The 57510-nt window shown below is 65.2% G+C and carries 51 protein-coding genes (2 of these 51 cut by a window edge); 28 read left to right on the forward strand and 23 right to left on the reverse strand.

Annotation, left to right across the window (positions count from 1 at the left end; all coding sequences use genetic code 11):
- The 8 genes from moaA to ACKI1H_RS29665 form a co-directional block, all read right to left on the reverse strand.
- On the reverse strand, positions 1 to 694 hold the 5' portion of the coding sequence (gene moaA, locus ACKI1H_RS29630) for a GTP 3',8-cyclase MoaA (protein ID WP_440467185.1). Its footprint begins 293 nt before the window's first position; 694 of the gene's 987 nt are visible here — the first part of the coding sequence; its start codon is at positions 692 to 694; its stop codon lies off the left edge, out of view.
- A 115-nt stretch (positions 695 to 809) separates the two neighbouring features.
- The gene (locus ACKI1H_RS29635) at positions 810 to 1628 is read right to left on the reverse strand and encodes a peptidylprolyl isomerase (RefSeq protein WP_138526695.1); all 819 of its coding nucleotides are present in this window, start codon (positions 1626 to 1628) and stop codon (positions 810 to 812) included.
- Positions 1629 to 1730: 102 nt separating this feature from the next.
- Positions 1731 to 2417, reverse strand: a complete 687-nt coding sequence (gene narI, locus ACKI1H_RS29640; RefSeq protein WP_138526694.1) for a respiratory nitrate reductase subunit gamma — start codon at positions 2415 to 2417, stop codon at positions 1731 to 1733.
- A 2-nt stretch (positions 2418 to 2419) separates the two neighbouring features.
- The gene (gene narJ / locus ACKI1H_RS29645) at positions 2420 to 3172 is read right to left on the reverse strand and encodes a nitrate reductase molybdenum cofactor assembly chaperone (protein WP_138526693.1); all 753 of its coding nucleotides are present in this window, start codon (positions 3170 to 3172) and stop codon (positions 2420 to 2422) included.
- Between the two features lie 5 nt (positions 3173 to 3177).
- Positions 3178 to 4713 (reverse strand): nitrate reductase subunit beta, encoded by a 1536-nt coding sequence (gene narH / locus ACKI1H_RS29650; protein WP_138526692.1) that lies wholly within the window; start codon positions 4711 to 4713, stop codon positions 3178 to 3180.
- Positions 4714 to 4724: 11 nt separating this feature from the next.
- A complete protein-coding gene (locus ACKI1H_RS29655; protein WP_440467186.1) occupies positions 4725 to 8504 on the reverse strand; it encodes a nitrate reductase subunit alpha in 3780 nt (1259 codons plus the stop codon).
- A gap of 99 nt (positions 8505 to 8603) precedes the next feature.
- Positions 8604 to 10010: a NarK family nitrate/nitrite MFS transporter gene (locus ACKI1H_RS29660; RefSeq protein WP_138526690.1), complete on the reverse strand. Its 1407-nt coding sequence runs from the start codon at positions 10008 to 10010 to the stop codon at positions 8604 to 8606.
- Between the two features lie 12 nt (positions 10011 to 10022).
- On the reverse strand, positions 10023 to 11324 hold the full coding sequence (locus tag ACKI1H_RS29665; protein ID WP_138526689.1) for a nitrate/nitrite transporter: 1302 nt from the start codon (positions 11322 to 11324) through the stop codon (positions 10023 to 10025).
- A 173-nt stretch (positions 11325 to 11497) separates the two neighbouring features.
- On the opposite strand from ACKI1H_RS29665, the gene ACKI1H_RS29670 reads away from it, so the two are divergent.
- From ACKI1H_RS29670 to ACKI1H_RS29680, 3 genes are all read left to right on the forward strand, one after another.
- Positions 11498 to 13360, forward strand: coding sequence for a histidine kinase (locus tag ACKI1H_RS29670; RefSeq protein WP_440467187.1), 1863 nt, complete (start codon positions 11498 to 11500; stop codon positions 13358 to 13360).
- Positions 13357 to 14010, forward strand: coding sequence for a two-component system response regulator NarL (gene narL / locus ACKI1H_RS29675; RefSeq protein WP_138526687.1), 654 nt, complete (start codon positions 13357 to 13359; stop codon positions 14008 to 14010). The genes ACKI1H_RS29670 and narL overlap by 4 nt, the downstream gene beginning before the upstream one ends.
- Positions 14011 to 14203: 193 nt before the next feature.
- The gene (locus tag ACKI1H_RS29680; protein WP_138526686.1) at positions 14204 to 14572 is read left to right on the forward strand and encodes a putative zinc-binding protein; all 369 of its coding nucleotides are present in this window, start codon (positions 14204 to 14206) and stop codon (positions 14570 to 14572) included.
- A 125-nt stretch (positions 14573 to 14697) separates the two neighbouring features.
- Here ACKI1H_RS29680 and ubiT read toward each other — a convergent pair whose 3' ends face one another.
- From ubiT to ACKI1H_RS29725, 9 genes are all read right to left on the reverse strand, one after another.
- Positions 14698 to 15171, reverse strand: a complete 474-nt coding sequence (gene ubiT, locus ACKI1H_RS29685; protein WP_138526685.1) for a ubiquinone anaerobic biosynthesis accessory factor UbiT — start codon at positions 15169 to 15171, stop codon at positions 14698 to 14700.
- Positions 15165 to 16055 (reverse strand): U32 family peptidase, encoded by an 891-nt coding sequence (locus tag ACKI1H_RS29690; protein WP_440467188.1) that lies wholly within the window; start codon positions 16053 to 16055, stop codon positions 15165 to 15167. Before ACKI1H_RS29690 ends, ubiT begins: the two co-directional genes overlap by 7 nt.
- Positions 16056 to 16065: 10 nt before the next feature.
- Entirely contained in the window at positions 16066 to 17061 is a 996-nt protein-coding gene (gene ubiU, locus ACKI1H_RS29695) for a ubiquinone anaerobic biosynthesis protein UbiU (RefSeq protein ID WP_440467189.1), read from the reverse strand.
- Between the two features lie 55 nt (positions 17062 to 17116).
- Positions 17117 to 18352, reverse strand: a complete 1236-nt coding sequence (locus ACKI1H_RS29700; RefSeq protein WP_440467190.1) for a molybdopterin molybdotransferase MoeA — start codon at positions 18350 to 18352, stop codon at positions 17117 to 17119.
- A complete protein-coding gene (gene moaB, locus ACKI1H_RS29705; protein WP_440467191.1) occupies positions 18349 to 18903 on the reverse strand; it encodes a molybdenum cofactor biosynthesis protein B in 555 nt (184 codons plus the stop codon). Before moaB ends, ACKI1H_RS29700 begins: the two co-directional genes overlap by 4 nt.
- Before the next feature lie 310 nt (positions 18904 to 19213).
- A complete protein-coding gene (moaE, locus tag ACKI1H_RS29710; protein ID WP_138526680.1) occupies positions 19214 to 19666 on the reverse strand; it encodes a molybdopterin synthase catalytic subunit MoaE in 453 nt (150 codons plus the stop codon).
- Positions 19667 to 19670: 4 nt separating this feature from the next.
- A complete protein-coding gene (locus ACKI1H_RS29715; RefSeq protein WP_138526679.1) occupies positions 19671 to 19919 on the reverse strand; it encodes a MoaD/ThiS family protein in 249 nt (82 codons plus the stop codon).
- A complete protein-coding gene (gene moaC / locus ACKI1H_RS29720; RefSeq protein ID WP_138526678.1) occupies positions 19916 to 20407 on the reverse strand; it encodes a cyclic pyranopterin monophosphate synthase MoaC in 492 nt (163 codons plus the stop codon). The genes ACKI1H_RS29715 and moaC overlap by 4 nt, the downstream gene beginning before the upstream one ends.
- Positions 20408 to 20723: 316 nt before the next feature.
- Positions 20724 to 22115, reverse strand: coding sequence for a PhoH family protein (locus ACKI1H_RS29725; protein ID WP_138526677.1), 1392 nt, complete (start codon positions 22113 to 22115; stop codon positions 20724 to 20726).
- A gap of 501 nt (positions 22116 to 22616) precedes the next feature.
- Here ACKI1H_RS29725 and yaaA point away from each other — a divergent pair.
- From yaaA to ACKI1H_RS29835, 22 genes are all read left to right on the forward strand, one after another.
- Positions 22617 to 23396: a peroxide stress protein YaaA gene (yaaA, locus tag ACKI1H_RS29730; RefSeq protein ID WP_138526676.1), complete on the forward strand. Its 780-nt coding sequence runs from the start codon at positions 22617 to 22619 to the stop codon at positions 23394 to 23396.
- A gap of 551 nt (positions 23397 to 23947) precedes the next feature.
- Positions 23948 to 24214: a hypothetical protein gene (locus ACKI1H_RS29735; RefSeq protein WP_280055642.1), complete on the forward strand. Its 267-nt coding sequence runs from the start codon at positions 23948 to 23950 to the stop codon at positions 24212 to 24214.
- 279 nt (positions 24215 to 24493) lie between these two features.
- On the forward strand, positions 24494 to 25804 hold the full coding sequence (gene algD / locus ACKI1H_RS29740; RefSeq protein WP_138521976.1) for a GDP-mannose 6-dehydrogenase: 1311 nt from the start codon (positions 24494 to 24496) through the stop codon (positions 25802 to 25804).
- Positions 25805 to 25951: 147 nt separating this feature from the next.
- Positions 25952 to 27436 carry a mannuronan synthase gene (alg8, locus tag ACKI1H_RS29745; RefSeq protein WP_138521978.1) on the forward strand — a complete coding sequence of 495 codons (1485 nt, stop codon included), beginning with the start codon at positions 25952 to 25954 and terminating at the stop codon, positions 27434 to 27436.
- Between the two features lie 49 nt (positions 27437 to 27485).
- On the forward strand, positions 27486 to 28655 hold the full coding sequence (locus ACKI1H_RS29750; RefSeq protein WP_138521980.1) for an alginate biosynthesis protein Alg44: 1170 nt from the start codon (positions 27486 to 27488) through the stop codon (positions 28653 to 28655).
- 13 nt (positions 28656 to 28668) lie between these two features.
- Complete coding sequence (gene algK / locus ACKI1H_RS29755; protein ID WP_440467192.1) at positions 28669 to 30066, forward strand: alginate biosynthesis TPR repeat lipoprotein AlgK; 1398 nt, start codon at positions 28669 to 28671, stop codon at positions 30064 to 30066.
- A 101-nt stretch (positions 30067 to 30167) separates the two neighbouring features.
- Positions 30168 to 31601, forward strand: a complete 1434-nt coding sequence (locus tag ACKI1H_RS29760; protein WP_440468927.1) for an alginate export family protein — start codon at positions 30168 to 30170, stop codon at positions 31599 to 31601.
- A gap of 104 nt (positions 31602 to 31705) precedes the next feature.
- Complete coding sequence (gene algG, locus ACKI1H_RS29765; RefSeq protein ID WP_440467193.1) at positions 31706 to 33346, forward strand: mannuronan 5-epimerase AlgG; 1641 nt, start codon at positions 31706 to 31708, stop codon at positions 33344 to 33346.
- Between the two features lie 13 nt (positions 33347 to 33359).
- Positions 33360 to 34772, forward strand: a complete 1413-nt coding sequence (locus tag ACKI1H_RS29770) for an alginate O-acetyltransferase (protein ID WP_440467194.1) — start codon at positions 33360 to 33362, stop codon at positions 34770 to 34772.
- 35 nt (positions 34773 to 34807) lie between these two features.
- Entirely contained in the window at positions 34808 to 35920 is a 1113-nt protein-coding gene (locus tag ACKI1H_RS29775) for a mannuronate-specific alginate lyase (RefSeq protein WP_138522378.1), read from the forward strand.
- Between the two features lie 379 nt (positions 35921 to 36299).
- The gene (locus ACKI1H_RS29780) at positions 36300 to 37862 is read left to right on the forward strand and encodes an MBOAT family O-acyltransferase (protein ID WP_440467195.1); all 1563 of its coding nucleotides are present in this window, start codon (positions 36300 to 36302) and stop codon (positions 37860 to 37862) included.
- Between the two features lie 11 nt (positions 37863 to 37873).
- Positions 37874 to 39064: an alginate O-acetyltransferase gene (locus ACKI1H_RS29785; protein ID WP_138521990.1), complete on the forward strand. Its 1191-nt coding sequence runs from the start codon at positions 37874 to 37876 to the stop codon at positions 39062 to 39064.
- Positions 39065 to 39144: 80 nt separating this feature from the next.
- Positions 39145 to 39807, forward strand: coding sequence for an alginate O-acetyltransferase AlgF (gene algF, locus ACKI1H_RS29790; protein ID WP_440467196.1), 663 nt, complete (start codon positions 39145 to 39147; stop codon positions 39805 to 39807).
- Between the two features lie 337 nt (positions 39808 to 40144).
- A complete protein-coding gene (locus ACKI1H_RS29795; protein ID WP_440467197.1) occupies positions 40145 to 41587 on the forward strand; it encodes a mannose-1-phosphate guanylyltransferase/mannose-6-phosphate isomerase in 1443 nt (480 codons plus the stop codon).
- Between the two features lie 438 nt (positions 41588 to 42025).
- On the forward strand, positions 42026 to 42490 hold the full coding sequence (locus ACKI1H_RS29800) for a multidrug transporter (protein WP_440467198.1): 465 nt from the start codon (positions 42026 to 42028) through the stop codon (positions 42488 to 42490).
- A gap of 61 nt (positions 42491 to 42551) precedes the next feature.
- Positions 42552 to 43382, forward strand: coding sequence for an SDR family oxidoreductase (locus tag ACKI1H_RS29805; protein ID WP_138521998.1), 831 nt, complete (start codon positions 42552 to 42554; stop codon positions 43380 to 43382).
- Positions 43379 to 43732: a hypothetical protein gene (locus ACKI1H_RS29810; RefSeq protein WP_440467199.1), complete on the forward strand. Its 354-nt coding sequence runs from the start codon at positions 43379 to 43381 to the stop codon at positions 43730 to 43732. Before ACKI1H_RS29805 ends, ACKI1H_RS29810 begins: the two co-directional genes overlap by 4 nt.
- A complete protein-coding gene (locus tag ACKI1H_RS29815) occupies positions 43732 to 44118 on the forward strand; it encodes a hypothetical protein (RefSeq protein WP_440467200.1) in 387 nt (128 codons plus the stop codon). The genes ACKI1H_RS29810 and ACKI1H_RS29815 overlap by 1 nt, the downstream gene beginning before the upstream one ends.
- Positions 44119 to 44203: 85 nt before the next feature.
- Positions 44204 to 44875, forward strand: a complete 672-nt coding sequence (locus tag ACKI1H_RS29820; RefSeq protein WP_440467201.1) for a tyrosine-protein phosphatase — start codon at positions 44204 to 44206, stop codon at positions 44873 to 44875.
- A 74-nt stretch (positions 44876 to 44949) separates the two neighbouring features.
- Positions 44950 to 45837 carry a TIGR01459 family HAD-type hydrolase gene (locus ACKI1H_RS29825; RefSeq protein ID WP_440467202.1) on the forward strand — a complete coding sequence of 296 codons (888 nt, stop codon included), beginning with the start codon at positions 44950 to 44952 and terminating at the stop codon, positions 45835 to 45837.
- Between the two features lie 30 nt (positions 45838 to 45867).
- Entirely contained in the window at positions 45868 to 46113 is a 246-nt protein-coding gene (locus ACKI1H_RS29830) for a hypothetical protein (RefSeq protein WP_138522008.1), read from the forward strand.
- A gap of 132 nt (positions 46114 to 46245) precedes the next feature.
- Positions 46246 to 47907: a SulP family inorganic anion transporter gene (locus ACKI1H_RS29835; protein WP_440467203.1), complete on the forward strand. Its 1662-nt coding sequence runs from the start codon at positions 46246 to 46248 to the stop codon at positions 47905 to 47907.
- A 54-nt stretch (positions 47908 to 47961) separates the two neighbouring features.
- On the opposite strand, the gene ACKI1H_RS29840 is transcribed toward ACKI1H_RS29835, so the two are convergent.
- From ACKI1H_RS29840 to ACKI1H_RS29855, 4 genes are read right to left on the reverse strand one after another with little or no spacing between them, the layout of a single operon-like run.
- The gene (locus ACKI1H_RS29840) at positions 47962 to 48867 is read right to left on the reverse strand and encodes an efflux RND transporter periplasmic adaptor subunit (RefSeq protein WP_138522012.1); all 906 of its coding nucleotides are present in this window, start codon (positions 48865 to 48867) and stop codon (positions 47962 to 47964) included.
- A gap of 13 nt (positions 48868 to 48880) precedes the next feature.
- Positions 48881 to 49081, reverse strand: a complete 201-nt coding sequence (locus tag ACKI1H_RS29845) for a DUF1656 domain-containing protein (RefSeq protein WP_138522380.1) — start codon at positions 49079 to 49081, stop codon at positions 48881 to 48883.
- Between the two features lies 1 nt (position 49082).
- A complete protein-coding gene (locus ACKI1H_RS29850; protein ID WP_440467204.1) occupies positions 49083 to 51269 on the reverse strand; it encodes an FUSC family protein in 2187 nt (728 codons plus the stop codon).
- Position 51270: 1 nt separating this feature from the next.
- Positions 51271 to 52785 carry an efflux transporter outer membrane subunit gene (locus ACKI1H_RS29855; RefSeq protein ID WP_440467205.1) on the reverse strand — a complete coding sequence of 505 codons (1515 nt, stop codon included), beginning with the start codon at positions 52783 to 52785 and terminating at the stop codon, positions 51271 to 51273.
- Between the two features lie 294 nt (positions 52786 to 53079).
- Here ACKI1H_RS29855 and ACKI1H_RS29860 point away from each other — a divergent pair, with 294 nt between their 5' ends.
- Positions 53080 to 54015, forward strand: coding sequence for a LysR family transcriptional regulator (locus tag ACKI1H_RS29860; RefSeq protein WP_017519048.1), 936 nt, complete (start codon positions 53080 to 53082; stop codon positions 54013 to 54015).
- A gap of 206 nt (positions 54016 to 54221) precedes the next feature.
- Positions 54222 to 55196 carry a 2-hydroxyacid dehydrogenase gene (locus tag ACKI1H_RS29865; RefSeq protein ID WP_440467206.1) on the forward strand — a complete coding sequence of 325 codons (975 nt, stop codon included), beginning with the start codon at positions 54222 to 54224 and terminating at the stop codon, positions 55194 to 55196.
- A gap of 95 nt (positions 55197 to 55291) precedes the next feature.
- Here ACKI1H_RS29865 and ACKI1H_RS29870 read toward each other — a convergent pair whose 3' ends face one another.
- The gene (locus ACKI1H_RS29870) at positions 55292 to 56185 is read right to left on the reverse strand and encodes a DMT family transporter (RefSeq protein ID WP_440467207.1); all 894 of its coding nucleotides are present in this window, start codon (positions 56183 to 56185) and stop codon (positions 55292 to 55294) included.
- A 136-nt stretch (positions 56186 to 56321) separates the two neighbouring features.
- Here ACKI1H_RS29870 and ACKI1H_RS29875 point away from each other — a divergent pair, with 136 nt between their 5' ends.
- Positions 56322 to 57197, forward strand: a complete 876-nt coding sequence (locus tag ACKI1H_RS29875) for an AraC family transcriptional regulator (protein ID WP_138522022.1) — start codon at positions 56322 to 56324, stop codon at positions 57195 to 57197.
- 126 nt (positions 57198 to 57323) lie between these two features.
- On the opposite strand, the gene ACKI1H_RS29880 is transcribed toward ACKI1H_RS29875, so the two are convergent.
- A protein-coding gene (locus tag ACKI1H_RS29880; RefSeq protein WP_440467208.1) for a DUF3325 domain-containing protein crosses the window boundary here: on the reverse strand, positions 57324 to 57510 show its 3' portion. The gene runs 137 nt beyond the window's last position; only the last 187 of its 324 coding nucleotides appear in the window; the start codon falls outside the window, past its right edge; the stop codon is at positions 57324 to 57326.

Below are 57510 nucleotides of genomic sequence, written 5' to 3' on the forward strand. Positions count from 1 at the left end.
GCGCCGGACCGCCGCTGTGTTCGGCGCTGTCCAGCAACTCGTGGCGCTCGGCGATCAGCGCGCGGACTTCGTCGCTGGAACAGAAGCTCTCCTCACGCTCGCGACCGACCTGGCCCAGGGGCATTTCCTCGATGAAGCTGATATCCAGCCCGTGGGCGATGGCGTAATCCACCAGCGCCGGTACTTCGTCGGCGTTGCGACCCTTCATCACCACGCAATTCAACTTGATGTGCTCGAAACCGGCTTGCTGGGCGGCGTCGATACCCCGCAGCACCTGCTCCAGGCGCCCGGTGCGGGTGATGGCGGCGAAGCGTTGGGCATCGAGGGTGTCGAGGCTGATGTTGAGGCGGGAAAGGCCAGCCGCCTTCAGATCGCCAGCCAATCGGAAGAGCTGCGAGCCGTTGCTGGTCATGCACAGTTCGCGCAGGCCAGGCAGCGCCGCGAGGCGTTCGCAGAGGTGAACGATACCGGGCCGCACCAGCGGTTCGCCGCCGGTGAGGCGCAGCTTCTTCACGCCGCGTTCGACGAAGAGGCGTGCTACCCGCTCGATCTCTTCCAGGGTGAGCACCTGCTGTCGCGGCAGGAAGCGCATGTTTTCCGACATGCAGTAGACGCAACGGAAGTCGCAGCGGTCGGTAACGGACAGGCGCAGGTAGTCGATCTTGCGGCCTTGGCCGTCGATCCATTCGGACATGGTGTTCACTCCGGCCGACCCTCGCCATCCGCGGCGAAGGCCGATATTCATGGCCGTTTCCGAAGCCCCTCCCTGCCTTGGGGGAGGAATAGGGAGAGAGGGGTCCGGAACCGGTTCACTGCACCAGCGGCGACTCCGCAGCGTCGAAGACGAAGCCATCGATCTGTGCTTCACCGGCCAGCACGCTGATGTACTGGCTGACGGCACGCTGCAGTACCTGGGCGCGCAGGTAGCCAGCGATGCGTGGACGCGCTTGTGCAAAGTCCAGCGGCTCGCCGCCATCACGCTCGATCAGCTCGACCACGTGCAGGCCGTAGCGACTTTCCAGCGGATGGCCGAGCAGGCCGGGTTGCTGTTGCAGCAGGCGTTTCTCGAACTCGGGGACGGTCTGCCCCGGTTCGATCCAGCCCAGGTCACCGCCGTCGTCTTTCGACGGGCAGTCGGAGAAGCGCATGGCCTTCTCGGCGAAACGCTCGGGATGTCCACGCAGTTCGGCCAGCAGTTCCTCGGCCTGTTCGCGGGCCTTGGCGCGGCCTTCCAGGTCGTCCGGCGCGCAACCCAGCAGCACGTGGCGCAGACGCATGCGCCACGGCGAAGTCAGGCGGGTGGGGTTGGCTTCGTACCATTGGCGGCAGCTGGCCTCGTCGGCCTCGGGCACGCCGACTTCACGGTCGATCAGGGCGCGAATGCGCGCTTCTTCCGGGGCCTCGCCCTCTTCCGCGTCGGCCGCGAGGCCCAGCGCGTCGGCGCGCTGCACCAGCAACTGGCGCACGACCAGCGCGCGGCAGGCGGAGTACAGCGCCTCGGCATGGCTGGCGGCAGGGTGGTACTGCAGCTCGCGAGCCAGCTCGTCCTCGGCGATGGCAACGCCATTGACGGAGATGGCAGGCAGGTCGACGTGTTCGACCTTGGCTTCGTAGTGGGAGCAACTCATTTCGATTACCTCCGGATGGCGGATAACGCCGGTCGCGTTATCCGCCCTACGGTTCGAGGTTCGGGTAGGGCGAATAACGCGCCAGCGTTACCCGCCGCTTCATCACACCGCGCGACGCTTGGTGCGGACCACCTGGTAGCGGCGGCCGAAGTACCACACCGGGGCGCTGACGATGTGCACCAGGCGAGTGAAGGGGAACAGCACGAACAGGGTCAGGCCCAGGGTCACGTGCAGCTTGTAGACCAGCGAGACCGGAGCGATCGCTTCGGCGGCGGCCAACGGCTGGAAGGTGACGATGGACTGCGCCCAGTTGGCGAGCATGACCATCACCGAACCATCCAGGTGATGGGTGGAGGCGACGATGGTGGACAGGCCGAGGATCAGCTGGACGTAGAGCACCAGCAGGATCATCAGGTCCGAGGCGTTGCCGGTGGCGCGGACGCGCTCATTGGTCAGGCGGCGCAGGATCAGGCCGGTCAGGCCGATGAAGCAGAGGATGCCGAAGAAGCCGCCGGAAACCATCGCCAGCAGCTGCTTCTGCTCGGTGCTGATCAGGTGCTCGTAGACCGAGTGCGGGGTGAGCAGACCGACGAAGTGGCCGGCGAGGATGAACAGCACACCGACGTGGAACAGGTTGCTGTAGACCCGCATGCCCTTCTTGCTCAGCATCTGGCTGGAGCCGGCTTTCCAGGTGTATTGCGAGAGGTCGAAGCGCGCCCAGCTACCGATCAGGCAGATGGCGAGCGCAACGTAGGGATAGACCCCGAAGGCTAGAAGATCGAGGGACATGTTCAGACTCCTTCTCTGGCCGCCCGGTACTGCATCTGCGGCACCGGCTGGGCGACCCACTGCATGGGTTGTTCGGCGGCGGAGGAAATCCGCCGGGCGCTGGTGGACGGGCAACCGGCGGCGGGCTCGGTAAAGCTCACCGGGGTTTCCTCCCAGGCCTTGTCGATGGCTTCCAGGCTGTCGTCGCGCACTTCCTGCTCGCGGTCGCGCTTGAGCGCACCGAGGTCCGGCTGCTCGCCGGACAGCTCCAGCAGGCTGTGGAAGACCGCCGCGTAGCTGCTGCCGCGTTCCTCCAGGCGCAGGGCGATCAGCGCAAGGATGTGTGCGACTTCGGCCAGACCGACACGCGCTGACTCGGCGTCCTGCAGAGCGAGGAACTCCAGGTACAGCGGCAGGTAGTCCGGCAGCTCGTTGACGTCGATGACCAGGCCCGCCTGGGTGTAGCGGTCCATCAGGTCGACCATCGCCTGGCCACGGTCACGGCTTTCGCCGTGCACGTGTTCGAAGAGCAGCAGGGAGACCGAGCGGCCGCGCTCGAACAGGCCGTCGTAACGGGCCTGCACGTCGAGGATGTCGCCCTTGCACAGCTCGTTGAGCAGCGCGGCGAGGCCGTCGCGCTGCTTTTCCGGCAGGTCGCAGGTGCGGATCAGGGCATGCAGCGCCAGGCTTTCCTCGCGCAGTTCGATGCGAGGGTAATCGAGCATCAGCGCGCTGAGCTTCAGTAACTGGCTATGGCTCTCAAGGGAAATTCCCATGGCTGTCACTCCTGTATCTGCACGGTCTGGATGACGTTGCGCTTGTCCACGGCCTTGCCGCCGAACAGGTTCACGCCCGAGTTGCCGGAGCAACCGTTGCCAAAGCTGAAGCCGCAACCCGAACGCTCGGCGAACGCATCCGACAGCGCCTCTTCGCGGTGCGCAGTGGGGATGACGAAGCGGTCTTCGTAGTTGGCGATCGCCAGGTAGCGGTACATCTCTTCCACCTGGTTCACGGTCAGGCCGACCTTCTTCAGCACGTCCAGGTCCTGCTTGCCTTCCACGTGTTCGGCACGCTTGTAGGCGCGCATGGCCAGCAGGCGTTTGAGGGCCAGCAGCACCGGAGCGGTGTCACCAGCGGTCAGCAGGTTGGCCAGGTACTGCACGGGGATGCGCAGGGACTCGACATCCGGGATCACCCCGTCGCTGCCGATGTGGCCTTCGGAGGCGGCGTTCTGGATCGGCGACAGCGGCGGCACGTACCAGACCATCGGCAGCGTGCGGTATTCCGGGTGCAGCGGCAGGGCCAGCTTCCAGTCCATGGCCAGCTTGTACACCGGCGACTTCTGTGCGGACTCGATGACGCTGTCCGGTACGCCATCCTTGCGCGCCTGCTCGATCACTTTCGGATCGAACGGATCGAGGAAGATTTCCAGCTGTTTCTGGTAGAGCTCACGCTCGTTCTCGCAGGTGGCCACTTCGTGGATACGGTCGGCGTCATACAGCAGCACACCGAGGTAGCGGATGCGGCCCACGCAGGTTTCCGAGCAGACGGTCGGCTGGCCGGCCTCGATGCGCGGATAGCAGAAGATGCACTTCTCGGATTTGCCGCTCTTCCAGTTGAAGTAGATCTTCTTGTACGGGCAGCCGCTGATGCACATGCGCCAGCCGCGGCACTTGTCCTGGTCGATCAGGACGATGCCGTCCTCCTCGCGCTTGTAGATCGCGCCGCTCGGGCACGACGCCACGCACGCCGGGTTCAGGCAGTGCTCGCACAGGCGCGGCAGGTACATCATGAAGGTGTTTTCGTACTCACCGTAGATGTCCGCCTGGACCTGGTCGAAGTTCTTGTCCTTGCGACGCTTGGCGAATTCGGTACCGAGGATTTCCTCCCAGTTGGGGCCCCACTCGATCTTCTGCATGCGCTGGCCGGAGACCAGCGAGCGCGGGCGGGCGACCGGCTGGTGCTGGGCCTTGGGTGCGGTGTGCAGGTGCTGGTAGTCGAAGTCGAAAGGCTCGTAGTAGTCATCGATTTCCGGCAGGTCCGGGTTGGCGAAGATGTTTGCCAACACGCGGAACTTGCCGCCGATGCGCGGGACGATGGAGCCGTCGGCGTTACGCTTCCAGCCGCCCTTCCACTTCTCCTGGTTCTCCCACTCTTTCGGGTAGCCGATGCCGGGCTTGGTTTCGACGTTGTTGAACCAGGCGTACTCGACGCCTTCGCGGCTGGTCCAGACGTTCTTGCAGGTGATGGAGCAGGTGTGGCAACCGATGCATTTGTCGAGGTTCAGCACCATGCCGACTTGCGAACGAATTTTCATGGCAGTAATCCTCAAATGTCCTGGGGCAGCGGTTGCGGCAGGGCGTCACCGCCCAGTCCGCCCTGCTCCGGCTCGTCGAGCCAGTCGACCTTGTTCATCTTGCGCACCACGACGAACTCATCGCGGTTGCAGCCGACGGTGCCGTAGTAGTTGAAGCCCCACGCCTGCTGGGCGTAGCCGCCGATCATGTGGGTGGGCTTGAGGACCACGCGGGTCACCGAGTTGTGGTGGCCGCCACGGGTGCCGGTGGTCTCGCTGCCCGGCAGGTTCACGATGCGTTCCTGGGCGTGGTACATCATCACCATGCCATCCTTCACGCGCTGGCTGACCACCGCGCGGCAGGTCGCGGCGCCGTTGGCGTTGAAGACTTCGACCCAGTCGTTGTCCTCGATGCCGGCGCGTTTCGCGTCGTTCTCGCTCATCCAGATGATCGGGCCACCGCGCGACAGGGTGAGCATCAGCAGGTTGTCGCTGTAGGTGGAGTGGATGCCCCACTTCTGGTGTGGGGTGATCCAGTTCAGGGTGATCTCGGTGTGACTGTTAGGCTTCTTGTTGAACAGCTTGTCGGTGCTGCGGGTGTTGACCGGCGGCCGATAGCTGACGAAGCCTTCGCCGAAGGCCTGCATCCAGGGGTGATCCTGGTAGAACTGCTGGCGACCGGTGATGGTGCGCCACGGGATCATCTCGTGGACGTTGGTGTAGCCGGCGTTGTAGCTCACGTGCTCATCTTCCAGGCCCGACCAGGTGGGGCTGGAGATGATCTTGCGCGGCTGCGCCTGGACGTCGCGGAAGCGGATCTTCTCTTCTTCCTTGGGCAGCGCCAGGTGGGTATGGTCACGGCCGGTGAACTTCGACAGCGCCTCCCAGGCCTTCACGGCGACCTGGCCATTGGTTTCCGGCGCCAGGGCGAGGATCACCTCGGCGGCGTCGATGGCGCTCTCGATGCGCGGACGGCCTTCGCTGATACCGGTCTCGGTGACCTTGTGGTTCAGCTCGCCGAGCAGCTTGATTTCCTTGTCGGTGTTCCAGCCGATGCCCTTGCCGCCGTTGCCGAGCTTGTCCAGCAGCGGGCCGAGGGAGGTGAACTTCTTGTAGGTGTTGGGGTAGTCACGCTCGACCACATGCAGGGTCGGCATGGTCCGGCCGGGAACCGGTTCGCACTCGCCCTTCTTCCAGTCGCTGCCGCCGAACGGCTGCGCGAGTTCGTTGGCGGTGTCGTGCAGCAGCGGCACGGTGACCAGGTCCTTCTCCACACCCAGGTGGCCGACGGAAACCTCGGAGAACTTCTTGGCGATCGCCTTGTAGATCTCCCAGTCGCTCTTGGCTTCCCACGCCGGATCGGTCGCGGCGGACAGCGGGTGGATGAAGGGGTGCATGTCGGAGGTGTTGAGGTCGTCCTTCTCGTACCAGGTGGCGGTCGGCAGGACGATGTCCGAATACATGCAGGTGGAGGACATGCGGAAGTCGAGGGTAGTGACCAGGTCCAGCTTGCCTTCGGCGCCTTCATCGACCCAGTCGACTTCGCTCGGGCACGGGCCGCCGGCCTTGCCGAGGTCGTCGTTCATCACGCCGTTCTTCGCACCCAGCAGGTACTTGAGCATGTACTCGTGGCCCTTGCCAGAGGAGCCGAGCAGGTTGGAGCGCCAGATGAACATGTTGCGCGGGAAGTTCTGCGGATCGTCCGGTTGCTCGCTGGCCACGCGCAGGTTGCCGGCCTTGAGTTCACGGACCACGTAGTCCTGCACCGGAATGCCGGCGCGCTCGGCGTCAGCGGCGATGTGCAGCGGGTTGCGGTTGAGCTGCGGGGCGGACGGCAGCCAGCCCATGCGCTCGGCGCGGATGTTGTAGTCCAGCGCGTGTTCGGGGAATTGCCTGGTGTCGGCCAGCGGCGAGAGGACTTCGTGCATCGAGATCTTCTCGTGGCGCCACTGCGAGCTGTGCAGGTAGAAGAAGCTGGTGCCGTTCATCTGACGCGGCGGACGGCTCCAGTCGGTGCCGAACGCCAGCGGGACCCAGCCGGTCTGCGGGCGGAGTTTTTCCTGGCCGACGTAGTGCGCCCAACCGCCACCGCTCTGGCCGATGCAGCCGCACATCATCAGCATGTTGATGACCGCGCGGTAGTTCATGTCCATGTGGTACCAGTGGTTCATCGCCGCGCCGATGATGACCATGGCCTTGCCGTGGGTCTTGTCGGCGCTATCGGCAAATTCGCGGGCCACCTGGATGGCACGGGCTGCCGGTACGCCGGTGATGCGGGCCTGCCAGGCCGGGGTGTAGGGCACGTCGGCGTCGGTGTAGGAAGCCGCAACGTTGCGGCCACCCAGACCACGGTCGACGCTGTAGTTGGCCATCTGCAGGTCATACACGGTGGCGACGCGCAGGGTCTTGCCGTCGGCGCCGATGACCTCGCGGAAGGGCACGCGGCGCACCAGCACCTCGTCGTTGTCCACACCCTTGAAGTGCGGATGTTCCTGGCCGGCGAAGTAAGGGAAGCCGACGTCGCAGGCGTTTTCCGGGCCGTCGATCAGGGTCAGGGCCAGGCGGGTTTCACGCTTCTCGCCGCCCTCGGTTTCCTCGATGTTCCACTTGCCCGACTCGCCCCAGCGGTAGCCGATGGCGCCGGTGGGCGAGACCAGCTCGCCGGAGATTTCGTCCAGGCCGATGGTCTTCCACTCGGGGTTGTTGTCCTGGCCGAGGTTGTTCGCCAGGTCTGCCGCGCGCAGGTAGCGGGTCGGCTTGAGTACGCCCTCGGTGTGCGGCTCGAGCAGCACCAGCATCGGCATGTCGGTGTACTGGCGGCAGTAGTCGACGAAGTAGGCGCTGGGCTTCTCGAGGTGGAACTCCTTGAGGATGACGTGACCGAAGGCCATGCCCAGCGCGGCGTCGGTGCCCTGCTTGGGGTTGAGCCAGAGGTCGGTGAGCTTGGCCACTTCGGAGTAGTCCGGGGTGACGGCCACGGTCTTGGTGCCCTTGTAGCGGACTTCGGTGAAGAAGTGTGCGTCGGGGGTACGGGTCTGCGGGACGTTGGAACCCCAGGCGATGATGTAGCTGGAGTTGTACCAGTCGGCGGACTCCGGCACGTCGGTCTGCTCACCCCAGATTTGCGGGCTGGCCGGCGGCAGGTCGCAGTACCAGTCGTAGAAGCTCAGGCACACGCCGCCGATCAGCGACAGGTAACGGGCGCCGGCAGCGTAGCTGACCATCGACATGGCCGGGATCGGCGAGAAGCCGATGACGCGGTCCGGGCCGTAGGTCTTGGCGGTATAGACGTTGGCGGCGGCGATGATCTCGGTGACTTCGCTCCAGCTGGAGCGGATGAAACCGCCCAGGCCGCGCTCGCTCTTGTAGCTTTTTGCCTTGGCGGAGTCTTCGACGATGCTGGCCCAGGCGTCCACCGGGTCGTTGTGGGTGGCGCGGGCTTCACGCCAGAGCTTGAGCAGCGGCTTGCGCACCTTGGGGTATTTCAGGCGGTTGGCGCTGTACATGTACCAGGAGTAGCTGGCGCCACGGGGGCAGCCGCGCGGCTCGTGGTTGGGCAGGTCCGGGCGGGTGCGCGGGTAGTCGGTCTGCTGGGTTTCCCAGGTGATCAGGCCGTTCTTCACATAGATCTTCCAGGAGCACGAGCCGGTGCAGTTCACCCCGTGGGTAGAGCGAACGATCTTGTCGTGCTGCCAGCGCTGCCGGTAACTGTTTTCCCAGGCGCGGCTTTCGTTGGTGACCTCGCCATGACCATCGGCGAATTCACCCTGCTTCTTCTTGAAGAACTGCAGGCGGTCGAGTAGGTAACTCATCTGTATCTCCTCACCCGGTCTGTGCCGGGCGTTCAAGCTCAAATCAGGACTCGCGAATCACGTATGGCGAATAACGCGCGGCGTTATCTGCCGAAGAGGTCAACAAGGGCTTTCCGCGCCCTTGCGGGCGTACCACCACCAGGTGGCAACGATGCAGCTCACGTAGTACGCGACGAAGACGTAGAGGGCGCCCTCGGCGCTGCCGGTCATGGCCAGGGAGGTACCGAAAGCCTTGGGAATGAAGAAGCCGCCGTAGGCACCGATGGCCGCCGAGAAACCGATCACTGCCGCGGACTCCATGCTGGCGCGCTTGGCCGCATGGGCTTCGGTGACGTGGCCTTGCTTCAGGCGGGCCGCCCATTCGTTGCGGAAGATCACCGGGATCATGCGGAAGGTGCTGCCATTGCCGATGCCGGCGAAGAAGAACAGCGCGATGAAGGAACCGAGGAAGCCGAAGAAGCTGCCAGTGCCATTGGCACCCGGCAGGAAGCTGATCACCGCGAACACACCGGCGATCATCGCCGCGTAGTTCCACAGGGTGATGCGCGCACCGCCGAACTTGTCGGCCAGCCAGCCGCCCAGCGGCCGACTCAGGGCGCCCACCAGCGGGCCGAGGAAGGCGTACTGCAGCGGGTTGATGTCCGGGAACTGGGTCTTGCTGAGCATGGCGAAGCCAGCGGAGAAGCCGATGAACGAGCCGAAGGTGGCCACGTACAGCCAGCACATCAGCCAGTTGTGCTTGCGTTTGAAGATTACCGACTGCTCAAGGAAGGAGGCCTTGGCATCGGCGATATCGTTCATGCCGAACCAGGCAGCGACGGACACCACGGCAATGAACGGCACCCAGATCCAGCCGGCGTTCTGCAGGAACAGACGACTGCCGTCGGTCAGTTGCTGCGGCTCACCACCGAAGGCGCCGAACAACCCTCCTGCGACCGCCAGGGGCACGGCGAACTGCATGACCGAAACCCCCAGGTTGCCCAGGCCGGCGTTCAGGCCCAGCGCGGTGCCCTGCTGATTCTTCGGGTAGAAGAAGCTGATGTTGGACATGCTGGAAGCGAAGTTACCGCCGCCGAAGCCGCACAGCAGCGCGATGCAGGCAAACACCCAGTAGGGAGTGGTCGGGTCCTGCACGGCAAAGCCCAGCCAGAGGCAGGGGATCAGCATCGAGGCGGTGGACAGCGCAGTCCAACGGCGGCCGCCGAAGATCGGCACCATGAAGGAGTAGAAGATGCGCAGGGTCGCACCGGAGATCGACGGCAGCGCGGCAAGCAGGAACAACTGGTCGTTGCTGAAGCTGAAACCGGCGGCGTTCAGGCGCACGGTGACGGTGCTCCAGATCATCCATACGGCGAAGGCAAGCAACAGCGCGGGGATCGAGATCCACAGGTTGCGCGCGGCGATGCGCTTGCCGGTCTGCGCCCAGAACTCAGGGTCCTCGGGGCGCCAGTCGACCAGCAACGGTCCTTTGGCGGCTTTGAGTTGGGGGTTGGCGATCATGCCCATGACGGCATTACCTCAGGATTGACTGGAAGGAATGGGAGAGGCGTCGACGTCGGCCACCCGGGCCTGGCCGTCGAGGCGCTGTTGCTGCTTGATCGCGTAGTGCATCCAGACCATGCAGATCACGGTCAGGCCGAACAGCAACATGAAGCAGGAGGAGCGCACACCGATGTGGTCGGCGGCGTAGCCGAACAGGATGGGCAGACAGAAGCCGCCGAGGCCGCCGATGACCCCGACCATGCCGCCGACAGTGCCCATGTTCTGCGGGTAGTAGTCGTGGATGATTCGGTACACGCTGGCCTTGCCGAAGCCCTGGGCGATGCCGACGATGAACACCAGGAAGGTGAACAGCCAGACGTTCAGGCCGATACCGAGGCTGACGTCACCCTTGATGCCGTGGATGGTCATGGTGGTCGGCGGGTAGGAGAGGAAGAACAGGCAGACCAGGCAGATCCAGAACACGCCCCAGTTCACCGCACGGGCGCCGTAGTGGTCGCTGAACCAGCCGCCCAGGGCGCGGATCAGGCCAGAAGGCAGGGTGAACAGCATGGTGATGAAGGATGCGGTGCGCAGGTCCAGGCCGTATTCGGCGATGTAGTACTTGGGCAGCCACAGGGCCAGGGCAACGAAGCCGCCGAAGACAAAGAAGTAATACAGGCCGAAGCGCCATACGCGCAGCTCGCCCAGCGGTGCCAGCTGCTTGGCCAGGGTCGGGCGCGGACGGCTCGGGTCGGCGTCACCGCCCTTGGTGTGAGCCGGGTCTGTCCAGGTGCAGAACCAGAACAGCAGCGCGGTCACCAGCATGGCCACCGAATAGATCTGCGGGACCATGCGCCAGCCGAAGGCAACCACGATCATCGGCGCCACCAGGTTGGTGATTGCCGCACCCGCGTTGCCGGCGCCGAAGATGCCCATGGCGGTGCCCTGGCGCTCCTTCTCGAACCACGAGGAGGTGTAGGCGATGCCCACCGCGAAGGAGCCGCCGGCCAGGCCGACGAACAGGCCCAGCACCAGGTAATGCCAGTAGAGGGTGGCGAAGGCCAGGCCGTAGATCGGGATGGCCACCAGCAGCATGTGGATGAAGAACACGATGCGCCCGCCGAAGCGGTCGGTGATCAGTCCCAACGGCAGCCGCACCAGAGAACCGGTAAGGATCGGCAGCGCCACCATCAAGCCGAACTGGGCTTCGGACAGCCCCAGCTCTTCCTTGATGCGGATACCGATGATCGAAAACATCGTCCAGACCGCGAAGTTCACGGCGAACGCCAGTGTGCTCATGCCGAGCACGGAGTACTGTTTCTGACGGTGGGACAACATGGCTAAGCTCACTTCCTGACAGCCTTTGCCCGCACGTTAGGTAAGGACTAGTCGCCTTCTCTTGATCGTCATCAATGAGCGAAAGGGCGATTCATGAGCAGATTCGCGCCGCTACCTCCTAGTGGGTATCCCCGATATGAATGCTTAACTCATTGTTTTAAAAGGCATTTACTATGAATACGGCACACACTGCCGAGCCTTCCGGCAACGACCGATTCTTTGTGGGTAGTCCCCCCGCTGGACGCCCGTCCCTGCGCAAATCCATCGTCGTGCGCTTTGGCTGCTACCTCACCCTGCTGGTGTCGCTGGCCCTGGCCGGGATGTTCAGCGCCCTGCTGTTCGCCGACTACTCACACCAGGATGCGGCGGTAATCAATCAGGCCGGCTCGCTGCGCATGCTCACCTATCGCCTGGCGCTGGACCCTTCGCCGATCAACCGCCAGGCCCTGCAATCGACCCTCGCCGCGCGCCTGGACAACGACGAGATCACCCGCCTGCTGCGCCGTGCGGACGCCGACGCGCCGATCCGCCAGCAGCACGACCAGTTGCGTAAGGAACTACAGAACCTAGACCTTTCCGAAGCGCCAGCCCTGAGCACCCTGGACACTTTCGTCGGGCATATCGACGGCTTCGTCGGCACTCTGCAGCGCAACGCTGAATACCGATCACAGATGCTCAGCACGGTGCAGGGCCTGTGCCTGTTCCTCAGCCTGCTGGTGGTGTTCATCAGCCTCTATGACCTGAGCTACCACGTGGTCGGGCCGCTGCGCGAACTGACCACCACCGCCCGCCGCCTGGGCGAGGGCGACCTCGACGCCAGGGTCAGCAGCAGCGGCGAAGACGAGCTGAGCCAGCTGGGCGAGCGCTTCAACCAGATGGCCGAGGAGCTGCAAGCCAGCTACCGCGAACTGGAAGCGCGGGTGGAAGACAAGACCCGTGCCCTGTCCAACAGCCACCAACGCCTGGAGCTGCTCTACGACAGCGCCCGTCGCCTCGGCCAGGACCCTTACGACGAACGCACCCTGCAACCGCTACTGAATCAGTTGGAACGCGTGCTGCAAGCCGGCAAGGTGACGCTGTGCCTGAACAAGGACGGTGTCGAGCGCGCCTACGCCTCGCTGACCACCGACGGCATCACCGGCGGTTTCTGCCTGCAGGGCAACTGTGGCGACTGCCGCGCCCAGGCCGACCATTGCGGCGAGCCGGTACGCAGCCTGAACCCGCTGCTGATGCAACCGCTGTCCATCGGCGAGCACCGCTTTGGCGAATTGTTCATCGAGACCACCACCGGCCAGTTGGAAGACTGGCAACGGCAGTTCGTCGAAGGCTTCTGCGACAACATTGCGCGCACCTTCGCCCTGTCCCTGCAACAGGAACAGGAGAACCGCCTGGCGCTGTTCGCCGAGCGCAGCACCATCGCCCGCGAACTGCATGACTCGCTTGCCCAGTCGCTGTCCTACCTGAAAATCCAGGTCAGCCGACTGGCCACCCTGCTCAAGCGCGATGTGCCGGCGGAGAAGATCGACGAGACCCTCGACGAACTGCGCGAAGGCCTCAACAGCGCCTACCGCCAGCTGCGCGAGCTGCTCACCACCTTCCGCCTGAGCCTGGAGCAGTCCAGCCTGGAAGCTGCGCTGGTGAAGACCGTGGAGGAATTCGCCGAACGTGGCGGCCTGAGCATCGAGCTGGACAACCGCCTGGCGCACATCCCGCTCAACCCCAACGAGGAAATCCACATCCTGCAGATTGTCCGCGAAGCGCTGTCCAACGTCGTGCGCCATGCCCAGGCGAGCCAGGCCAAGGTGACCCTCTTCGAGGATGCCGAGGACTACGTGTGCATCACCGTGGACGATGATGGAGTGGGCTTTGACCCAGCGCAGAGCCGCAATGGGCACTATGGGCTTAGCATCATGCGGGAGCGCAGCCAGACCCTGGAGGCCACCTTCGCCATCGCCCCGCGCGAGCCGCAGGGCACGCGGGTCAGTGTGCGCTTCACCCACAAACCCCTGTCGCAGTACCCGGAGACCCACCCATGACGGCCGCCCCCACCGATGACCGCGCGCGCATCCTGCTCGTCGATGACCACCCGATGATGCGCAAGGGCGTGGTCCAGCTGCTGGAATTCGAGGACGATCTGGAAGTGGTGGGCGAAGCCGGCAGCGGTGAGGAAGCCCTGCGCCTGGCTGCGGAGCTGGAGCCGGACATGATCCTGCTCGACCTCAACATGAAGGGCATGACCGGCCTCGATACCCTGCGTGCCATGCGCGAGAACGGCGAGGATGCGCGCATCGTGGTGTTCACCGTCTCCGATGACCGCAACGACGTGATCAACGTGCTGCGGGCTGGCGCCGACGGCTACCTGCTCAAGGACATGGAGCCCGAGCGCCTGCTGGAACACATCCGCCAGGCCGCCACCGGCCAACTGACCATCAGTCCGCAGCTGACCCAGGTGTTGGCCCAGGCACTGCGCGGCGATGACCGCCCCAAGGGCATCGAGGAACTCACCGACCGTGAGCGGCAGATCCTGCGCCAGCTCGCCCACGGCTACAGCAACAAGATGATCGCGCGCAAACTCGATATCACCGAAGGCACCGTGAAGGTCCATGTGAAGCGCGTGCTGCACAAGCTGGGCATGCGCTCACGCGTGGAAGCGGCGGTCTGGGCGGTGGAGAACCATCTGGTCTGACCTCGATGACAGCCGCAATTTGTAGGGCGAATAACGCCAACGGCGTTATTCGCCATCGGGTCTGACGGCGGATAAAGCGTTCCGCTTTATGCGCCCTACCTCCCTGGTAGTAGCCAGCTCGCCGACTTGATTCAGATCATGTCGCGCCAGTCCATGGCGGCAGGACACTGCGGGACTCACCCTGGAGGTCCCCATGCCGCCCTCGCCGCACCTGCCCCTCGTGTATTCCTGCTCCGGCTGCTCCAATCTCGCGCAGTTGGCCAACGACCTTGCCCTGCGCCTGGACCGTGACGGCCTGGCGGAGATGTCCTGCATTGCAGGAGTCGGCGGCGACGTCCCGGCGCTGGTGAAGAAAGCCTGCTCCGGCCGGCCGATCATCGCCGTGGACGGCTGCCACCTGCACTGCGTGCAGAGCTGCCTGGCACGCCACGGGGTGAAAGCCGACCACGAGATCACCCTGACCGAATACGGCCTGAAGAAACGTTACGGGCAGGATGCGCCGGTGCAGGACTTCGAGATGCTCTACGAGGAACTGCAGTTCCTCGTACGCACCCCGGCCTGAGCCGCCACCGCGCAGGACGAAAGAACAGACGCCGACGTAGGATGGGTGGAGCGCAGCGATACCCATCAATTGGCGCGCCAGGACAGCATGGGTATCGCAAGCTCCACCCATCCTACGGGAGCGGCTCAGGCGTTTTCCTGTACTACCTGGCTGGCGCGGCGCATGGCGCGCCACAGCCAGGACGGCAGGCTGTCCGGATCGAGACTATCGATCAGGTTCTTCACCGCCAGCCCCAGTTCGGTATCGCCCTCGATCACCAGACGACGCCGGAAAAACAGCGTGTCCGGGTCCTCCTGCCGGCCCGCCAGCAGCAGGAAGTCGCGCCAGCTGCCACGGATGGTCACACTGGGTGTGCAGGCATCGGCGAAGCGCAGGCCATCGCGGCCGCGCGTGAGGCTCCAACCCAGGCCGAGATCATTCACTTCCAGACGCAGCCAGTGGCCGTCGAGGATGTCGAAGGCACCGTCTGCCAGGGGCTCGGCGAACAAGCGGTTGGCGGCGCGCTGCAGAATGGCGCGCTGCAGCCCCGAAGGGACGCGTGCGGCCAGCGGCAGCAGGCGGTCGGCGGCGCGCAGGGCACTGGTTTCGAGTGTCAGCACAGGTTCACCTCATCACTGCGCAGCATGCCCGGTCGACCATGCCAGTATCCGTTGCATCCCACCACCGCCAGCGGCGGCTTGGCACCCTTGCGCACCTGGTCGAAAGCCTGCACGACCTCCACCATGCCTTCCGCACGCGGGCTCAGGCGCAGCAGATCGGCGCCACAATCACGCAGCGAGGCATAGTCCGCCAGCAGATTGCTGACCTCGCCGGACATCGTCTGGATTCCGTTGAGCGTGAACAGCGGCATGCCTTCCTGGCTCAGCATCGGCATGCCTTCGGGGTAGTTCATGCAGCAGAACTGGCAGTCGTCCTTGGGCCGGTTCTCCGCCCGCGCAGTGAAGCAGCGCGCCGAGTACGCCAGCGGCAGATGGCCATAGGCGAACACTTCGGTCTCCACCTCGGTGATGCCCAGCTCGCGCGCCTGCTCGATCACGGCATGGATCTGCTCGCCGGAGCATTCTACCGGCGGCACCCAGCGGCGCAAGCCGGCGGCGTGCAGCTCAGCCAGCGTATGGCCGTTGTAGACATTGAGCGCGGGCCCGCCGACGAATTCGACGCCCAGGGTACTGAGAATCTGCACCGCCCCCATGTCGCTTGCCTCGACCTGCAGTTCGCCGTTGGCGCAGAGGCGACGCAGCGACGACAGCTCGGAGGCCGCCTCGATCAGCGCCAGCCCCGAGATGAGGATTTGCGCCCCGCTCTGCTGCTGCAGCTCGCGCCCCAGGCCCAGCCAGTTGTCGAGCGACATGGCGCGGCGTTTGGAGCAGACGGTCTCGCCGATAGTGATGGCGTCCAGCGGCTGCTCGGCCATCTGCGCATAAAAATCCAGGAGTGTCCGGCGGTCCCAGTAGAACAGCACCGGTCCCAGGCTGAGTTTCATCACGAGGTCCTCATTGCCAGGAGCGATGGTAGGCGCCCAGGGTCGTCTGGTGGCCTTCGGAAAGCTTGTCCAGGGCGTCCTGCCATTGCGTCAGCGCGCGGTAGTTCTCCGGTGCGCGCTGCCACGCATCCAGCGCCTGGCGCCAGACGCGGGTGACCTGCTCGACATAGGCCGGGCTGCGTTGCCGACCCTCGATCTTCACCGCTGCGACGCCGATTTCCGCCAACTGTGGAATCAGGTCGATGGTGTTCAGGCTGGTGGGTTCTTCCAGGGCATGGAAGCGTTCGCCGTTGACCACGAAGCGGCCCTTGCACAGGGTCGGGTAGCCTGCCGGCTCATTCGGCGCATAACGGTCGATCAGTACGTCATTGAGACGCGAGGTCAGGCCTTCGGGCTCCTCGCTCCAGCGCACCGCCTTCGCCGGCGAACAGACGCCGCAGAGATTCGGCGACTCGCCGGTGACATAGGAGGACAGGTGGCAGCGGCCCTCGGCCATGATGCACAGGCTGCCGAAGGCGAAGACTTCGATGGGCACCGGGCTGTTCGCCGCCACCTGGCGCACCTGCGCCAGCGACAGCACGCGCGGCAGCACGGCGCGGCGGATGCCATAGCGCTCGTGGTAGAACGCCAGCGCCGCCACATTGGTGGCCGAGCCCTGTACCGAGAGATGCAGCGCGAGGTTCGGGTGGCGCCTGGCGGCGTAGCCGAGCACCGCACAGTCAGCGGCAATCAGTGCATCCACGCCCAGGTCCGCGGCGTGGTCCACCGCGCGTTGCCAGCGGGACCAGCCGGCCGCGCCGGGATAGGTGTTGACCGCCACGTACATCTGCTTGCCGGCGCTGTGGATAAGTTCCACGCCCTGGCGCAGCTGGCGGTCATCGAGGTTGAGGCCGGCGAAGTGCCGGGCGTTGGTGTCATCACGAAAGCCGACGTAGATGGCGTCGGCGCCTTCGCGCAGGGCCGATTTCAAGGCGGGCAGACTTCCCGCCGGGCAGACCAGTTGCATGCTTCCCCCGGGCAGTACGGAGGCCGCCGGCCCCCGCCGGCAGCCGGGAACGGCGTCAGGCGCCGAGTTCGCTGAAAGACAGGAAAGGCAGCGGCTCGCCGGCGTGCAGGGTGCGCCCGGCCTCCACCACCGCCAGGCCATCGGCCCAGCTCGCCGCACGCAGCATGGCCGAGCCCTGCTGCGGGTGCAGGCAGATGCCTGCCACGCCGTCGCCGCCGAGTTCCAGGCGCGCGCGCAGGTACTGGCGCCGCGAGTTGGCCGTGGGCCAGTCGAAGCCCGCCGGCAACGTGACCGGCAGCGTATCGACCACGCTACGCCCCTGGGCACGCCAGAGGAACGGTCGCGCCACCACCAGTGCCGTGACCAGCGCGGCAGCCGGATTCCCCGGCAGGCCGATCCACGGTTTGCCGGCGATGCTGCCGAATGCCAGCGGTTTGCCCGGCTGCATCTTCAGCTTCCACAGGTGCAGTTCGCCCAGCTCGCGGATCGCCTGCTTGAGGTAGTCGCGGTCGCCCACCGATACCCCGCCGCTGGTGATCAGCACATCCCATTCGGACGCGGCGAGGCTCAGCGCATCGCGGCTGGCTGCCAGGGTGTCGGCGAGCACACCGTAGTCATGTACCTCGACGCCCCAGCCGCGCAGCAACGCACCGACGCTGAAGCGGTTGGCGTTGTAGATCTGCCCTGGGGCAAGCGACTCACCAGGCTCGCGCAGCTCGTCGCCGCTGCTCAGCAGGCAGACGCGCAGCGGGCGATAAACGCTGACGCGGTCCAGGCCGACGCTGGCCATCAGGCCGAGGTCCTGGGCGCGCAGTTTCTTCCCGGCACTCAGCAAGGCATCGCCTACACACAGCTCTTCGCCGCGACAGCGAACATGGCTGCCGTGCTCGACCACGGGCACCTGCAGCCAGTCGCCGTCGACCTCGCAGTCTTCCTGGGCGATCACGCTGTCCGCCCCCGGCGGCAACGGCGCGCCGGTGAAGATGCGCATGGCCTGGCCGGGTTGCAGTTCGACCTGGGCAGCATCGCCGGCAGCAATACAGCCGGCGATCTTCAGTCTCGCACCCGTCGACCCCATGTCGGCGCTGCGCAGGGCGTAGCCGTCCATCGCGCTGTTGTCCCAAAGCGGCAGGTCGATAGGTGAGTGAATGTCCTCGGCCAGGATGCGGCCCAGAGCCTCCTCCAGGTCGACACACACAGTCGGCGGCGCCGGGGGAACGAAATCCATCAGCGCGGCGATGGCCTCGTCCACCGGGCGCAGGCCGGAACCGGAACAGCCGCAGGCGCTCATGAGCGTGTACCGCAGGCCAGCACCGGGCGCTCGGGCAGGCGCTTGAGATGGGGGACGAAATTGCAGGGTTTGGTGCGGCTGTCCAACTGCTGCACCAGGATCTTTTCCCAGGCGGTCAGGCAGGCGCCGGTGGAGCCGGGCAGGCAGCAGATCAGGGTGCCGTTGGTGATGCCGGCGATAGCGCGGGACTGGATCGTGGAAGTGCCGATTTCCTCGCGGGAAATCTGCCGGAACAGCTCGCCGAAGCCGTCCACGGTGCGCTCGAGCAAAGGCGCGACGGCTTGAGGGGTGTTGTCGCGGGCGGTGAAGCCGGTACCGCCGGTGATCAGGCCGACCTGGACCTTGGGATCGGCAAGCCAGGCCGAGACCACGGCGCGGATCTGGTAGATGTCGTCGATGACCAGCCGGCGCTCGGCGAGGGCGTGTCCGGCCCGTTGCAACGAGGTCACCAGGGCCTGGCCGGAGGTGTCGTTGTGCAGGCTGCGGGTGTCGCTGACGGTGAGGACAGCGATCTCCAGCGGCTGGAAGTCCGGGGTGCTGAGATGGCTCATGAGGGGCTCTCCGATTCGGAGCAAAAAGGGCTGGCGCCAGCCTGCGCCCCTTCCTCCTTACCGCCCATTCCTCCTAGGAGGTACTGCCCCGGCGCGTGCGGGGCATCGCCACCGGTCGGCGCGCAGACGCTCCCTCTCTTTCATCCGAATGTGGATGCGCAGTCGCGGATAAAGCGTGCCGCTTCAAGCGCCCTACGCCTGGCTCCGGAGCAGGCCTGGCCTCAACACCAGGAATCGCCTATCCACAGGGCGGATAACGGCTCAGGCGTTATCCGCCGCCCATGGGTTCACAGATGCACAGGCGACGGACTCAGCTCTTCCAGCGGTCGGCGGCAGCCTGGTCGCTGCAACGGCCCTCGACCCAGCGCGGGCCGTCGGTGGTGTCTTCCTTCTTCCAGAATGGCGCGCGGGTCTTCAGGTAGTCCATGACGAAGTTGCAGGCATCGAACGCCGCCTGTCGGTGGGCGCTGGCCGCACCGACGAAAACGATGGGCTCGCCCGGCTCCAGGCGACCGATGCGGTGGAGGATTTCCAGGCGCAGAAGCGGCCAGCGCTCGTTGGCCTCGACCTCGATCTTCGCCAGCGCCTTCTCGGTCATGCCGGCGTAGTGTTCGAGGAACATGCCACCCACTTCGCGGCCATCGTTGAAATCACGCACGTAGCCGACGAAGCCGACCACCGCACCGACGCCGACGTTGGCGGCGTGCATCGCGTTGAGTTCGGCGCCCGGATCGAACGCCGCCGGCTGGACGCGGATCGCCATGGGCTCAGCCTCCGGTCACGGTGGGGAAGAACGCCACTTCGTCGCCGTCGACGAGAGGCTCGTCCAAGGAACACAGTTCCTGGTTACGCGCGCACATCAGGTTCTGCTCGCCGAGCACGTCCCAGGCACCACCGCGCTCCAGCAGCAGGCGCCGCAGGTCATCGAGGCTGGCCAGGGATTGGCTCCAGTTCAGCTGCTCGCCCTCCAGGCCGAGGGCTTCACGGTAGCGGGCGAAGTACTGCACGCGGATCATGGGGTGTCTCCTGCTACGCCATCGTTGACCAGGTAGTGCCCGCTCTTGCCGCCGAGCTTCTCCAGCAGGCGTACGCTTTCGATGGTCATGCCGCGGTCCACGGCCTTGCACATGTCGTAGATGGTCAGCGCGGCGACGCTGGCGGCGGTCAGCGCCTCCATCTCCACACCGGTCTGTCCGGCCAGCTTGCAGCGGGCGACGATGTGCACGGTGTCTTCCCCCTCGGCGACCAGTTCGACCTTCACGCTGGTGAGCAGCAACGGATGGCACAGCGGGATCAGTTCATGGGTCCTCTTCGCCGCCTGGATGCCGGCGATGCGCGCCACGGCGAATACGTCGCCCTTGGGGTGGCCGCCGTCCTGGATCAGCTGCAGGGTCGCCGGGAGCATGCGCACCCGGGCTTCGGCCACGGCCTCACGGGACGTCACGGCTTTTTCGGTGACATCGACCATGTTGGCGCGGCCCTGGGAATCGAGATGGGTCAGCACGGGTGGGCACTCTCCGGAGAATCAGGGGAACAGTTTAACCCCGACGCGCGGGGCTGGCAGACCGGCGAGCGGCGCGTTGGGGGGAGGATTGTATACAAGAAGAGGTATATGTGCGGTGAGAGTTCAAGTCTCTCCGTCCGCACCCTGTTCGACGGTGTATCCGACTGGCTGCCAGCTTGCGCCCTCTGCCCAACGGTTCCCTCTCCCTGAAGGGAGAGGGAGCAAACCGTGCAGGCTTCAGCCTTCGTTTACACCGGACGTATCCGGGAAATAGAAGGCCCGCCAGATGGCGGGCCCTGCTGAGTAAGCGGAAGGCTTACATGTGCGCTTCGGCGAATTCCGCCAGTACGGAGCGCGGCACCCCTTGCAGGGTCACGTGCACGCCGTGGGGGAAGTCCTTGAAGCGTTCGGTCAGGTAGGTCAGGCCGGAGCTGGTGGCCGACAGGTAGGGGGTATCGATCTGCGCCAGGTTGCCCAGGCAGATAACCTTCGAACCGTTGCCCGCGCGGGTGATGATGGTCTTCATCTGGTGCGGGGTGAGGTTCTGGCACTCGTCGATCAGGATCAGGCTCTGCTGGAAGCTGCGGCCGCGGATGTAGTTCAGCGATTTGAACTGCAGCGGCACCTTGCTGAGGATGTAGTCGACGCTGCCATGGGTGCACTCATCATCCGAATGCAGCGCTTCGAGGTTGTCGGTGATCGCGCCGAGCCAGGGCTCCATCTTCTCCGCCTCGGTACCGGGCAGGAAGCCAATGTCCTCGTCCAGGCCCTGCACGCTGCGGGTCGCGATGATGCGCTTGTAGCGTTTGGTGACCATGGTCTGCTCGATGGCGGCAGCCAGGGCAAGGATGGTCTTGCCCGAGCCGGCGGCGCCGGACAGGTTGACCAGGTGGATGTCCGGGTCCAGCAACGCGTACAGCGCCAGCGACTGGTACACATCGCGCGGACGCAGGCCCCATGCCTCCTGGTGCAGCAGCGGTTCCTGGTGCAGGTCGAGGATGGTCAGTTCGTCCTGGTCGATACCCTTGATCCAGCCGACGAAACCCTGCTCATCGACGATGAACTCGTTGATGTGCACCGCCGGCAGGTTGTCGGTGAGTTGCACGCGATGCCAGGTGCGACCTCGATCCTGGCGGGTCTCCACCTTGCTGACACGGTCCCAGAACGACCCATTCAGCGAGTGGTAGCCACGCGACAGCAGGTTGATGTCATCGACCAGTTGGTCGGTGTGGTAGTCCTCGGCAAATACCCCGCAGGCACGCGCCTTCAGGCGCATGTTGATGTCCTTGGTGACCAGCACCACACGCTTGCTGCTGTGGCGACTCTTCAGCTCCACCAGCTGATTGATGATCTTGTTGTCGTTGAGGTGCTCGGGCAGCCAGGTGATCGGCTCGGCGCGCTTGCTCATGAGGATCGACAGGCTGCCGCACGGCCCGCTCTTGCCGCGCTGGATGGGCACGCCATCCTCTACCTGATCGGGCGAGGCCTCGCCCAGTACCGAGTCGATGAGACGGATTGCCTGGCGGCATTCCGCGGCCACGGTGTGTTTGCCGGTCTTGAGCTTGTCCAGTTCCTCCAGCACCGTCATCGGGATCGCGACGTGGTGCTCCTGGAAGTTCAGCAAGGCGTTGGGATCGTGGATCAGGACGTTGGTATCAAGGACGTACAGGGTGGGCTGGGTGGGGCGGGAGCGTCCGTGGTCATCCATACGCAGGTCACCTCTTGTAGGAGCGTTACGACGGAATGCCTTTACAGCGCTCCGCCGTGCGGTGAGCCACCGGCTCTCGGGCTCCTGGGATCGGCAGGATTCGAGAGCACTGCATACAAGGGACTGGCCGGGCCGGGGCCGCCACCTGTCTGCAGGGTTCGGCGGTCTACGACTCCAGAAATACAGGAAAAAACATGACGATAAAAAGTCTTTTTCCTTCCTAGGAAGGTTTTTTTCGTCGTACGACGAAATACCTTGGCGACGGCCTCGGACAGCGCTAGTTTTAGGAGTCTTACCCCTCGTAACGCCCTCCTCTTTTTTCGCCAGATCAGTCTCTTAGCCCCATACGCAGCGCCTACTCCGGCACTCGTCCCCCAAGCTCCACCCTGCCCGTCTCTATAGATGTCGATCCCACGATTCGCCCGACGCTAATCGTCCCCATAGGTGGAGCCAACGCCCGCGACTCCTTACAATCGCCGCTCGCTTGTAGGAGACCGCACGATGCTGATGGTGATTTCCCCCGCCAAGACCCTGGACTACGACACCGCGCCGGTGACGCAGCGCTTTACCCTGCCCGAACACCTGGACGACGCCCAGGAGCTGATCGGTATCCTGCGGGAACTGGCCCCGGCGCAGATCGCCGAGCTGATGCACCTGTCGGACAAGCTCGCCGGCCTGAATGCTGCGCGCTTCGGCAGCTGGCACCCGGACTTCACCCCCGCCAACGCCAAGCAGGCACTGCTGGCCTTCAAGGGTGATGTCTATACCGGCATGCAGGCCGAGGACTTCAGCGAGGACGACTTCGACTTCGCCCAGCGCCACCTGCGGATGCTCTCCGGCCTCTATGGCGTGCTTCGCCCGCTGGACCTGATGCAGCCGTATCGCCTGGAAATGGGCACCAAGCTGGCCAACGGCCGGGGCAAGGACCTCTACGCCTTCTGGGGCGAGCGCATCAGCGGTTGGCTGAACGAGTCCCTGGCCGAACAGGGCGACGACGTATTGCTGAACCTGGCTTCCAACGAGTATTTCGGTGCGGTGAAGCGCAAGGCCCTCAACGCACGGGTGATCGACACTGAGTTCAAGGACCTGAAGAACGGCCAGTACAAGATCATCAGCTTCTACGCCAAGAAGGCCCGCGGAATGATGGCGCGCTACGTGATCAAGGAACGCCTGACCAACCCCGAAGGCCTGAAGGACTTCAACTACGCGGGCTACGCCTACAGCGCCGAGCACTCCAAGGCCGACCAGCTGGTGTTCCTGCGCGATCACGCCGAAGACTGATCCAGCATTTGCGCTGCACCAAACGGGAGCCCTGGGGCTCCCGTTTTCGTTTCGACCTCGTTTACCGGGTAGGCGCGCGAGCTTCGGTAGGACGCACAACCTGGAACAGGTTATTCGCCGGCTCATCCGTGGCGGATAACGCTGGCGCGTTATGCGCCCTACAAGGTCGCTACCCCGCCCGCCGCTCGCTCCTCAGAAAAGCCCCTGATACCAAGTGGCCTGTAAGCCATTGACCATGGAACCACCCGGTCACCAGGGCTCCGACTGTACGTTTCCTGCTCAAAACACCCCCTGAAGTCCACACGACAAAAAGGGACAAAATGACCGTTCGTCTGCTTCAGGATTAATCGTGAGAAATTTTTTCGGACCCCCGAACCCGTCGGAAGGATGGAAATCGTCCTGATTCGCTCCCTGCCTTGTAATCCATTGGCCATTAACAGCCCTTGGCCATGACATGCATTTCACGATTGCACTTTGCAAGAGAGAAAGCTGAACGACAGCTGAACGAATGTCTTACCGACGATACACGGTCGTTTTTAACGAAAAATTCAATGGAACTTTCCCCAACCATGCAGTTTGCACTGGAAAGACCAAGTCGCGAATGGCCATTAATCCAGCATCAAGTGATATCAATTAGATATTTCAATTCTTTTCAGCGGAAAAATCGGCGCAAGGAACTAACCGCATTTGAGATAAATCCTATTTGCGCAACGACCATCGATGGCTACGCAAAAGTGACTCGATGGAAATTTGGATTTTGGTTACAAGGTTATTTCGATCAGATCTTTTCGATTCAGCCAACAACCATAACCCAATGAAACAAATGAACTTTTCAGATGACGAGGCAATCATCTAACCAAACTGGAGCACGCCAGGCAGACACCGCACCAACATTGCCATCTGCCTGAAACATAACAGGGCAAACATTCAAAGTTTGCGCCAAGACTGTGCTCGAAAGTTTAGCATTCGATTCCCATGCCTGCCTGAAAGGAAGTACGGAAGAACTCGAAAGAGCATCTTCCGCGGGTTCTTGCAGCCTTTAAAAATCGCCCTACCGGGCAACTTTAAACAGTTCGACCATTGAAGAGGTGAATGCGATGCGTATCAGCATCTTTGGTCTTGGGTATGTTGGCGCAGTATGTGCCGGCTGCCTGTCCGCACGAGGCCATGAAGTCGTTGGGGTGGATGTGTCCACCACCAAGATCGATCTGATCAACAATGGGAAGTCGCCCATCGTCGAACCGGGCCTGGAGCCGCTGCTGCAGCAGGGCATCCGTACCGGCCGCCTGTCCGGCACCACCGACTTCAAGAAGGCCGTACTGGACACCGACGTGTCGTTCATCTGCGTCGGTACCCCGAGCAAGAAGAACGGCGACCTGGACCTGGGCTACATCGAGTCCGTCTGCCGCGAGATCGGCTACGCCATCCGCGAGAAGAAAGAGCGTCACACCGTGGTCGTGCGCAGCACCGTGCTGCCGGGCACCGTCAACAACGTGGTGATCCCGATCATCGAGGACTGCTCGGGCAAGAAGGCCGGCGCCGACTTCGGCGTGGGCACCAACCCGGAATTCCTGCGCGAATCCACCGCGATCAAGGACTACGACTTCCCGCCGATGACCGTCATCGGTGAGCTGGACGCCCAGACCGGCGACCTGCTGGAAGAAATCTACCGCGAGCTGGACGCGCCGATCATCCGCAAGACCATCGAGGTCGCGGAGATGATCAAGTACACCTGCAACGTCTGGCATGCCGCCAAGGTCACCTTCGCCAACGAGATCGGCAACATCGCCAAGGCCGTCGGCGTCGATGGCCGCGAAGTGATGGACGTGATCTGCCAGGACCGCAAGCTGAACCTCTCGCGCTACTACATGAAGCCCGGCTTCGCCTTCGGTGGCTCCTGCCTGCCCAAGGACGTACGCGCCCTGACCTACCGCGCCAGCCAGCTGGACATCGAACACCCGATGCTCGGCTCGATCATGCGCAGCAACCAGCACCAGGTACAGAAGGCCTTCGACATCATCGCCGCCCACGGCAGCCGCAAGGTCGGCCTGCTCGGCCTGTCGTTCAAGTCCGGTACCGACGACCTGCGCGAAAGCCCACTGGTGGAACTGGCCGAGATGCTCATCGGCAAGGGCTACGAGTTGCAGATCTTCGACCGCAACGTCGAGTACGCCCGCGTCCATGGCGCGAACAAGGAGTACATCGAATCGAAGATCCCGCACGTCTCCTCGCTGCTGGTCTCGGACCTGGACGCGGTCGTGAAGTCCTCCGACGTCCTGGTGCTGGGCAACGGTGACGAGCTGTTCGTCGACGTGGTGAACAAGGCGCCTGAAGGCAAGAAGGTCGTCGACCTGATCGGCTTCATGCCGAGCGTCAGCGACGAGCGTGCCGAAGGCATCTGCTGGTAAGCGCCACCAGCTCTTCGTAGGAGCGAGGGGGACGCCTAGTCCTTGCTCGCGAATGAACTATCCGACGGCACCAGTGTGCCAGGCGGGTTCGCGAGCAAGCTCGCTCCTACAAGAGCCACCCGCCCACCAAGCGACAGACGGATTTCGATGATGGAAACCTACAAACGCGTGATCGGTGAAGCCACCGGCTGGCTGGTCTTCCTCGGCCTGCTGATGCTGCTGGCACTGCTCGTGCCGCCCACCGTATTCGACGCCGAATCCAAGGACTTCCTGCTGCTGATCGGCGCAGTCGGTATCTGGCGCTATTCCATGGGCGGCCTGCACTTCCTGCGCGGCATGCTGTTCCTCTATGGGGTCTACCCGCACTACCGCCGCAAGGTACGCAAGCTCGGCGATGCGGCCGACCCGTCCCACGTGTACCTGATGGTCACCAGTTTCCGTATCGACGCGCTGACCACCTCCATGGTCTATCGCTCGGTCATCGAAGAAGCCATTGCCTGCGGCTACCCCACTACCGTGGTGTGCTCAATCGTCGAGATGTCCGACGAGGTGCTGATCAAGCAGCAGTGGCAGAAGCTCAACCCACCGGACCACGTCGAACTCGACTTCGTGCGCATCCCCGGCACCGGCAAGCGTGACGGCCTGGCCCACGGCTTCCGCGCCATCTCCCGCCACCTGCCGGACGAGCACGCGGTAGTCGCGGTGATCGATGGCGACACCGTGCTGGAACCTGGCGTGGTCAAGAAGACCGTGCCCTGGTTCAAGCTCTTCCCCAACGTCGGCGGTCTGACCACCAACGAATTCTGCGAAGTGCGCGGCAGCTACATCATGAGCGAGTGGCACAAGCTGCGTTTCGCCCAGCGCCACATCAACATGTGCTCGATGGCCCTGTCCAAGCGCGTACTGACCATGACCGGTCGCATGTCGGTGTTCCGCGCCGCGGTGGTCACCGATCCGGACTTCATCACCGACGTGGAAAGCGATCACCTGGACCACTGGCGCCTGGGCCGCTTCCAGTTCCTTACCGGTGACGACAAGTCCAGCTGGTACAGCCTGATGCGCCTGGGCTACGACACCTTCTACGTGCCGGACGCGGCGATCAACACGGTCGAGCACCCGCCGGAGAAGAGCTTCATCAAGGCCAGCCGCAAGCTGATGTTCCGCTGGTACGGCAACAACCTGCGGCAGAACTCCCGCGCCCTGGCCCTGGGCCCGCAACGCCTGGGCTGGTTCACCAGCGTGGTGCTGTTCGACCAGCGCCTGTCGATGTGGACCTGCCTGCTGGGCCTGGTCGCCGCGATCATCGCCAGCATCAAGTACAGCATCGCCTACCTGCTCATCTACCTGCTGTGGATCGGCATCACCCGCTTCGTGCTGACCCTGCTGCTGTCGCTGTCGGGCCATCACATCGGGCCGGCCTATCCCGCAATTCTTTATTACAACCAGATCGTCGGCGCCCTGGTGAAGATCTACGTGTTCTTCCGCCTCGACCAGCAGTCCTGGACCCGCCAGAACACCAAGCTCGATCGCGGCCTGGCCAGCTTCCAGCGCTGGTTCAACACCTGGTCCTCGCGCGCCATGACCTTTTCCGCGGCCAGCGTTTTCGTCGCCGTACTGCTGACCATCGTCTGAAGGCTCCCTTTAGCCACGCCCCTTTTAGCTACGAACAGGACTCGACCCCATGAATACCGCCGTCAACGTCAATGTCGTGCATGAATCCGAAGCCCAGCGCCAGCACGCACGGGTCAAGCTGCCCGCGCGCATCCGCTACATCGGTGGCAACCGCGAAGGCGTCGATGCGCGCCTGCTGGACCTGTCCGCCGGTGGCTTCGCCTTCAGCACCAGCGGCACGCCGGTGCAGGTCGGCGACCTGCACAAAGGCAAGCTGCTGTTCCAGATCGACAGCATCAGCTTCTCCCTGGAAGTGGAATTCCAGGTGCGCTCCTTCGACCGCGACAGCGGCCGCGTCGGCTGCGAATTCCAGCACCTGAAGCCGCGCGAGATCGCCGCCCTGCGCTACCTGATCACCTCCTACCTGGCCGGTGAAGTGGTCAGCGTGGGCGACATGCTCAACACCCTGCAGCGCGAGAACTTCACCAAGGCCCGAAAGCACGGTGCCGGCTCCGGTGGCATGGGCTTCTTCGGGCGCTTCCGCGCGGTCACCGTGAGCACGGCGATCTTCGTAGTCGGTGTCGGCGCCTTCGCGGTGATCCTCAACCAGATCTACAACCTGTACTTCGTCACCCACGCCGACTCGGGCGTGGTCAGCGTGGCCAACCAGCAGATCACCATGCCCCGCGAAGGCACCGTGGAAAGCCTGGTGGAGCCGGGCGCGGAAGTCGCCAAGGGCGCGCCGATCGCTTCCTTCTCCGCCAACCTGCTGGACCTGCTCAAGGGCAACCTGACCGAAGAACAGCTCAACCCGAGCAACATCGAGAAGCTCTTCGGCCACCAGATGAAGGGCACCCTGACCAGCCCGTGCGACTGCCGCGTGGTCGAGCAGCGCGTCGCCAACGGCCAGTTCGCCAACAAGGGCGACGTGATCTTCACCCTGACCCCGCGCGACAGCACCGCCACCGTCGAGGCGCGCTTCCCCTACCGCAACGCCGCCGAGCTTTCGCCGGGCACCCACGTGAACTTCCAGGTCGCCGGCGACAGCGAAGTGCGCGGCGGCCGCATCCTGCGCACCGCGCCGGTGGACGGTGACCTGTCCTCGGAAATCCGCGTGCAGATCACCCCCGACCAGCCGCTCGACAGCCAGATGGCTGGCCGACCGACTGAAGTCAGCATCGGCGGCCTGCCAGGCCGCACCCTGCTGAACAAGGCGATGGCCCTGGCCACCGCCCGCTAAGAGGACCGCCCGCATGAATCGACCTGTCTTCCGACACGCCCCGCATCTGGCTCTGGCACTGGCCATCGCCGCAGCCGCCGGTTGCGCCGGCCTGCCCGACCAGCGACTGGCCCAGGAAGCCCTGGAGCGCGGCGACATCGCCACCGCCCAGGCCAACTTCCAGGCCCTGGCGACCCTGGGTTACGCCGACGCACAGGTCGGACTGGCCGACATGCAGGCCGCCACTGGCGACCCTGACGAACAGGCGCGCGCCGAGAAGCTCTACCGCGAAGCCGCCGAAAGCTCCCCACGCGCCCGCGCCCGCCTGGGCAAATGGCTGGCGGCCAAGCCCGGCGGCACTGACGCCGAGCACCGCGAAGCCGAGCAACTGCTGAGCCGAGCCTTCAACGAAGGCGAGGACAGCGCGCTGGTGCCTTTGATCGTCCTCTACCTGCAGTACCCACAGGCCTGGCCGAACGTGAACCCGCAACAGCGTATCGACCAGTGGCGCGCCCAGGGCCTGCCACAGGCGGACCTGGCGCAGATCATCCTGTACCGCACCCAGGGCACCTACGACCAGCACCTGACCGAAGTCGAGCAGGTCTGCCAGCGCTGGCTGAACCGCATGGACGTGTGCTGGATGGAGCTGGCCACCGTGTACCAGAAGCAGGGCAATGCGGATAAGCAGAAAGCCCATATCGAAGCGCTGAAGGCAGGCTGGAAGGCCGGCCGCGTACCCTCCGAGCGCGTCGAATCGGTGGCCGGCGTGCTGGCCGATCCGAACATCGGCACCGCCGACCCGCAAGCCGCGCAGGCACTGCTCACCGAAATCGCGCCGACCTATCCGGCCGCCTGGGTCAGCCTGGCCAAGCTGCAATACGACAACCCCGACCTGGGCGACCTCGACCAGATGCTCGACTACCTGAAGAAGGCCCAGGACGCCGCCCAGCCCCGCGCCGAGCTGCTGCTCGGACGACTCTACTATGACGGCAAGTGGGCCCCGCAGGAGCCGCAGAAGGCCGAGCAGCACCTGCTCAAGGCCGCCGCCAGCGAGCCCCAGGCGCACTACTACCTGGGCCAGATCTACCGCCGTGGTTTCCTCGGCCAGGTCTACCCGCAGAAAGCCGTGGACCACCTGCTGATTGCCGCCCGTGCCGGCCAGGCCAGCGCCGACATGGCCCTCGCCCAACTCTATTCGCAGGGCCGCGGTGTGCGCCCGAACCTGGTCAATGCCTACGTCTTCGGCGAACTCGCCCAGCGCCAGCAGGTGCCCACCGCCAGCGACCTGATGGCGCAGATCGAACCGCAGATCCAGCCAGCCGACCGCAGCGCCGCGCAACAACTGCTCAAGCGTGAAGAACAGGCTCGCGGCGCCAACTGGCAAGCCACCGTCAGCCTTCTGCAGAACAACCAGGAACAAGAAAATCTATGAAGCGCACCGACCCGATGACCACTCCGCTGTTTGCTCTCGTCGATGGCGTTCAACCGCGTGCTCTGGCTTCTGCTGTTCGCCGCGCCCGCCTGTTCCCCGCCATGCTCGGCGTTGGCCTGAGCCTCGCCGGCACCCTGTTCGGCAGCCTCGCCCACGCGGCGGAAGAGCCACCCAAGAACTTCGGCATCGACATCAAGGTGACCGCCGAATCCGAGGATGACCGAGACCTGGGCACCGCCCACGGCGGCGATCTCAACGGCCTCGGCCTGGACGTGCGCCCCTGGGCCTTCGGCCAATGGGGCGACTGGAGCGCCTACACCATGGGCCAGGCGGTGACCGCCACCGACACCATCCAGACCGACACCCTGCAGGAAGACAACGCCAGCGCCGACGGTGACGACAACAGCGACGACGGCCGCGAGCGCGACGACAGCTACCTGGCCCTGCGCGAATTCTGGGTCGACTATGCCGGCCTCACCCAGTATCCGGGCGAGCACCTGCGCTTCGGTCGCCAGCGTCTGCGCGATGACAGCGGCCAATGGCAGGACACCAACATCGAAGCGCTGAACTGGACCTTCGACACCACCCTGCTGCGCGCCCACGCCGGCGTCGCCCAGCGCTTCTCCGAATACCGTACCGACCTCACCGAGCTGGCCCCGGAAGACAAGGACCGTACCCACTTCTTCGGCGACATCTCCACGCAATGGGCACCCAACCACTGGGTCGGTCTGCGCCTGCACCACGCCGACGACAGTGGCCACCTGAAGGATGCGGGCGAAGAGATCGACTCGCTCGACAAGACCTACACCGGTGACCTCACCTGGGTGGGCATCGAAGCCACCGGCGACGCCTACAACTACCGCTCGCAGATGCCGCTCAACTACTGGGCCAGCGCGACCTGGCTGACCGGCAACCGCGACCGCCTGACCAGCACCACCGTCGGCGACGACCGCATCGCCACCGGCAAGCAGAGCGGCGACGTCAACGCCTACGGCGTCGACCTGGGCCTGCGCTGGAACATCGACGAACAGTGGAAGACCGGTATCGGCTACGCCCGTGGCAGTGGCGGCGGCAAGGACGGCGAGGACCAGTTCCAGCAGACCGGCCTGGAAAGCAACCGCTCCAACTTCACCGGCACCCGCTCGCGCGTGCACCGCTTCGGCGAGGCCTTCCGCGGCGAACTCTCGAACCTCCAGGACGCCACCTTGTTCGGCTCCTGGCAGCTGCGCGAGGACTACGACGCGAGCCTGGTGTACCACAAGTTCTGGCGCGTGGACGGCGACTCCGACATCGGCAACAGCGGCATCACCGCGCCGATGGTCAACGACTCGAAAGACGTCGGCCAGGAAGTCGACCTGGTCGTCACCAAGTACTTCAAGCAGGGCCTGCTGCCGGCCTCGATGAGCCAGGCGATCGACGAGCCGTCGGCACTGATCCGCTTCCGCGGCGGCGTGTTCAAGCCCGGCGACGCCTACGGTAGCCACGTCGACTCGACCATGCACCACGCCTTCGTCGATGTGATCTGGCGCTTCTGAGGACTGTAGCGATGACCCTCCACCACTTACCCACGCTCGCTTTCCGCCGTACCCGGCGCGTTGTCGCGTGCCCGGTGGAGGCCCGCGCGCAAGGAGAAACGGCCATGAACCGCCACCCGTTACACGCCCTGCCGCTGACCGCGCTGCTGCTCGGCGGCCTGCTCAGCGCCGGCGCGCCGGCCTGGGCGGCGCAGCCCGCGGCCAAGGCCGCGACCAGCACCGCCAAGGATGCTCAAGGCAACTCCGCCGAACAGCACCCGGCCACCGAACCCGGCCACACCCAGACGCTGAAGGAGTCCGGCAACTACACCGTCACCGCCGCCCCCAGCGAACCGCTGCACCTGGAGCCGCCCAAGCTGCCCGACCTCTCCGGCTACACCGCCGAGGCGGTAGAGAAGAAGATCGAGCGCAACAAGCGCGGCCAAGCCCGCGTTGAACGCATGGTCCAGCAGCAGCCTCTGAAAGAATTCACCGGCGGCAAGAACCGCCTCGCCGAGTGGGTGAAACGCCAGCGCCAGATGCCCCAGGCAATCTTCATCGACGGCGGCTACGTGAACCTCGCGGAACTGGCCGGCAAGTTGCCCAAGACGGCCCTGGAACAGACCGAGCCGGGCGTGTTCATCGCCCGCCTGCCCATCGTCGTCAGCCAGGGCGCAACCCTGGAGATCGACGGCAAGGTCAAGGAACTGCGCCTGTCCCAGGATCGCGGCGCGTTCCTGGTCAACGACGGCAAGCTGTTCGTGCGCGACACCAAGGTCACCGCCTGGAACGAGGCGAAGCAGGAACCGGCCTGGTACAAGACGCCCAACGAGTTCCGCCCCTTCCTGATCTCCTGGGGTGGCGCCGAGGCCTACCTGGTGAACAGCCATTTCACCAGTTTCGGTTACAACGCTTCCAAGGCCTACGGCATCTCCATCTCGCAGTACAGCCCGGGCATGGACAAGACCATGAAGCGCCCGCGCCCCAAAGGCTGGGTGATCGGCTCGACCTTCGAGGACGCCTGGTACGGCTTCTATTGCTATGAGGCCGACGACCTGGTGGTGCGCGGCAACACCTACAAGAACAACATCGTCTACGGCATCGACCCGCATGACCGCTCGCACCGTCTGGTCATCGCCGAGAATACCGTCTACGGGACGAAGAAGAAGCACGGCATCATCGTTTCCCGTGAGGTCAACGACAGCTGGATCATCCACAACAAGACCTACGACAACCACCTTTCCGGGATCGTCCTGGACCGTAATTCCGAGCGCAACCTGGTGGCCTACAACGAGGTGTACCGCAACCACTCCGACGGCATCACGCTCTACGAGTCCGGCGACAACCTCATCTACGGCAACCAGGTGCTGGCCAACCTGCGCCACGGCATCCGCATCCGTAACAGCGTGAACATCCGCCTGTACGAGAACCTCGCAGCGGGCAACAAGCTGATCGGCGTCTACGGCCACATCAAGGACCTCACCGACACCGACCGCAACATCGACCTCGACCCCTTCGACACCAAGGTCTCGCTGATCGTGGTCGGCGGCAAGCTGGCCGGCAATGGCTCGGGCCCGCTGTCGGTGGACTCGCCGCTGTCGCTGGAGCTCTACAAGGTGGCCATGCTCGGCCCGACCAAATCTTCCGGCATCAGCTTCAACGGCGTGCTTGGCGAGAAGCAGGACCAGATCCTGGACCTGCTGGTGCGCCAGCAACGCGCGGTGCTGATCGACCCCGTCGAAAGCCAGGCCGAACTGCAGAACTGAGGACCGACCGACCATGAAACGTATGACCGTCAATTTCCTGCGCCTGTCGGGCCTCTCCGCCGCCCTGCTCATCGCGCAGCAGGCCGGCGCCGCCGACGCGCCCAGCTACACCGCGCAACCGGCCGCCGGCCTGTGCCCCGCCGCCTCCAACGACGCGGCCTACAACACCAAGTACCTGGGCTTCTTCACCCACCTGGTGCCCGCCCAGGAAGATTGGCTGTTCCGCACCACCTACGACCTGCGCACCGACTTCGGCACCAGCGCCGAAGGCTGGCGCGAGCTCAAGCAACTGCGCGACGAACTCAAGCGCAAGGGCATCGACCTCGTCGTGGTCTACCAGCCCACGCGTGGCCTGGTGAACCGCGAGAAGCTCAACCCGCAGGAGAAAGCCAGCTTCAACTACGACCTGGCGAAAAAGAACTACCAGGCGACCATCGCCCAGTTCCGCAAGGCCGGCATCTACACCCCCGACTTCTCCCCGCTGTTCGACGAGAAGCAGGAGCACCCGTACTACTTCAAGGGCGACCACCACTGGACCCCGTACGGCGCCATGCGCAGCGCGAAGATCGTGGCCCAGACCCTGAAGGAAATCCCCACCTACAACGACATTCCGAAGAAGGAATTCGAGAGCAAGCGCGTGGGCCTGCTGTCCAAGCTGGGCACCTTCCACAAGGCCGCCGCGCAACTGTGCGGCAGCAGCTACGCACCGCAGTACGTCGACCGCTTCGAGACCGAGCCGGTGGGCGATTCGGGCGGCGGCGACCTGTTCGGTGAAGGCGGCGATGCCCAGGTTGCGCTGGTGGGTACGTCCAACAGCGGCCCGGCGTACAACTTCGCCGGCTTCCTGGAGCAGTACGGCAAGGTCGACATCCTCAACAACGCCGTGTCCGGCGGCGGCTTCGACAGCTCCCTGCTGGCCTACATGACCAGCAAGGAATTCCACGACAAGCCGCCGAAGATCCTCATCTGGGAATTCGCCACCCACTACGACATGGCGCAGAAGAGTTTCTACCGCCAGGCCATGCCGCTGGTGGACAACGGCTGTGCCGACGGCAAGCCGGCCATCAGCCGCAAGATCAAGCTGCACGCGGGCAGCAACGAGGTGCTGCTCAACAGCGGCGCCCTGCCGATCCGTTCGGGCAGCTACACCGCCGACGTCACCTACTCCGACCCCGGCGTGCACGAGCTCAAGAACACCATCTGGTACATGAACGGTCGTCGCGAGCAGCTGAAGATCGAGCAGTCCAAGGCCGTGGATACCGGCGGACGCTACGTCTTCGAGCTGCGCAACGACGAAGACTGGTCGAACCAGCAGTTCCTCTCCCTGGAGATCGAGGCGCCGGACGACATGCCGGCGGGCCTGGAAGTCGAGGCCAAGCTCTGTCAGACGCCCAAAGCCAAGTCGGCCGACGTGGCCGCCAACTGAAGCGAGGGACGAATACCATGCCCAGCCTCCACAAGATCAAGACGCCCGTCGTCGCCCGCATCGGCCTGACCATCGCGGTGCTCGGCGCACTGTTCGGCGAAAGCACCACCTACGCCGCCGACCTGATGCCGCCGCCGGGCTACTTCTCCGCCGTCGGTGAGAAAGGCAGCAAGAAGGATGCGGACAGCTGCCCCACCGCGCCCACGCCGTACACCGGCAGCCTGCAATTCACCAGCAAGTACAAGGGTTCGGACTCGGCACGCGCCACCTTCAATGCGGAGGCGGACAAGGAGTTCCGCACCCAGATCAAGGACATCACCGACATGGAGCGCGGCGCCACCAAGCTCATCACCCAGTACATGCGCAGCGGCAACAAGGGCGACCTTGATTGCGCGATGAGCTGGCTGGATTCGTGGGCAAAAGCCGGCGCGCTGGAGAGCACTGACTTCAACCACACCGGCAAGTCCATGCGCAAATGGGCGCTGGGCAGCCTGTCGTCCTCCTACATGCGCCTGAAGTTCTCCAGCAGCCGGCCGCTGGCCGCCTATGGCGAGCAGTCGAAGGAGATCGAGAACTGGTTCAGCACCCTGGGCAGCCAGGTGGTGCGCGACTGGAGCGACCTGCCGCTGAAGAAGATCAACAACCACTCTTACTGGGCCGCGTGGTCGGTGATGTCCACTGCCGTGGTGACCAACCGCCGCGACCTGTTCGACTGGTCGGTACAGGAGTTCAAGGTCGCCGCCAACCAGGTGGACAACGACGGCTACCTGCCCAACGAACTCAAGCGCCGCCAGCGCGCCCTCTCCTACCACAACTACTCGCTGCCGCCGCTGACCATGATCGCCGCCTTCGCCCAGGTGAACGGCGTCGACCTGCGCCAGGAAAACAACGGTGCCCTGCAGCGCCTGGCCAACCGTGTGATGCAAGGCGTGGACGACCAGGACGCGTTCGACCAGAAGACCGGTAACGACCAGGACATGGCCGACCTGAAGGAGAACAGCAAGTTCGCCTGGCTGGAACCCTACTGCGCGCTCTACAGCTGCGCGCCCAAGACCCAGGACTGGAAGAAGAAGATGGAACCGTTCAACAGCTTCCGCCTGGGGGGTGAAGTGACCAAGGTTTTCAACCGTCAGGGGGCGGGGAGCTGAAGACGCACCAGTCCCCGTAGGGCGCATGACCGCTTGCGGTTATCCGCCGGAGAGCCTGGCACGAACCACGGCGGATAACGCTTCGCGTCATTCGGCCGGCGACCTGTAGGAGCGAGCTTGCTCGCGAACAGTGTCTCCGAGAGCTCCAGCGCCGAGCGGTTCGCGAGCAAGCTCGCTCCTACAAAGAGCTACCCATCCCGCACACGCGGGGCACGGCACCACCACCCGACCCACGCAAAAAAGACGCGGGCGGGCGCAACAGATTAAGCACCACCAGGGGAGGAATTGGCGGGTTGCCCCGGCCTTTCCTCAGGGCGTCGAGAAGACGCCGGAAGGTCCGGAGCCACTCAAGGTTTGAAGCTCCAGAGAGAGACGCGGAATGGTCTTTTCTTCCAACGTGTTCCTGTTCCTGTTCCTGCCGGTCTTCCTCGGCCTGTACTACCTGAGCGGGAACCGCTACCGGAACCTTCTGTTGCTGGTCGCCAGCTACATTTTCTACGCCTGGTGGCGGGTGGACTTCCTCCTGCTGTTCGCCGGCGTCACCGTGTTCAACTACTGGATCGGCCTGCGCATCGGCGCCGCCGGCGTACGCACCAAGGCCGCCCAGCGCTGGCTGCTGCTGGGCGTGGTGGTCGACCTGTGCGTCCTGGGCTACTTCAAGTACGCCAACTTCGGCGTCGACAGCCTCAACGAGATCATCATCTCGTTCGGCATGCAGCCCTTCGTGCTGACCCACATCCTGCTGCCCATCGGCATCAGTTTCTACACCTTCGAATCGATCAGCTACATCATCGACGTGTACCGCGGCGACACCCCGGCCACGCACAACCTGATCGACTTCGCGGCCTTCGTGGCGATCTTCCCGCACCTAATCGCCGGCCCCGTGCTGCGCTTCAAGGACCTGGTGGACCAGTTCAACCACCGCACCCACACCGTCGACAAGTTCGCCGAAGGCTGCACCCGCTTCATGCAGGGCTTCGTCAAGAAGGTGTTCATCGCCGACACCCTGGCCGCGGTGGCCGACCACTGCTTCGCCTTGCAGGACCCCACCACCGGTGACGCCTGGCTCGGCGCGCTGGCCTATACCGCGCAGCTGTACTTCGACTTCTCCGGCTACAGCGACATGGCCATCGGCCTGGGCCTGATGATGGGCTTCCGCTTCATGGAGAACTTCAACCAGCCCTACATCAGCCAGTCCATCACCGAGTTCTGGCGGCGCTGGCACATCAGCCTCTCCACCTGGCTGCGCGACTACCTGTACATCAGCCTGGGCGGCAACCGCGGCACCACCTTCCAGACCTACCGCAACCTGTTCCTCACCATGCTGCTGGGCGGCCTGTGGCACGGCGCCAACGTCACCTACATCATCTGGGGCGCCTGGCACGGCGTGTGGCTGGCCATCGAGCGTGCACTGGGCGTGAATGCCGCGCCGCGCGTGCTCAATCCGCTGAAGTGGGTATTCACCTTCCTGCTGGTGATCGTCGGCTGGGTGATCTTCCGCGCCGAGAACCTGCACGTGGCCTGGCGCATGTACGCCGCCATGTTCAGTTTCGGCGACTGGCAGCTCTCCGAGCTCAACCGCGCCAGCCTCACCGGCCTGCAGGTCGGCACCCTGGTGATCGCCTACCTCGTGCTCGCCTTCTTCGGCCTGCGCCAGTTCTATAACCAGCCGATGCAGAGCAAGGCGCCCAAGGCCGCCGCGAAGACCGAACAGATCGATGCCGACGGCCCGGCGAGCGCCCAGCCGCGCACCCCGGCCATGGCCCAGCAGGACCCGGCGGCCATTGCCTATTCGCCCAGCGGCGCCGCCGTCTACCAGCCGCACTGGATGACCCAGCTGCCGCTGCTGGCCACCCGCGTCGCCCTGCTCCTGCTCTTCGCCGCCTCGGTGCTCAAGCTCTCGGCGCAGAGCTACTCGCCGTTCCTCTACTTCCAGTTCTGAGCGAGGCAACCATGTCAGTAGAAACCAAGAGAATCGCCAGGCCCCTTCAGTACGCCTACATCGCCGCCTTCGGCGGGATGCTGCTGGGCCTTGCCGGCTGGTCGCTGAAGGCCTTCCCCAGCTTCTCCGCCGCCGAGGGCACCACGGTGCTCAACGGCAAGCTGGCGCACGCCTTTGAAGGCCATTACGACGACGAATTCCCCATCAAGCGCCTGGGCACCAATCTCTGGGCCGCGCTGGACTACACCGTTTTCGACGAAGGCCGACCCGGCGTGGTGATCGGCAAGGACGGCTGGCTGTTCACCGATGAAGAGTTCAAGCCGGCCCCCACCCAGCAGCAGCTCGACGACAACTGGGCACTGGTGCGTGGCGTGCAGCAGGAATTGGAACGCCGCGGCGTAAAGCTGGTGCTGGCCATTATTCCGGCCAAGACACGCCTGTATCCCGAGTACGTCGGCAAGGAGCAGCCGGCAGCCCTGCACGCCTCGCTCTACACCGACTTCCTGCAGCGCGCTCGCCAGGCCGGCATGGCCGCGCCCGAGCTGCTGGAAACGATGGAAAAGGCCAAGGACAACGGCCAGGTCTTCCTGCGCACCGACACCCACTGGACCCCGCTGGGCGCCGAAGCCGTGGCCCAGCGCCTGGGCGAAAGCATCCGTGCAGGCCAGGGCGCCAACCTGCCGACCCAGAGTTTCGTCACCGAGGCCGGCAAGAGCGGCGCACACAAGGGCGATCTGCTGACCTTCCTGCCCCTGGACCCGCTGTTCACCAACCTGCTGCCCGAAGAAGACCAGCTGCAGCAGCGCCAGACCCACCCGGCCGAGGAAGCCGCCGCCAGCGACGACAGCGCCGGCGGTGGCGACCTGTTCGGCGACAGCGCCCAGCCGCAGGTTGCTCTGGTCGGCACCAGCTACAGCGCCAACCCGCGCTGGAACTTCGCCGGCGCGCTGAAACAGGCGCTCTCGGCGGACGTCATCAACTACGCCAAGGAGGGCAAGGGCCCTCTGGAACCGATGCTCGAACTCCTGCAGGACGAAGGTTTCAAGAAGGCGCCGGCCAAGCTGCTGGTGTGGGAATTCCCCGAACGCTACCTGCCGATGCACAGCGACCTGAGCCAGTTCAACCAGGACTGGGTGGCGCAACTGCGTGCGGACGGTAACCGCGACGAACGCCTGGCTTCCAACCAGGCAGCCGCTCAGTGATCCCAAGAACCCACGGCGCAATGAGCGCTGAACAGGGCACCTCCCGTGCCCACACGAGAGAGAAGACGGAGGTACACCCCATGAACCGACTCAACTTTAACCGAGTGAGCATTCGCACCCTGAAGTCGTCCGCCCTGGCCATCGCCCTGGGCGCCGCCTCCTTCGGCGCCTTCGCCGGTGGTGAAGGCGCGCTGTACGGCCCGCAGGCACCCAAGGGCTCTTCCTTCGTGCGGGCCTACAACGCCGGCAGCGGCGAGCTGTCCGTCAGCGTCGGCAATGCCACACTCAACGACATTACCCCGCAGGGCTCCAGTGACTTCAAGTTCCTCCCGCCGGGCAACTACACCGCCAAGGTCGGCTCCCAGAGCCTGCCGGTGAAACTCGATCCGGACGCCTACTACACCCTCGTCAGCCAACCCGGCGGCGAGCCGCGCCTGGTGCCCGAGCCGCCGTTCAAGAACAAGCAGAAGGCCCTGGTCCGCGTACAGAACCTCAGCGGCAAGGCCCTCACCCTGAAGACCGCCGATGGCAAGACCGAAGTGGTCAGCAACGTCGCCCCGCAGAGCCACGGCGACCGCGAGATCAACCCGGTGAAAGTGAACCTGGCGCTGTTCGATGGCGCGAAGAAGGTCAGCGACCTCAAGCCGGTCACCCTCGAGCGCGGCGAAGTGGTCTGCCTCTACGTCACCGGCGACAGCAAGCTGAACCCGGTGTGGGTCAAGCGTCCGGTGAAGGCGGACTGAGCAAGTCGGCGATGACGTGTCAGCGCGTACCGCCCGCCCTCTCCCTAACCCTGGCTGCGCGCCCCGCTCCGAAGGGAGAGGGAACTGGATTGGCGCAGGTGAAAACCATGGCATCAGCCGGCACGAACAACTCCCTCTCCCTTCAGGGAGAGGGCTGGGGAGAGGGTGCTCTGCCCCGTTCCCGACCCGATATGCAAAACAACAAGACCGGCCCCACACCGGCAGCAGGAACCGTGCGCCGCTACGGCGGCAAGCACAGGAGAGGTCACCCAAACCGCACGCCGGCCCGCATGACGTGGCCCGGCCGACAGAACGCAAACGCTTTAGGAGAAACCCGATGATCCCAGTAATCCTTTCCGGTGGTAGCGGCTCGCGACTCTGGCCTCTTTCGCGCAAACAGTATCCCAAGCAGTTCCTGGCCCTGACCGGCGAGCACACGCTGTTCCAGCAGACCCTGGAGCGCCTGGTGTTCGAAGGCATGGAGCCGCCGGTGGTGGTGAGCAACCAGGAACACCGTTTCATTGTCCAGGAACAGCTCGAAGCGCTGAGCCTGAAGACCCAGTCCATCCTGCTCGAACCCTTCGGCCGCAATACCGCCCCGGCGGTCGCCATCGCCGCCATGAAGCTCATGGCCGAAGGCCGTGACGAACTGCTGCTGATCCTCCCGGCCGACCACGTGATCGAAGACCAGCGCGCCTTCCAGCGTGCCCTGGCACTGGCCACCAACGCCGCCGAAAAGGGTGAGATGGTGCTCTTCGGCGTGCCCGCCGATCGCCCGGAAACCGGCTACGGCTACATCAAGTCCGGCGACGAGCGCGGCCTGCCGGACGGCGTCATCCGCGTCGAGCGCTTCGTCGAGAAACCTGATGAAGCCCGTGCCCAGCAATTCGTCGAGGAAGGCGGCTACTTCTGGAACAGCGGCATGTTCCTGTTCCGCGCCAGCCGCTTCCTCGAAGAGCTGAAAAAGCACGACGCCGACATCTACGACACCTGCCTGCTCGCCCTGGAGCGCAGCCAGCACGACGGCGACCTGATCAACATCGACGCCGCCACCTTCGAGTGCTGCCCGGACAACTCCATCGACTACGCCGTGATGGAAAAGACCCGCCGCGCCTGCGTGGTCCCCCTGGCCGCCGGCTGGAACGATGTTGGTAGCTGGTCGTCGATCTGGGAAGTCCACGACAAGGACGTCAATGGCAACGTCACCATGGGCGACGTGGTGGTGCATGACAGCCACAACTGCCTGGTTCACGGCAACGGCAAGCTGGTGTCCGTGGTCGGCCTGGAAGACATCGTGGTGGTCGAGACCAAGGACGCCATGATGATCGCCCACAAGGACCGCGTGCAGGACGTCAAGAAGGTGGTCAACCAGCTCGATGCCGCCGGCCGCAGCGAGACCCAGAACCACTGCCAGGTCTACCGTCCGTGGGGCTCCTACGACTCGGTGGACATGGGCGGCCGCTTCCAGGTCAAGCACATCACCGTCAAGCCGGGCGCACGCCTGTCGCTGCAGATGCACCACCACCGCGCCGAGCACTGGATCGTCGTCTCCGGCACCGCCCAGGTGACCTGTGACGACAATACCTTCCTGCTCACCGAGAACCAGTCCACCTATATCCCGATCGCCTCGGTGCACCGCCTGGCCAACCCGGGCAAGATCCCGCTGGAGATCATCGAAGTGCAATCGGGCAGCTACCTGGGCGAAGACGACATCGAGCGTCTGGAAGATGTCTACGGCCGTACCACCGAAAACGTCGAAGTACAGGCGGTAGTGCGCTGAACTGAGGGTCACTGGACCTGGCGCTTCCCCCATCGGCGCCGACGCCCCCGCACCTTATGGTGCGGGGGCTTTTTTATGCCCGCCGGCTCCGATGGCACCCGTAAGGCGCATAACTCGCCAGCGTTATCCGCCGTGGTCGGGCTGGCAGCACAACAGATGTGACAACTATCTGTAGGAGCGAGCTTGCTCGCGAACCGCAACCTGCCGACCTCCCCGGCGAGCGCTTGCGTAGGATGGGACGAGCAGCGTTCCGCGAGCTTGCGATACCCATGCTGCCGGTGCGCGGGAATCGATGGGTATCGCTGCGCTCCACGCCATCCTACGTTCTTGCTCCGCCTTGGCTCCGGCGAGGCAAAACTCGCTCCGACAAAGAGCGGCGTCAGCCCATCGCGACGAAGCTCCTGCTAAGGTATCCACACATCCCCCACGGAGCGCTCCATGCTGTACGGCATCCTGCTGATCGTCACCTGGATCATCCTGCTGATCCGCTATCCCTCCCGCGCCCTGCCGATCTCCGGCGCCGGCCTGGTCGGGCTGGCCTGTGTGATTGCCATCGCCATCTGGCAGGACAACAGCGACGCCCGACAGCTCGAACACCTGGAGCTGCGCATCGCCTACCAGCCCGACCAGTGCCCTCCCGGCCGCCCGCTGGCCGTCAGCCTGAAGAACGGCGCCAATCGCCCGCTGCTGGAACTGCGCTGGAAAGTCGCCGCCTACCGTCCCGGCGATACCACCGACCTCGCCGAGAACCTCTACGAAGCCCCGCGCTATCGCGGCCCCGGTGCGCTGCTCGCCGGCGACAGCTGGAGCGACTGCCTGCCGCTGCCGCCGCTGCGCCCCGGCTACCGTGCCAGCACCCTGGAATTCCGCGCCGAGCGGGTGAACGGTCGATTCGGCAACTGATTCACCTGCCCCGCACAATCCGGTACGGTAGTCCCGCCCACAGCCCAAGGACTGCCCCACCATGCCCCAGCCCGTCGCCCTCATCACCGGTTGCTCCAGCGGTATCGGCCGCGCCCTCGCCGATGCCTTCCAGGCCGCCGGTTACCAGGTCTGGGCCACCGCCCGCCGCGACGAAGACGTCGCCGCCCTTGGCCAGTCGGGTTTGCGTGGCGTGCTGCTGGACGTCAACGACGAGCCCGCCGTCGAGCGCCTCGCCGAGCTGCTGCAACGCGAAGCCGGGGGCCTCGATGTGCTGATCAACAACGCCGGCTACGGTGCCATGGGTCCGCTGCTGGATGGCGGCAGCCAGGCGATCCGCCGACAGTTCGAAACCAACGTGTTCGCCGTGGTCGGCGTCACCCGCGCACTGTTCCCGGCGCTGCGCACACGGCGCGGGTTGGTGGTGAACATCGGCAGCGTGTCCGGTGTGCTGGTGACGCCCTTCGCCGGCGCCTACTGCGCATCGAAAGCGGCGGTGCATGCGCTGAACGACGCCCTGCGCCTGGAGTTGGCGCCCTTCGGCATCGAGGTGATGGAAGTCCAGCCCGGCGCCATCGCCTCCAACTTCGGCGCCAACGCCAGCCGCGAGATGGCCGCGGTGGTCAGCGAGGACTCCGCCTGGTGGCCGTTGCGCCAGTTCATCCAGGCACGCGCCGCCGCCTCCCAGGACAAACCCACGCCGGCCAGCGACTTCGCCCGCGCGCTGCTGGCCGCCGCACAGAAGTCTCCGCGCCCGCGCCTGGTGCGCATTGGCAACGGCAGCCGAGCCCTGCCGCTGCTCTCGCGCTGGCTGCCCACTGGCCTGCTGGACAAGGTGCTGAAGAAGCGCTTTGGCCTCAACGGTGCGCTATGAAGCACTTCCTCTTTCGCATCGGCCGCATCCTCCTGCCGTTCCTCCTGCTGCAACTGGCCGTAGCCATCGGCGTGACGGCGTACCGGGGCGAGCTGAGCGCAGCGGCCCTGTGCGAGACCACGATCTACGTCGGCTTCGCCTGCTGCGCGCTGGCCGCGCTGATGCTCAAGGGCAGCCATGACAGTGCCGGCCTGCTGCGCAATCGCGAGGTGATGAACGCTGCCGCCACCTCGACTCGTCTGTGGCACGGCCTGATGGCCGATCTCGCCGACGGCCGCGCCTTCGCCGTCACACTGATGACCAGCAGCGCGCTGCTGTTTACCGGCGCCTACTTGCTGAAGGGGGGCTGATGACTTACCCGGTCCGCTACCTCGCCCTCGCCGGCATCCTCGCCGCCTTCTTCCTCAACGTGGTGGCGCGCGGGCTGCTACGGGTCGGCGGCGTGCCAGCGACCTTGCTGGTAGCAGCCGTGATTGCCGCCGCCATGGCCTTCTGGTTCGCCCGCCGGCACAAGCGGCTGGCGGAAATCGGCGAACGCTGGCGGCTGACTGCGCTGTACGGCGGCGGGCTGGCAGTGCTCTACGCCATCCTCGTCGGCATGGCCGCTTGGAAGAACACACCGAGCCCGGCGGCGCTGCTGATCTACGCGCTGAACTACCTGTGCTATCCGCTGTGCGTCTGGTGGTTCTTCCGCCCCGGCGTGCTTGCGCGCTTCCTGCCTGCCGGCCGGCGCTGAGCAGGCTTCACGCTTTCTTCACCTGCTTTTCATTCGGGCACAACCGGCCTCCACCTAAGGTGACGCGGACCTTAGAGGAGTTCCCATGTCCCTGCCTTCGATTTTCCGTGGCGTCATCGCCGCTGCTCTGCTGGGCACTGCGCTGCAGAGCATCATCCCCCTCGCCCAGGCCGCTGGCGAGACGCCGGCCGACTGGGCCAAACCGGTGGACAAGTCGTTCAACCTCTACCAGATGTCGCCGACCCTCTACCGCAGTGCCCTGCCCGCCAGCGCCAACGTGCCCGAGCTGCAGCGCCTGCGAGTGAAGACCGTGGTGAGCTTCATCAAGGACGACGACCGCGAATGGATCGGCCAGCACGATTTGGAGGCGGTGAGCTTCCCGACCCACGCCGACCGCGTCGATGACGCCGACGTGCTGAAGGTCCTGCGCATCCTGCAGAGCGCCGAGCAGAACGGTCCGGTGCTGATGCACTGCAAGCACGGGCGCGACCGCACCGGCCTGTTCGCCGCCATGTACCGCACCGTGGTCCAGGGCTGGAGCAAGGACGACGCGCTCAAGGAGATGACCCAGGGCGGCTACGGCACCGAAGATGACATGACCGACGCCATCGCCTACGTGCAGAAGGCCGACATCGGCCAGCTGCAACAGGCCCTGGCCAGCGGCGAGTGCAGCACCTCGGCCTTCGCCGGCTGCCAGCTCAAGGGCTGGCTGGCGGACACTTTCGGTGAGGAAAGCGCGCTGCACCCGGCGCACTGATCGGCGCATCTGTCACACCGTCATGGCAAGAGTGCGCTAACGTGGGCGCACTCCCACCGTTGCACAGGCACGCCATGACCAGCTCCCGCTTCAGCGCCGTCACCCACACCCGCTACATCGACCACGCCGGCCTGGATGCCTTCTGCGCCGACTACGACGGTTTCCTGCTCGACCTCTGGGGCGTGCTGATCGACGGTGTCGACGTGTTCCCCGGCGCCCTCGACTGGCTGGCCCGCCGCGCCGCCGAGGGCAAGCCGGTGTGGTTCCTGAGCAACGCCTCGCGCAGCGTCCCGGAAATGGCCGACACCCTGGTGCGCCTGGGCGTCTCCCGCGAGCTGTTCGCCGGCATCACCACCTCCGGCCAGCTGGCCATCGATGCCTTCACCCATGAACGGGAATTCCAGCGCGGCGGCATCTACACCGTTGGCGTGGGCGATGCGCTGACCACCTGGCCGGTGGAGATTCGCGAGCGCTTCAGCGACGACATCCACGCCGCGTCGATGATCCTCGGCGTCGGCAGCTTCCCGCAGAACGAGCTGGAGGAACGCTTCGCCCCGCTGCGCGGCGCCACCGACAAGCCCTTCCTCTGCGCCAACCCCGACCGCGTGGTGGTTTCCGGGGGCCAGACGGTATTCGGCGCCGGCCGCCTGGCCGAGGCCTTCGCCGAGGAGGGCGGCAAGGTTCACTGGTACGGCAAGCCCGATCCATCGGCGTTCCGTATCGCCCAGCGGCAGCTGGAAGCACGCGGAGCGAAGCACATCCTGTTCGTCGGCGACTCGCTGGTGACCGACGTCCCCGGCGCGCTGGCCGCGCGTATCGACACCCTGTGGCTGGCGTCCACCGGCATTCACCGCCAGGCGCTGGGCGTGCCCTTCAACGGCGAACTGGACCCGGAAAAGACCAATGCGCTGCTCGACGGCTACCCAGTTCGTCCGCACTTTGCCGCGCCGGGGCTGGTCTGATTTCAGGACAATCGCCTGAGTTCGCCCCCCATGAACGAGCTGATCGACCTGCTGCAATGGCCAGCCATGCTGGTCACCGTCCTCGCCGCCTGGCTGGTCGGTTCCCGTGACCGGAAACGGCGCAAGGTCGGCTTCTGGGTATTCCTCGCCAGCAACGCGCTGTGGATTGCCTGGGGGATTCCGGCCCAGGCCTATGCGCTGGTGCTGCTGCAGTTGTGCCTGGCGGCGATGAATATTCGCGGCAGCTACAAGAACCGGCTGCAGCAGGACGGCTGAGCTCCAGCGGCCGTTTCCACTGCGCAATCCGGACGTTCCGATGAGCATCCGGGAAAGCAGGCGTTGCCCTGTCGGCCAGGCAGCTGTTCGAATGCGCCATCGCCCCTGGCGCATCGATCGATGGGTTGTTCCATGAAGCTATTTCCGGGTATTCGCCCACTCTCCCGCACGCGCGGCTGGCGCGATGTCCTTTCCGGCGTGTCGCTGGCCGCCATGGATATCCCGCAGTTGCTGGGTTACGCCCGGATTGCCGGGATGCCCGCGGTGGTCGGCCTCTACACCGCCCTGCTGCCGCTGGTGGCTTTCGCGCTGTTCGGCGCCTCGCGCCATCTGGTGGTGGCCGCGGACTCGGCGACCGCCACCATCTTTTCCAGCCGACTGTCCGGTATCGCTCCCGGTGGCAGCGCCGAATACCTGGCGTTGGCCGCCGGGGTGGCATTGCTGACGGCCGGCATGCTGCTCATTGCACGGCTGTTGAAGCTGGGCTTCCTCGCTGATTTCCTCTCACGCACCGTGCTAACCGGCTTTCTTGCCGGCGTCGGCGTGCAGGTCGCTCTGGCGATGGGGGGCGATCTGCTCGGCATCGAGGTAACGGCCCGCGACAGCGTTCACCAGGCGCTCTACCTGGCAAGCCACCTGCTGCAGGCCCACGGCCCGACCCTCGCGCTATCCCTGTCGCTGATCGTCATCCTGCTGGCGGCCAAACGCTGGGGCCCGCGCCTTCCCATTCCGCTGCTGGTGCTGGTGGGCTGCATCGCCGCCAGCGCCCGCTTCGACCTCGCCGGCCACGGCATTACCGTGCTCGGCCCCATCGCTGGCGGGCTACCTTCGCTGGTCCTGCCGCGACTGGCGTGGCAGCAATGGCTCGACCTGCTGCCCATCGCCTTCGCCTGCTTCGTGATGATCATCGCCCAGGCCTCGGCCGCCAGCCGGGTGTTCGCTGACCGTTACCAGGAACACGACGACCAGAACGCGAACATCCTGGGGTTGGCCGCCGCCAACGCCGCCGCGGCGGTGAGCGGTGCCTTCGTGGTCAACGGCAGCCCGACCCAGACCGCCATGGCCGACCAGGCGGGCGCCCGCAGCCAGTTGGCGCAGCTGGGCTTCGCCGCCGTGGTGGCGCTGGTCCTGCTGTTCTTCAGCGACTGGCTGCAGTACCTGCCGCACTGCGTGCTGGCCGCCGTAGTCTTCACCATCGGTCTCGGGCTGATCGACCTGAAGGCGCTGCGGGCAATGCGTCCGGAGAGCCCCGCCGAGTTCCGCATGGCCCTGGTCACCGCCGCCACCGTGGTCCTGGTGGGCGTCGAGCAGGGCATCCTGCTGGCCATGGCGCTGTCGTTGCTGCACCACGTCCGCCACAGCTACCGGCCCCACAGCCAGATGCTCGAGCCCGGCCCGCAGGGGCGCTGGCTGGCCCGGCCGGTGGAGTACGGACAGGTCACCGCGCCGGGGCTGATCGTCTATCGCTTCGGCGCCGACCTGTTCTACGCCAACGAAAACCTCTTCATCCAGCAGGTCAACCAACTGGTCGACCACGCCCCCGGCGAGTTGCGCTGGTTCGTCATCGATGCCGGGGCCATCACCAGCCTGGATTACTCGGCGGCCAGGGCGCTGGGCGAGCTGTGCCAGCGCTTGCAGGACAAAGGCATCCAGCTGGTGTTCGGGCGGGTCAACGACTACCTGCGCCAGGACCTGGAGCGGCACGGCATCACCGCCCTGGTTCCGCCGCAACACATTCTGCCGACCCTGCACGAAGCGTTGGCGCTGGCCGGCGTACAGCCACAACTGGGCTGATGCCCACTAACGAAAACGGGAGCCGAGGCTCCCGTTTTCATGCATCCGATCCGATCACTGCGCCGCCGCAGCCGCGCCATCGGAGTGTTCCGCGTTGCGGCTCTCCGGGTTGACGATCACAGTGGCAGTGATGCCCGCCGCCAGCAGCACGCCCTCCGGCACTTCGTCGATGTGGATGCGCACCGGCACGCGCTGGGCCAGGCGCACCCAGTTGAAGGTCGGGTTCACGTCAGCCACCAGCTCGCGGCTCTCGGGATTGTCGCGGTCGTAGATGGCGCGGGCGATACTCTCGACGTGGCCCTTCAGGCGCTCGCCGCTCATCAGTTGCAGCTCGGCCGGGTCACCGACACGGATGTGCGGCAGCTTGGTCTCTTCGAAGTAGCCGTAGATCCAGTAGGAGTTCTCGTCGACCACGGCCATCTTCGCCTCGCCCACGCGGGCGTAGTCGCCACGGTGCACGTTGAGGTTGGTCACGTAGCCGTCCACCGAGGCGCGTACCTGGGTGCGCTCCAGGTTCAGCTTGGCGGCGTCCAGCGCGGCCAGCGCCTGCTGGTAGTCGGCCTCGGAGGCGGCTGCGGTGTTGCTGGCGTCGTCCAGGCTCTCGCGGGAGACCACTTCCTCGTCCATCGCGCGGCGACGCTTGGCGTTGAGCTGGCGCATCTGCAAGGTGGCCTTGCGCGAGGCGACCAGGGCTTCGGCCTGTTTCACGGCGATCTGGTAGTGGTCCGGGTCGATCTGCATCAGCAGGTCGCCCTTCTTTACCTGCTGGTTGTCGCGCACCGGCACGTCGACCACCACGCCGGAGACGTCGGCGGCGACGTTGATGATGTCGGCGCGCACCCGGCCGTCGCGGGTCCAGGGCGTATCCATGTAGTTCACCCAGAGGGCGCGGCCGATCAACGCGGCGACCGCCAGGATGATCAGGGTCGCCAGCAGGCTGATGATGGATTTGAGAGTCATGGGTGCACGCTCGTTACTTATAGATAGTGAGAGACAGGCCGCCAAACAGGCAGGCAAACAGGCACACTCGGAACAGCGCCGGGTGCCAGGTGAAGCGGTACAGGCCGATGGAGGCGAGGATGCGGTCGATGCCCCAGCACAGCAGTGCGGCGACGAGGAACATCAGGGTCAGGGTCGGCATGTAGACCCCGTGGAACGCGATCTCGCGGGGCAGGTCAGGCAACATGGGTGGTTCTTCCAGAAGAGGTTTCGCCATCGCGCAACGGCGACTGCGGGTCGAGCAGGCTGCTACGGATGAAGTGCAGATAACTGAGTACGCGGCGCAGCGGCGAGCTTTCGAAGTCCGGAGCGCGCGGCTCGTCAGTGGTCTTCACGCAGTCGATTGCCTGCTCCACGGCGGCCAGGGCGCGCTCGCGGTTGGCTTCGCACGGTTTGACGAACAGGCGGATCAGCGCGCGGCCCATGCTGCGGATCGACTGCCGCCAGGGCGTCGACTCGGCGTAGCAGGATTCGGCCGGCAGGTTCTCCTGCTCGACACGCAGCTCGATGATCGAATGGCCGATCTCCAGCACGACAAAGGTCCAGCGCAGCAAGCGGCGTTGCATCTGCGGGCTGCGCGCGGCGACGCCGTACGCCTGGTTGAGCAGGTCGCGGGTGCCACTCTCGAAGGACGAAACCAGGCCGTCGAGCTTACCGCTGATGGCCTCCACCACGCGCAGGCGCAGGTCCTTCTCCAGGCGGCGCCACAGCCAGGCACTGGTCGGCGGCATGATCACCGCGGCGACCACCGCGGCCAGGCTCTGCGACAGCACCAGGGCGATGTACTCGTTGAGCATGCGCCCCGGATCGTAGACGGTGAGGTTCGCCGGGATCGCGCCGAAGCTGAAGAACACCAGCAGGCCCAGGCCGTAGCCGGCGTACTTGGGCTTGATCGAGAAGAACGCGCCCACCGCGAATACCGGTGCCAGGGCGAACGCCAGCAGGGCGAAGCCGTCCAGGTGCGGGAACACGAAGAAGGTTTCCGAGAAACCGAGGATCGCCGCGAAGAAGGTGCCCACGGCCATCTGCATGGCCATCTTCGCCGGGTCCGGCGCGGCCGAGACCAGCGCAGCGACGGCGGCGGCGTTGAGCACGAAGGTGCTGCCGCTGGGCCAGGCGGTCTCGATCCAGAACAGGCCGAACACCAGCACCATCAGCGCGGTGCGGCCGCCGGCCACGAGCGAGGCGACCAGGTTGGCCTTGGGCGAGAAGCCGTGCTTCCAGTTCTCCCGCTCGTGCTTGTGCGCAGCCAGGGAAGCGTGGGTCAGGGCGTAGTTGTAGAGGTCGTCGGCCAGGCGGTAGAGCAGCTCGCCGGCGGTGTTGTAGTCCAGCAGCGCGGAGGGCTCGTCCTGCACCGCGAGGAGTTGCGCACGGCCGGAACGGATGCACTGCATCATCCGCGTGCGGTGGCTTTCCAGCTGTCCGGCGAGGCGCTCGGCGTCACGGTCGGTGACCGACTGGCCGCGCCACGGAGCGAGCACCTGGGTCAGCTCGTCCAGGCACGGTTGCAGGGCGCTCAGCACGGCCTCGGCCTCCTGCGCACGCAGGCGCGAGAGCAGCTGGTGCAGCGCGTGGTAACGGGTGGTGAGGACCATGAACTCGTTGTTCAGGCGCGACAGGCGGCCGGAGCGCAGGCGCATGTGCGGGTCTTCGAAACGGGTAACGCTGCGCAGCGCTTCCAGGCCCACGGCCTGGGAGGCGAAGGCCACGTTCGCCGCCTCGAACTTCGGCCGCTCACCGCCGCCGAGGTTATCCAGGACGAAGCCGGCGAAAGCGCCGAAACGCTGGTACAGCGCGCTGCGCATGGCGGTGCTGGAGGTCTGCGGGAACAGCGTGGCGCTGACCACCATGGAGCAGAGAATCCCCAGGCTGATTTCCAGCACCCGCCAGATGGCCGACATGAATGCGGCTTCCGGGTGCAGGGTGGCGGGGAGGCCGATCAGCGTGGCGGTGTAACCGGCGAGGACGCACGCGTAGGAACGGAAGTCGCGGTAGCGCGCGGCACCAACGGTGCACAGGCCGATCCACAGCGCCGACACGAGCAGGAACAGCTCGCGCTGCTGGGCGAAGATGGCGATCAGCGCAACCATCACGGAGAGGCCGACCAGGCTGCCGAGAATCCGGTAGAAGCTCTTGGCGAACACCTGACCGCTCTGCGGCTGCATGACGATGAACACGGTGATGGTCGCCGTGCTCGGCTGCGGTAGTTCGAGGCGCATCGCCAACCAGAGGGTCAGCAACGCGGCGAGCAGCACCTTGGCGATGTAGATCCAGGTAATGCCGTCACTGCGGCCCCACTCCAGCAGCGCGCGACGCAGGGCGTCCAGCGGTGCCGGGTGGGCGCTGAAGTCGTTCGCCGCCATATCAGCGCCCGGCTCCCTGAGCTGCGCGCACGTCGACGGTCTCGGGGACCATCTTCGCCTCTTTCGGGCCTTCCTGCTTGTCCATCAGGCCGCCCCCCAGGGCGACGACGAGACCGGCGTGGGTGGCCAGGCGCGCGGCGCGTACCTGCTGTTCCACCAGTTGCTGCTGGAAGAGTCGGGTCTGCGCGTTGAGCACGTTGAGGTAATCCGTCAGGCCGCCACGGTACGCCTTGGTGGCGATGTCGTAGGTGCGCTGGGCCGAGGCCACGGACTTGGCGGCGAAGCCTTCCTGCAGCTCCATGGAGTGCATGCGGATCAGCTGGTCGGAAATACCCTTGAGAGCATTGACCAGGGTCTGGTTGTACTGCGCCACGGCGGCGTCGTAGCCGGCGGACTCCTGGCTCAGCTGCGAGCGGCGGCGGCCGCCGTCGAAGATCGGCAGGGAGATGGCCGGGCCGACGCCGTAGGTGAACTTCTCGGCGTTGAGGAATTCCAGCACGCCGCCACCGACGGCGCTGTAGCCGATGCTCGCGACCAGGTCGACGTTGGGGTAGAACTCGGCGCGGGCAACGTCCACGCCCTTGGCCTGGGCAGCGACCTTCCAGCGGCTGGCGACCACGTCCGGGCGATGGCCGAGCAGCTCCATCGGCAGCTTGCTGGGCAGGCCCGGGCCTTCGGCGAGCTTCAGGCTCGGGCGCTGGATCGAAGCGCCAGCGCCGGGACCTTTGCCGGCGAGGGCGGCGATCTGGTTGCGGGTCAGCTGGATCTCCTCGTCCACCGCCTCGATCTTGCGCTCGGTTTCCGGCAGCGGGACTTCCGCCTGGCTGACTTCGAAATGCGTGCCGATGCCACCGTCGAGGCGGCGCTGGGCCAGGGCCAGGATGCCTTCCTGCTGCGCCAGCATGGCCTTGCCGATATCCAGCTTGGCGTATTGCAGCGACAACTGGATGTAGGCACGGACGATGTTGCTCTCCAGCTCCAGCTGGGCCATGCGCGCCTCGGCGGCGGTCATCTTGGCGATGTTGACGTAGCGCTCGGTGTTGCTGCGCTCACGGCCCCAGAGGTCCAGCGAGTAGCTGAAGCCCAGGGCGGCGTTGTTGTTGAAGGTGGTGCTGTCGGCCAGGTCGCCCGGGCCGTAGAAGTAGTCGGTTGGCCAGCGGTGGCGGGTCAGCGAGGCATCCACGCCGATCTGCGGTGACTCGGCGGATTCGGCGATGCCGGCCATGGCCATGGCCATGCGCACCCGTGCCTCGGCCTGGGCCAGGGTCGGGCTGCCCTCCAGCGCGTTCTGCACCCAGGCATTCAACTGCGGATCGCCATAGGCGCGCCACCACTGCTCGGCCGGCCAGCCTGCTTCCTGGTTGGCGTGCGCGATGGCGGCGTCGGTGGCCAGCTCGGTGTCGCCCAGGCGCTGTTCCTGCGGGGCGATGCCGTTGGTGCTGATACATCCGGCGATTGTTGAAAAAATGACAAAGGAGCCGACGAACGTCAGTCCTTTCACGAGGTGACGCGACACGGTGGAGGTCCTGGAAGTGGTCTAGCTTTTCAGCGTGGGGCTTTTAAGCGTGGAGAGCCGGCAAAGCCAGTTGCGGCGATTGAATTCTAGGGATGGGAAAGGGAACGGATAAGCCAGCTGATTTGTGATTGTTTATTACCGATAATGAAACAATGTGTGTCGCCATCCATGTGACAATAGGCCGCCCCCGCTCTGCTCCGCGCATTGCCACCCATCAAGGACATGCCGCCGGCGACGACGTATCGCTTCATTGGCGTCGCCACCCGGGACAGACGCCCCACTGACGAGGCCCCAATGGACACACTGCAGACCATGCGTGCGTTCGCCTGTGTCGCGGAAACCGGCAGTTTCACCGCCGCCGCGCAGCAGCTGAACACCACCACCGCCTACGTATCCCGCGCGGTCGCCAATCTGGAGTCCCACCTGCGGACCCGCCTGCTCAACCGCACCACCCGGCGGATCGCCCTCACCGAGGCCGGCCAGCGCTATCTACTGCGCTGCGAGCAGATCCTCGCCTATGTCGAAGAGGCTGAAGCCGAAGCCAGCGACGCCCACGCCCGCCCCGCCGGCCGCCTGCGCGTGCACTCGATGACCGGCATCGGCCAGCACTACGTGATCCGCGCCATCGCCAACTATCGCCAGCTGCATCCGGACGTGACCTTCGAACTGACCATGGCCAACCGCGTGCCGGACCTGCTCGACGAAGGCTTCGACGTGGCCATCGTGGTCGCCTCCGAACTGCCCGACTCGGGCCTGGTGTCCCAGCGCATCGGCGAGACCTACAGCATCCTCTGCGCCTCGCCCGACTACCTGGCCCGGCGCGGCACGCCCAAGACCCCGACGGAACTGATGGAGCACGACTGCCTGCGCCTGATCAGCCCCGTGCTGCCGCTGGACAAATGGCTATTCGACGGCCCCAACGGCCAGGAAATGATCACCCTCGGCCCCTCGCCCTTCCAGGTGAACGTCGGTGACGCCATGACCGAGGCCATCGGTTCGGGCATGGGCATCAGCGCCCTGCCCGTCTACTCGGCCATCGATGGCCTGCGCGACGGCTCGCTGGTGCGTGTGCTGCCGCACTACAAGTTGCAGATCCTCAACGTCTACGCGCTGTATCCCTCTCGCCAGTACCTGGACGCGAAAATCAAGACCTGGGTCGCGTACCTGCGGGAAAATCTTCCCGGTGTGCTCCAGGCCGATGGCGCCGGCCTCGCCGATGTGGGACCCTGACCACCCTTTTCGCCGTGTTTCGCGGGCAAGCTCACTGTGTAACTCCCTACCCCGGTGTTCAGTGAGCTTGCCCGCGAACCCATCTTCTTCCCCGCTGCGAACCACCCCACGTTCGATAATCGCCCGGCGCGCACGCAAGCCTTGCGCCGCTCTGGTCCGGCAATGGTAGGGTTAACCCCCTCCCGTCTCCCAGCCGTCCGAGAGCCATGAAAAAGAACGTCTTCGTCTTCAGCCGCCTTGCCCCGGAACACCTCGACCGCCTGCGCAGCCAGTTCAACGTCACCGTGCTGGACCCCAAACAGGGCGATGTCGACGCGCAGCTGGCCGCTGCCCTGCCGACCACCCACGGCATGATCGGCGTCGGCCGCCCGCTGGGCGAGAAGCAACTGGCCCAGGCCACGCAGCTGGAGGTCATTTCCAGCGTCTCGGTGGGCTATGACAACTACGACCTGAACTACCTGAACCAGCGCGGCATCCCGCTGACCAACACCCCGGACGTGCTCACCGAAACCACCGCCGACCTCGGCTTCGCCCTGATCATGGCCGCCGCCCGGCGCACCGCCGAGCTGGACGCCTGGACCAAGGCCGGCCAGTGGAAACGCACCGTGGATGCCCAGCACTTCGGCGTTGACGTGCATGGCAAGAAGCTCGGCATCCTCGGCCTGGGCCGCATCGGCGCAGCCATCGCCCGTCGCGGCCACTTCGGCTTCAACATGGACATCCTCTACCACGGCAACAGCCGCAAGCCGGAGCTGGAACAGGAGTTCAATGCGCGCTTCTGCGGCTTCGAAGAGCTGCTGGGCGAGGCGGATTTCGTCTGCGTGGTGGTACCGCTGTCGGACAAGACCCGCAAGCTGATCGGCAAGCGCGAACTGGAGCTGATGAAACCCAGCGGCATCCTGGTGAACATCGCCCGCGGCCAGGTGATCGACGAGGCCGCGCTGGTGGAAGCGTTGCAGGAAAAACGCATCCTCGCCGCCGGCCTGGACGTCTACGAAAAGGAACCGCTGGCCGAATCGCCGCTGTTCGCCCTGCCCAACGCAGTGACCCTGCCGCACATCGGCTCGGCCACCCACGAAACCCGACAGGCCATGGCCGAGTGCGCACTGGACAACTTCGAAGCCGCCCTCCGTGGCGAGCGACCGAAGAATCTGGTCAATCCGCAGGCCTGGAAGGCCTGAGAGCTCAGCGTTTTTGCGAAGAATGGCGTGGAGCGAAGCGATACCCATCGATCAACGTGTGAACACCGTTGATGGGCATCGCAAGCTCCACCCATCTACGCCCGCACTGGCTGTAACACCGGCCTGGGCTTGCGGAACACCAGCACGTTCCCCGCCATCACCAGCCCCAACCCGGCCAGCGCCGGCAGGCTCCACTGGTAGCCCTCGGCAAAGGCCGAGACGTTCAACGCCACCACCGGGAACAGCACGGTGCAGTAGGCCGCGCGCTCCGGCCCCATGCGCCCGACGAGCGTCAGGTAGGCGGTGAAACCGATCACCGAACCGGGAATTGCCAGGTACAGCAGTGACCAGACGTACTGCGGGCTGGCGTCGAAGGTCAGCGGTACGCCCTGTACCAGACAGATCGCCAGCAGGATCAGCGACCCATAGAGCATGCCCCAGGCGTTGGTCGACAGCGGCCGCAGCCCGGCCTTCTGTTGCAGGCTCGACAGCAGGTTGCCGGCCGAGAAGCACAGCGTGCCGAGCAGCGCCAGGCCCAGTCCGTAGAAGGTCTCCCGCGTCGCCTGGTGCCCCGACAGCTCCGGCCAGAACAGCAGTGCCAGCCCTGCGAGGCCGAACGCGCCGCCGCCCAGTACGTTGGGCGCAATGCGCTGGCCGAAGAAAATCCGCGCATTCAGCGCATTCCACAGCGTGGCGGTGGAAAACACCACGGCGACCAGCCCGCTGGGGATCCACTGGCTCGCGGTGTAGAAACACAGGAAGTTCACGCAGAACAGGCACAGGCCCTGGGCAAAGCAGATCACCTGCCCACGTCGCCCCAGTGGCTGCAGCTTTCTGGACACCAACAGCAGGGCGAACAGCACCAGCGCCGCCAGGCTGAAGCGGTAGGCGATGGACAAGGGAATGGCGACCACGCCGACCTGCAGCTTGATGGCGATCCAGGTCGTGCCCCAGATGAGCACGGTCAGCAGGTAGAGCGAGAGATTCATGGCAGTCTCCGGAGTACTGGGGAGACAGTCTCCCGCCCAGGCCCGGCACCGGCTTGCAGATTCTTGCGCTTATTGCGACAACCGGGCTGGCAAGGCGCGCCCGCGCGGGTAGAGTGAAGGCAACAGAGGAATACCCATGTCAGCCATTTCGCAGCTCGAAGTCTTCCAGTCGATGAACGCCTCGCCCAACGCTCGCCTGGAGCGTTGCGCGGAGCTGGGCGACGGGCTGTCCGCGGCGATCTGGAGCAACAGCCACGATGCCCGCGACTACCACGCGCCCAGCCATCACACGCTGTCGTGCTACCTGAACGACGGCACCGGCACTTTCCGCCGTGGCGCCCCCGGCACCACTGGCGCGCCGGACAAACTCTGCGTAATGCCGGCCGGCGCCGAGTCGGCCTGGATCGTCAACGGCGACATCCGCCTGGCGCACCTCTACATTGGCCAGGAACAGTTCTCCCTCGGCTGCATCCGCCTGCTCGACCGCGAGCCGCGCGAACTGCAACTGCACGAACGCACCTTCCTCGACGACCCGCAGCAGGCCGCGCGCTTCCGCCAACTGGTGAAGCTCGACTGGCAAGAACCGGGCGAACGCATCCGCACCAGCACCCTGGCCCATGACCTGATCGATCACCTGTTGCTGAACCAGGTCGGCCTGCGGGAAGGACTGAGGCTCAAGGGTGGATTGGCACCGACCATGCGCAAGCGGGTAGCGGATTACATCGAGCAACGACTGGACCAGCCGCTGTCGCTGGGCGAGCTGGCGATGCAGACGGCACTGTCGGAATACCACTTCGCGCGGATGTTCCGCGAAAGCTTCGGCATGCCGCCGCACCAGTACGTGCTGGCCCGCCGCGTGGCCTTGGCGCAGCGCCTGTTGCGCGATACCCGCCAGCCGCTGAGCCAGGTTGCCCTGGCCTGCGGGTTCTCCAGCGCCAGCCACTTCGCCAACCGTTTCAGATCGGTGGTGGGTGGGACACCGGGGGAGTACCGGCAGGCGTTCGAGGAATAGAAGGTCGGCAGGCACCCGCGAGTGGACAGAGTTCGCCCCTGCGCAAACGGCTGACCTGCTCGCGAATATTCCCCACTGCCAAGCCAGGTTCGCGAGCAAGCTCGCTCCTACAAAAACCTGAAGGCCTCAGCCGAGTACAGCCAGCACTCCGCCTATCACCGGCATCGCCGCCGCCGTCGGCAATGCCCAGCGTGGCCGCCAGGCCAACAGCAGGACCAGCGTTGCACCCGCGATCATCAGCAGGCACGCCCAGTAGACGATTCCCAGCTCAACGCCGATGACGTGGATCGCGTAGGCCAACGCCAGCGCACCG

This window comes from Pseudomonas sp. YH-1, from assembly GCF_051990045.1.
GTDB lineage: Bacteria > Pseudomonadota > Gammaproteobacteria > Pseudomonadales > Pseudomonadaceae > Pseudomonas > Pseudomonas nicosulfuronedens.

Coding starts and splice junctions, on each gene's coding strand:
- ACKI1H_RS29635 (WP_138526695.1), bottom strand. CDS start 1,628: ATGAGTTGCTCCCACTACGAAGCCAAGGTCGAACACGTCGACCTGCCT.
- narI (WP_138526694.1), bottom strand. CDS start 2,417: ATGTCCCTCGATCTTCTAGCCTTCGGGGTCTATCCCTACGTTGCGCTC.
- narJ (WP_138526693.1), bottom strand. CDS start 3,172: ATGGGAATTTCCCTTGAGAGCCATAGCCAGTTACTGAAGCTCAGCGCG.
- narH (WP_138526692.1), bottom strand. CDS start 4,713: ATGAAAATTCGTTCGCAAGTCGGCATGGTGCTGAACCTCGACAAATGC.
- ACKI1H_RS29655 (WP_440467186.1), bottom strand. CDS start 8,504: ATGAGTTACCTACTCGACCGCCTGCAGTTCTTCAAGAAGAAGCAGGGT.
- ACKI1H_RS29660 (WP_138526690.1), bottom strand. CDS start 10,010: ATGGGCATGATCGCCAACCCCCAACTCAAAGCCGCCAAAGGACCGTTG.
- ACKI1H_RS29665 (WP_138526689.1), bottom strand. CDS start 11,324: ATGTTGTCCCACCGTCAGAAACAGTACTCCGTGCTCGGCATGAGCACA.
- ACKI1H_RS29670 (WP_440467187.1), top strand. CDS start 11,498: ATGAATACGGCACACACTGCCGAGCCTTCCGGCAACGACCGATTCTTT.
- narL (WP_138526687.1), top strand. CDS start 13,357: ATGACGGCCGCCCCCACCGATGACCGCGCGCGCATCCTGCTCGTCGAT.
- ACKI1H_RS29680 (WP_138526686.1), top strand. CDS start 14,204: ATGCCGCCCTCGCCGCACCTGCCCCTCGTGTATTCCTGCTCCGGCTGC.
- ACKI1H_RS29690 (WP_440467188.1), bottom strand. CDS start 16,055: ATGAAACTCAGCCTGGGACCGGTGCTGTTCTACTGGGACCGCCGGACA.
- ubiU (WP_440467189.1), bottom strand. CDS start 17,061: ATGCAACTGGTCTGCCCGGCGGGAAGTCTGCCCGCCTTGAAATCGGCC.
- ACKI1H_RS29700 (WP_440467190.1), bottom strand. CDS start 18,352: ATGAGCGCCTGCGGCTGTTCCGGTTCCGGCCTGCGCCCGGTGGACGAG.
- moaB (WP_440467191.1), bottom strand. CDS start 18,903: ATGAGCCATCTCAGCACCCCGGACTTCCAGCCGCTGGAGATCGCTGTC.
- moaE (WP_138526680.1), bottom strand. CDS start 19,666: ATGGCGATCCGCGTCCAGCCGGCGGCGTTCGATCCGGGCGCCGAACTC.
- ACKI1H_RS29715 (WP_138526679.1), bottom strand. CDS start 19,919: ATGATCCGCGTGCAGTACTTCGCCCGCTACCGTGAAGCCCTCGGCCTG.
- ACKI1H_RS29725 (WP_138526677.1), bottom strand. CDS start 22,115: ATGGATGACCACGGACGCTCCCGCCCCACCCAGCCCACCCTGTACGTC.
- yaaA (WP_138526676.1), top strand. CDS start 22,617: ATGCTGATGGTGATTTCCCCCGCCAAGACCCTGGACTACGACACCGCG.
- ACKI1H_RS29735 (WP_280055642.1), top strand. CDS start 23,948: ATGGAACTTTCCCCAACCATGCAGTTTGCACTGGAAAGACCAAGTCGC.
- algD (WP_138521976.1), top strand. CDS start 24,494: ATGCGTATCAGCATCTTTGGTCTTGGGTATGTTGGCGCAGTATGTGCC.
- alg8 (WP_138521978.1), top strand. CDS start 25,952: ATGATGGAAACCTACAAACGCGTGATCGGTGAAGCCACCGGCTGGCTG.
- ACKI1H_RS29750 (WP_138521980.1), top strand. CDS start 27,486: ATGAATACCGCCGTCAACGTCAATGTCGTGCATGAATCCGAAGCCCAG.
- algK (WP_440467192.1), top strand. CDS start 28,669: ATGAATCGACCTGTCTTCCGACACGCCCCGCATCTGGCTCTGGCACTG.
- ACKI1H_RS29760 (WP_440468927.1), top strand. CDS start 30,168: ATGCTCGGCGTTGGCCTGAGCCTCGCCGGCACCCTGTTCGGCAGCCTC.
- algG (WP_440467193.1), top strand. CDS start 31,706: ATGAACCGCCACCCGTTACACGCCCTGCCGCTGACCGCGCTGCTGCTC.
- ACKI1H_RS29770 (WP_440467194.1), top strand. CDS start 33,360: ATGAAACGTATGACCGTCAATTTCCTGCGCCTGTCGGGCCTCTCCGCC.
- ACKI1H_RS29780 (WP_440467195.1), top strand. CDS start 36,300: ATGGTCTTTTCTTCCAACGTGTTCCTGTTCCTGTTCCTGCCGGTCTTC.
- ACKI1H_RS29785 (WP_138521990.1), top strand. CDS start 37,874: ATGTCAGTAGAAACCAAGAGAATCGCCAGGCCCCTTCAGTACGCCTAC.
- algF (WP_440467196.1), top strand. CDS start 39,145: ATGAACCGACTCAACTTTAACCGAGTGAGCATTCGCACCCTGAAGTCG.
- ACKI1H_RS29795 (WP_440467197.1), top strand. CDS start 40,145: ATGATCCCAGTAATCCTTTCCGGTGGTAGCGGCTCGCGACTCTGGCCT.
- ACKI1H_RS29800 (WP_440467198.1), top strand. CDS start 42,026: ATGCTGTACGGCATCCTGCTGATCGTCACCTGGATCATCCTGCTGATC.
- ACKI1H_RS29805 (WP_138521998.1), top strand. CDS start 42,552: ATGCCCCAGCCCGTCGCCCTCATCACCGGTTGCTCCAGCGGTATCGGC.
- ACKI1H_RS29810 (WP_440467199.1), top strand. CDS start 43,379: ATGAAGCACTTCCTCTTTCGCATCGGCCGCATCCTCCTGCCGTTCCTC.
- ACKI1H_RS29815 (WP_440467200.1), top strand. CDS start 43,732: ATGACTTACCCGGTCCGCTACCTCGCCCTCGCCGGCATCCTCGCCGCC.
- ACKI1H_RS29820 (WP_440467201.1), top strand. CDS start 44,204: ATGTCCCTGCCTTCGATTTTCCGTGGCGTCATCGCCGCTGCTCTGCTG.
- ACKI1H_RS29825 (WP_440467202.1), top strand. CDS start 44,950: ATGACCAGCTCCCGCTTCAGCGCCGTCACCCACACCCGCTACATCGAC.
- ACKI1H_RS29830 (WP_138522008.1), top strand. CDS start 45,868: ATGAACGAGCTGATCGACCTGCTGCAATGGCCAGCCATGCTGGTCACC.
- ACKI1H_RS29835 (WP_440467203.1), top strand. CDS start 46,246: ATGAAGCTATTTCCGGGTATTCGCCCACTCTCCCGCACGCGCGGCTGG.
- ACKI1H_RS29840 (WP_138522012.1), bottom strand. CDS start 48,867: ATGACTCTCAAATCCATCATCAGCCTGCTGGCGACCCTGATCATCCTG.
- ACKI1H_RS29850 (WP_440467204.1), bottom strand. CDS start 51,269: ATGGCGGCGAACGACTTCAGCGCCCACCCGGCACCGCTGGACGCCCTG.
- ACKI1H_RS29860 (WP_017519048.1), top strand. CDS start 53,080: ATGGACACACTGCAGACCATGCGTGCGTTCGCCTGTGTCGCGGAAACC.
- ACKI1H_RS29865 (WP_440467206.1), top strand. CDS start 54,222: ATGAAAAAGAACGTCTTCGTCTTCAGCCGCCTTGCCCCGGAACACCTC.
- ACKI1H_RS29870 (WP_440467207.1), bottom strand. CDS start 56,185: ATGAATCTCTCGCTCTACCTGCTGACCGTGCTCATCTGGGGCACGACC.
- ACKI1H_RS29875 (WP_138522022.1), top strand. CDS start 56,322: ATGTCAGCCATTTCGCAGCTCGAAGTCTTCCAGTCGATGAACGCCTCG.